Below are 42,315 nucleotides of genomic sequence, written 5' to 3' on the forward strand. Positions count from 1 at the left end.
CCAACATGGTGTTCGAGCATGCAGAGCGGACGGAGTGAGCGAGATGAGCGTCGACCAGACCAGACGAAACCTCCTGAAGGCCCATGCGGCGGCGCTGGCGGCTTCGGCCGCGGGCATTCCCGCATCGGTCCTGGCCCAGCCCGTGCCGGGCGGGGTCGAAGCCTTGCAGATCAAGTGGTCAAAGGCGCCCTGCCGCTTTTGCGGCACCGGCTGCGGCGTCATGGTCGGGGTGAAGGAAGGCAAGGTCGTTGCCACCCATGGTGACATGCAGGCCGAGGTCAATCGCGGCCTGAACTGCGTGAAGGGCTATTTCCTCTCGAAGATCATGTATGGCGCCGACCGCCTGACCACGCCGCTCATGCGCAAGACGAACGGGGTTTTCGACAAGAATGGCGAGTTCGAGCCCGTCACCTGGGACGAGGCCTTCGACACCATGGCCGCCAAGGTCAAGGAGGTGCTGAAGGCCAAGGGCCCGGAAGGCATCGGGATGTTCGGCTCCGGCCAATGGACCGTGCTTGAGGGTTATGCCGCGACCAAGCTGATGCGGGTCGGTTTCCGGTCGAACAACCTCGACCCCAATGCGCGGCATTGCATGGCCTCGGCCGCCTATGCCTTCATGCGCACCTTCGGCATGGACGAGCCGATGGGCTGCTATGACGATTTCGAACATGCGGACGCCTTCGTCCTCTGGGGCTCGAACATGGCCGAGATGCACCCGATCCTGTGGACCCGGCTGGCGGATCGCCGGCTGGGGACGCCGGGGGTGAAATGCGCGGTGCTCTCGACCTTCACCCATCGCTCGATGGATCTTGCCGATATCCCGATCGTGTTCAAGCCGGGCACCGATCTGGCCATCCTCAACTACATCGCCAATTACATCATCCAGAATGGCGCGGTGAACGAGGAATTCGTCGCCAATCACACCAAGTTCGTGAAGGGGCAGACCGATATCGGCTATGGCCTGCGCCCCGACAATCCGCAGGAAATGAAGGCGACCGGCGCGGCCGATGCGGCCAGGATGGACCCCTCGGATTTCGAAGCCTACAAGGCGCTGGTTTCCGAATACACGCTGGAGCATGTCAGCAAGCTCAGCGGGGTCGAGCCGGGCTTTCTTGAGGAACTGGCCAAGCTCTATGCCGACCCGGACAAGAAGGTCATGTCGCTTTGGACCATGGGGTTCAACCAGCATGTGCGGGGGGTCTGGGCGAACCAGCTTCTTTACAACCTGCATCTGCTGACCGGAAAGATTTCCGAGCCGGGAAACTCTCCCTTCTCGCTGACCGGGCAGCCTTCGGCCTGCGGCACCGCGCGCGAGGTCGGCACATTCGCCCACCGCCTGCCCGCCGACATGGCGGTGACAAACCCGGAGCATGTGAAAAAGGCCGAGGAAATCTGGAAGGTTCCGCATGGGCTTTTGAACACCAAGCCCGGCTTCCATGCCGTCCAGCAGGACCGGATGCTGCATGACGGGGTGCTGAATTTCTACTGGATCCAGGTGAACAACAACCTGCAGGCGACCGCGAACAGCTCGGGCGAGGCCTATCCGGGCTATCGCAATCCCGACAACCTGATCGTCGTCTCGGACGCCTATCCGACCGTCACGGCGATGGCGGCCGACATCATCCTGCCCGCGGCGATGTGGGTCGAGAAGGAGGGCGTCTACGGCAATGCCGAGCGTCGGACCCATGCCTGGCACCAGCTTGTCGACGCGCCCGGTGATGCGCGCTCGGACACATGGCAGATGGTCGAGTTCTCGAAGCGTTTCACCACGGATGAGGTCTGGCCCGCCGAGTTGCTGGAGGCGAACCCGGAATACAAGGGCAAGACCATCTACGAGGTGGCCTTCGCCAACGGGCAGGTCGACAAGTTCCCCCTGACCGAGATCCGCGAGGATTACGGCAATCAGGAGGCGCAGGATTTCGGCTTCTACCTCCAGAAGGGCCTGTTCGAGGAATATGCCGCCTTCGGTCGCGGCCATGGGCATGACCTTGCCCCCTATGACACCTATCAGTCCGACGAGGTACGAGGCCTGCGCTGGCCGGTCGTCGACGGCAAGGAGACGCTCTGGCGCTATCGCGAGGGCTATGATCCCTATGTCGAGGCGGGCAGCGGCGTCCAGTTCTATGGCTACCCGGACAAGAAGGCGCTGATCATCGGCGTGCCTTACGAGCCGCCGGCGGAAAGCCCGGATGACGAATATCCGATGTGGCTGGTGACCGGGCGGGTGCTGGAGCATTGGCATTCCGGCTCGATGACCTTGCGCGTCCCCGAGCTTTACCGCGCCTTCCCCGGCGCCAAGGTGTTCATGAACGCCATGGACGCGCGCGAGCGTGGTCTCAATCAGGGAATGGAGGTGCGGGTGATCTCGCGCCGGGGCGAGATCAGGTCGCGGGTCGAGACAAGGGGCCGCAACCGGATGCCCGCGGGCGTGGTTTTCGTCCCGTGGTTCGATGCCAGCCAGCTCATCAACAAGGTGACGCTGGATGCGACCGATCCGATCTCGAAACAGACCGACTTCAAGAAATGCGCCGTCAAGATCGAGGCCGTGTGATGAAACACCTCCGCATCGCCCTTGTATTCGCGTTCTCCTGCGCGGCAACCCTTGCCTTGGGCCAGAGTCCGACGGATTCCCCGCCCGAGCTGACCGGTCCTCCGGGCAATCCGATGGAGCCGATCCCGGCGGCCCCGCTTGAGCGCTATGTGACAGATGACGTCCGACAGATGCGCGCCTATCCCGAACAACCGCCGATCATCCCGCACTCGATCGAGGGCTATCAGCTTTCGGTCAATGCCAACCGCTGCCTCAGTTGCCACAAGCGCGAGAACTCGCTGGGAACCGGCGCGCCGATGATCTCGATCACGCATTACATGACCCGCGATGCGCAAATGCTGGCCGATGTCTCGCCCCGGCGCTATTTCTGCACCGAATGTCACGTGCCGCAGGCGGATACCCAGCCACTGATCGCGAACACCTTTACCGACATGACCAGCATGGGTGCCCAGACCGCAGGGGGGCAATGACATGCGGCGGATCGTCAATGCCATCCTGAGGCCGGTCAAATGGTTCTGGCGGGTGCTGTGGACGCCGGCCGGAACCCTCGGGCTGGGGTTCCTGACGCTCGGCGGCTTTATCGGCGGCGTGCTGTTCTGGGGGGCGTTCAACACCGCGCTCGAACTGACCAACCGCGAGGAATTCTGCATCGGTTGTCACGAGATGCGGGCGAATGTCTATGAAGAACTGTCACATACGGTCCATTTCTCGAATCGTTCCGGTGTCCGTGCCGGCTGCCCGGACTGCCATGTCCCGCATGAATGGACCCGCAAGATCGCCCGCAAGATGCAGGCCTCGAAAGAGGTCTGGGGCAAGATCTTCGGCACCATCAATACGCGCGAGAAGTTTCTGGACCACCGCATCGTCATGGCCAAGCGCGAATGGGCGCGGCTGAAGGCGAATGACAGCCTCGAGTGCCGGAACTGCCACTCGGCGGTGGCGATGGATCTGTCGAAGCAGGCGCCGCGCGCCGCGACGATCCATACGCAATATCTGCTGTCCGGCCAGCGCACCTGCATCGAATGCCACCAGGGCATCGCGCACCAGCTTCCCGACATGACCGGGATCGAGCCGGGCTGGACCGTCCCCGACGAGCTGCGCGATGCGCCGGCACCGTCCCCTGACGGGCGGGTCGAGCTGGAGGGCTATCTGAAAAGGGCCATGCTGGACGGCTGACGGCCAAGCGGCGATCCGCGCCTTGGGCCGCACCGTGCTGGCGTGGCCCGTTTCGACGTGACGCCCCCCTGCATGGGGTGTATGAGGGCCGCGCCCCTATCCTCCGTCCCGACAGGAGAGCCCTTTGAAATTCCGCTTCCCCATTGTCATCATCGACGAGGATTTCCGCTCGGAAAACTCCTCGGGTCTGGGCATCCGGGCCCTTGCCGACGCCATCGAATCCGAGGGCTTCGAGGTTTTGGGCGTGACGAGCTTCGGCGACCTGTCGCAATTCGCCCAGCAGCAGTCGCGCGCGAGCGCATTCGTCCTGTCGATCGACGACGAGGAATTCAGCCCCGGTCCCGATCTTGACCCGGTGGTGACGAACCTGCGCAACTTCATCGAGGAGGTGCGCTGGAAGAATGCAGATGTCCCGATCTATCTGCATGGCGAGACCAAGACCTCGCGCCATTTGCCGAACGACATCCTGCGCGAGTTGCACGGCTTCATCCACATGTTCGAGGACACGCCGGAATTCGTCGCGCGCCACATCATCCGCGAGGCCAAGACCTATCTGGAGGGGATCCAGCCGCCCTTTTTCCGCGCGCTGCTGGATTACGCCGAGGACGGCTCCTATTCTTGGCATTGCCCCGGCCATTCCGGCGGCGTCGCCTTTCTGAAAAGCCCCATCGGGCAGATGTATCACCAGTTCTACGGCGAGAACATGTTGCGGGCCGATGTCTGCAATGCCGTCGAGGAACTGGGCCAGCTTCTGGACCATAACGGCGCCATCGGCGCGTCCGAGCAGAACGCGGCGCGGATCTTCAATGCCGATCACTGCTATTTCGTGACGAATGGCACCTCGACCTCGAACAAGATGGTCTGGCACCACACGGTTGCCCCCGGCGACGTGGTGGTCGTGGACCGCAACTGCCACAAGTCGATCCTGCACAGCATCATCATGACCGGCGCGGTGCCGGTTTTCCTGAAGCCGACCCGCAACCATTACGGCATCATCGGCCCGATCCCGCATAGCGAGTTCGAGATCGAGAGCATCAAGGCCAAGATCCGCGCCAACCCGCTGCTGGCCGGTGTCGATGCCGAGGCCGTCAAGCCGCGCATCCTGACCCTGACCCAGTCGACCTATGACGGCGTGCTCTACAATACCGAAGTGATCAAGAGCATGCTGGACGGCTATGTCGAGAACCTGCATTTCGACGAGGCATGGCTGCCACATGCCGCCTTCCACCCCTTCTACGGCACTTATCACGCCATGGGGCGCAAGCGGCCGCGGACCGAGAAATCGGTGGTCTATGCCACCCAGTCGATCCACAAACTTCTGGCCGGGATCAGTCAGGCGAGCCATGTGCTTGTCCAGGATTCGCAGGAGACGAAGCTGGACCGGCACCTCTTCAACGAAGCCTATCTGATGCACACCTCGACCAGCCCGCAATATTCGATCATCGCCAGCTGCGATGTCGCGGCGGCGATGATGGAGCCTCCGGGCGGCACGGCGCTGGTCGAGGAAAGCATCGCCGAGGCCCTCGATTTCCGCCGCGCCATGCGCAAGGTCGATGAAGAGTTCGGCGAGGACGACTGGTGGTTCCAGGTCTGGGGCCCGGACGAGCTGGAAGAGGAGGGGATCGGCCGCACCAAGGACTGGGTGCTGCGCCGGACCGATGCCGATGGCGTCCAGCGCGACGGCGAGGATGCCTGGCACGGCTTTGGCGACATGGCGCCGGGCTTCAACATGCTCGACCCGATCAAGGCGACGTTGATCACGCCGGGCCTGAACATGGACGGTCGTTTCGAGGAATGGGGCATTCCGGCCTCGATCGTCACGAAATACCTTGCGGAACACGGTGTTGTTGTCGAAAAAACAGGTCTTTACAGCTTCTTTGTCATGTTCACCATCGGCATTACCAAGGGCCGCTGGAATACGCTTCTGACCGCGCTCCAGCAGTTCAAGGACGATTACGCCCGCAACCAACCCATGTGGCGGATCATGCCGGAATTCTGCCAGAAGCAGCCGCGCTACAAGCAGATGGGGCTGCGCGACCTGTGCCAGCACGTCCATGCGCTTTATGCCAAATACGATGTCGCCGTCCTCTCGACCGAGATGTATCTGAGCGACCTGACCCCGGCGATGAAGCCCAGCGACGCCTTCGCCCATATCGCGCGGCGCACGACGGCAAGGGTGCCGATTGACGAGCTGGAGGGTCGGATCACCACAAGCCTCGTCACGCCCTATCCGCCGGGCATCCCGCTTTTGATCCCGGGCGAGGTCTTCAACACCCGGATCGTCGAATATCTGCGCTTCAACCGCGAATTCGCGCGCGAATGCCCGGGATTCGAGACAGACATCCACGGCCTGGTGCAGGAGGAGGATGCCGACGGCACGGTCCATTACTATGCGGATTGCGTGGCTGAATAGGCGACACTCTCGCACTTTCTCCAGCGTTCCTATATAGGCTTCACGCCCGCTCCAACCGATGCCTTCGGGCGGCTGGGGCGGGATGACCTGAATATGGAAGTGGCGGACGGTGTTGATGCGGGCCGAAATTGAAAATTCGAGCGATCTGGAGAGCAGCGCCCGGCTCTCGGTCGCGCCGATGATGGACTGGACTGACCGGAACTGCCGGTTGGTCCATCGCATCCTGTCGCGCCGCGCGCTGCTTTACACGGAGATGGTGACGGCGCAGGCGGTCATTCACGGTGACCGCGCCCGCCTTCTCGATTTCGATGCGGCCGAGCATCCGCTGGCGTTGCAGCTTGGCGGGTCCGAGCCAGCATTGCTGGCCGAGGCGACGCGGATCGCGGCGGATTGGGGCTATGACGAGATCAACCTGAATGTCGGTTGCCCCAGCGACCGCGTGCAATCGGGCTGCTTTGGGGCCGTTTTGATGACCATGCCGCATCTCGTCGCCGATTGCGTCGCGGCGATGATGCGCGCAAGCCCGGTCGAGGTGACGGTGAAATGCCGGATCGGCGTCGATGACCAGATCCCCGAGGAGGTGCTGCCCGCCTTCATCGCGCTGATGCGCGACACCGGCATCCGGCGCATCGCCATCCATGCCCGCAAGGCGTGGCTCCAAGGCCTTTCGCCGCGCGAGAACCGCGAGATCCCGCCCCTCGACTATCCGCTTGTCCATCGCATGAAGGCGGAGTTTCCCGACCTCCACCTTTCGATCAACGGCGGTATCGCCTCGCTTGATGAGGTGCGCGGCCATCTTCGGGTCATGGACGGCGCGATGGTCGGACGCGCGGCCTATCACCAGCCCTGGGACATTCTGGGCCGGGCCGACGAGCTTTGGGGCGAGGCGCCGAATTTCGCCGATCCGCTGGACGCGGCGCGGGCGCTGCGCGAGGTCGTGGACCGGCATCTTTCGCAAGGCGGGCGGCTGCATCAGTTCAGCCGGCACATGCTGGGCCTGTTCCATGGCCGCCCCGGCGCGCGGGGCTGGCGGCGGCTGCTGTCGGAAGGGGCGTCGAAGGCCACGAACCGGGCAGAGGCGCTGGCCGTCTATGACGCGGCGTTGGCCGAAGTCGCGGGCTGAGGCTCAGGCCCGCTCGGCGGCCTTCGCCTCGTTCCAGAGCGCGTCCATTTCGGCAAGGTCGCTCTCCTCCGGGCGGCGGTTTTGGGCGGCGAGCGCCGCCTCCACCGCGCCGAAGCGGCGGGTGAATTTCGCATTGGCCAGCCGCAGCGCCTCCTCGGGGTCGATGTCGAGATGGCGGGCAAGGTTCGCCATGACAAACAGCAGATCGCCGAATTCCTCGGTCAGATGGGCATGGTCACCGCTTTCGCGCGCCTCGACCAGCTCGGCCGATTCCTCCTGCAGCTTGGCCAGCACATCGGCGGGACCGGCCCAGTCAAAGCCGACGCGGGCGGCGCGGTTCTGCAGCTTCAGCGCCCGGGTCAGCGCCGGCAGTCCCAGCGCCACGCCGTCGAGGACGCCCTTTTCCGACTTGGCGGCGCGCTCCTTGGCCTTGATCGCCTCCCAGTCCTTCACCTGCTGCTCGGCCGACTTGTCGCGGGATTCGTCGCCAAAGACATGCGGGTGGCGCGAGATCAGCTTTTCCGAGACCGCGGCCACGACATCCGAGAAATCGAACATCCCGTCCTCCTCGGCCATCCGGGCGTGAAAGACCACCTGCAAAAGCAGGTCGCCCAGCTCGCCCGGCAATTCGTCCCATGCCTCGCGCGCGATGGCGTCGGCGACCTCATGGGCTTCCTCGATGGTGTAGGGGGCGATGGTGGCGAAGGTCTGCTCGACATCCCAGGGGCAGCCTGTCTTGGGGTCGCGCAGCGCCGCCATGATGGCCAGAAGCTCGGCAATCCCGGTCTCGGGAACCTCGGCGATCCGCTCCGCCAATGCGCCCTGTGCAGCATCCTGTGCCATGGAACACCCCTTTTTCGACCCGTTCCGCCATGACCTGCCACAGTCGGGCCGGGCTGTCCACGCAAAGACGGGTTACAATGGGGCGCATCTGGCGCACACGTTATCCGGCAGTTTCTTGCCATCCCGCCGGCACATGGCTACGGTGCGCGCCAATTCCGCCGGGGGACCGCCCGGATAATGTTGAGAGAAGGGACTACCCCATGTTCGCGACCCCCGCCTACGCTCAAGCGGCAGCCGCACCCTCGGGCGCTGCCGGCCTCGCCTCCTTCCTGCCGCTGATCCTGATCTTCGTGATCATGTATTTCCTGATGATCCGCCCGCAGCAGAAGCGCGTGAAAGAGCATCGCGCGATGGTCGAGGCGGTCAAGAAGGGTGACGAGGTCATCACCCAGGGCGGCATTATCGGCAAGGTCACCGCCGTGCGCGAGAACGAACTCGAGGTCGAGATCGCGCCGGGCGTGAAAACCCGCGTCGTGCGTTCCTCGATCACCGGCGTGGTGAACCGCACCGCCCCGGTCGCCGCGAACAGCTGAGGCCACCTGCCCGATGCTTCACATCCCCACTTGGAAACGCGTGCTGATTCTGGGGCTGATCGCCCTGGGTCTGCTCTATGCGATGCCGAACCTGTTCTATGCCAAGGTCGAGCAGCACAATGATGCCATCGCCAACATGGAACGCAGCGGCGTCGAAACGCCCGAGGATCTTGCCGCCCGCGCCGGCTGGCCGAACTGGCTGCCCTCGGGTCTGGTCAATCTCGGCCTCGACCTGCGCGGGGGTGCGCATCTTCTGGGCGAAGTCCATGTCGCCGACGTCTACAAGGCGCGGCTGGACGGCATCTGGCCCGACCTGCGCGACGCCCTGGTCGCGCAGCGCGAAACCGTGGGTGCGGTGCGCCGCATCGCGGGGCCGGGCGACCAGCTGATCGTCGAGATCGGCAATGCCGACCAGATCGCCCGCGCGGTCGAGATCGCGCGCGGCCTCGCCACGCCCGTCAGCTCGATCGCGGGGGCCGGGCAGACCGACCTCGACATCAAGGCCGTGGGCAACCGCCTGACGATCCAGTTCTCTGCCGCCGAGAAATCCGCGACCGATGACCGGACCGTCCAGCAAAGCCTCGAGATCATCCGCCGCCGCATCGACGAAGTCGGCACGCGCGAGCCGACGATCATGCGTCAGGGCTCGGACCGCATCCTGATCCAGGTGCCGGGCATCGGCTCGGCCGAGGAACTGAAGCAGCTGATCGGGACCACGGCGAAACTGACCTTCAACCCGGTCGTCGGCCGCACCACCGACGCGAATGCGCGTGCGGGCGTGGGCCAGGTCGTCCTGCCTTCGATGGACGAGCCGGGCATCTATTATGTCCTTGAGGCCAATCCCGTCGTCACCGGCGAGGATCTGACCGACGCGCGGCCCAGCTTCGACCAGAACGGCCAGCCCTCGGTCGATTTCCGCTTCGGCCCCTCGGGCGCCAAGCGTTTCGGGGCCTATACCTCGTCGAATATCGGGCAACCCTTCGCCATCGTCCTCGACAATCAGGTGATTTCCGCCCCGGTCATCCGGCAGGCGATCACCACCGGCTCGGGCCAGATCTCGGGCTCGATGGATGTCGAAGGCTCGACCCGGCTTGCGGTTCTGCTGCGCGCGGGTGCCCTGCCGGCCGAGATGACCTTCCTCGAGGAACGGACCATCGGCCCGGAACTGGGGCAGGATTCGATCGACGCGGGACGGCTTTCCTCGATCATCGCGACGGCAGCCGTCGTCGCCTACATGGTCGCGAGCTATGGCCTTTTCGGCGTCTTCGCCTCGGTCGCGGTCATCATCAACGTCATCCTGATCCTCTCGGTCATGTCGATGATCGGCGCGACGCTGACGCTGCCCGGCATCGCGGGGATCGTGCTGACGGTCGGAACGGCGGTCGATGCGAACGTCATCATCTATGAGCGCATCCGCGAGGAACTGCGCCGCGGCAAGCGCGTGGTCAAGGCCATCGACGACGGCTTCAGCGAGGCGATGAGCGCGATCATCGACGCCAACGTCACCTCGTTCATCGCGGCCATGGTGATGTTCTTCCTGGGTTCCGGCCCGGTCAAGGGCTTCGCGGTCACGCTGACCATCGGTCTTGTCACCTCGGTCTTCACGGCGATCTACCTGACGCGCCTGATGATCGTGCTGTGGCTTGAATGGCGCAAACCCAAAGAACTGATTCTGTGAGGGGGGCTGGCATATGGCATTCCGTCTGAAACTGGTCCCGGACGAGACCCACTTCAACTTCTTCCGCTGGCAATGGCTGACCTTCGGGATCTCGGCCGTGGCCATGGTCGCTTCGGTCATCGTCGTTCTGGTGATGGGGCTGAACTTCGGCATCGACTTCAAGGGCGGCACCACCATCCGCACCGAGAGCCCGACCGCCTTCGAGGTCGGCGATTACCGGCAATCTCTGAACGACCTGAACCTCGGCGACGTGGCGATCACCGAGGTCTTCGACCCGAGCTTCGGCGCGTCGAAACATGTCGCGATGATCCGCATCGGCACCACGGACGAGACCGGATCGGTCACGCCCGAGCAGTTGAACGAGGTCGAGGCGGCGCTGAAGACCGTCGATCCCGAGATCCGTTTCGCCGCCGTCGAATCGGTCGGACCGAAAGTCTCCGGCGAACTCATCCAAACCGCATTCTATGCGGTTGGTGCGGCTACGCTCGCGATCATGTTCTATATCTGGCTGCGTTTCGAATGGCAGTTCGCGCTGGGGGCGGTGGTCTCGATCCTGCATGACGTGCTGCTGACGGTCGGGATCTTCTCGCTGTTGCAGCTGAAGTTCGACCTGACCACCATCGCGGCGCTGCTGACGACGCTCGGCTATTCGGTCAACGACACGGTGGTCGTCTTTGACCGGCTGCGCGAGAACCTGATCAAGTTCAAGACCATGCCGCTGATCGACGTGATGAACCTGACGGTGAACGAGACGCTGTCGCGCACGGTGATGACCGCCGTGACGACCGCGCTGGCGCTGGGGGCGATGATGATCTTCGGCGGCGACGTGATCCGCGGCTTCGTCTTCGCAATGCTCTGGGGTGTCTTCGTCGGGGCCTATTCGACCGTCTATGTCGCGAAGAACATCGTCCTCTGGCTGGGTGTGAAGCGCGACTGGTCGAAGCCCGACCCGAAAGAGACCAAGGACGAGGTTCCGGCCGCATTCCGGGACGCGCCCTGATGTCCGCGACGATGACGCCCACCGATTTTGAGGGTGCCGTGCCGATCGACGGCTACGGCCCCGGATTCTTCCGCGTGGGCGGCGTCGTTCACCGCGGCGCGGTCATCGTGGCCGGGCAGGGCGCCAGGCCCTGGGGCGGCCTCGATGACATCGCGCCGCTTCTGGAGCTGGCCGCGAGCGTCGATGTGCTGTTCCTCGGGATGGGCAAGGACATTGCCCTTCCCCCACGGGCGCTCAGCGATGCGCTCGAGGCGGCGGGGATCATGGCCGAGCCGATGAGCTCGCCCTCGGCGGCGCGCAGCTATAATGTCACGCTGTCCGAAGGCCGGCGCGTGGCCTGCGCGCTCCTTCCCGTATGAGCCTGCTCTCGGTCCGTGGCCTCGCCATTGCGCGGGGCGGGTTGCGCGTGATCGAGGGGCTGGATTTTTCACTGGAGCCCGGCCGGGTGCTGGTCCTGCGCGGCCCGAATGGCGCGGGCAAGACCACGCTTTTGCGCACGCTTGCCGGACTTCAGCCCGCCATCGCGGGCGAGGTCCGCTGCGAGGCGGAAAGCGTTGCCTATGTCGGGCATTCGGACGGGCTGAAGCCGGCGCTGACCGTGGCCGAGAATCTCGGCTTCTGGTCTGCGGTGTTTGATGGGCCGGAAATCGGCCCGGCGCTTGCCGCGATGAACCTTGCCGAACTGGCCGGGCGGCCCGCGCATCGGCTCTCGGCAGGGCAGAAGCGGCGGCTTGGCCTTGCGCGGCTGATGGTGACGGGCCGCCCGATCTGGCTTTTGGACGAGCCTACGGTGTCGCTCGACACGGCCTCGGTCGCGCTTTTCGCGGCTGTCCTGCGAAACCACCTGAAGGAGGGCGGCGCGGCGCTGGTCGCGACCCATATCGACCTTGGGCTGCCCGAGGCCGCGACCCTCGACCTCGCGGATTTCCGCGCCGGTCCCGGCCACAGTGCCGACCGGCCCGCAGGCTTCAACGAGGCCTTTGCATGAAGGCGCTGCTGTTGCGCGACATCCGGCTGGCGACGCGGGCAGGGGGCGGCTTCGGCCTTGGCCTCGCCTTCTTTCTCATCCTCTGTACGCTGGTTCCCTTCGGCGTCGGGCCGGAGGGCGGCACGCTGGCGCGGATTGCGCCCGGCATCCTCTGGATCGGGGCGCTGCTCTCGTGCCTTCTGTCGCTCGACCGGATCTATGCGCTTGATTTCGAGGATGGCAGCCTTGACCTGCTGGCGACCGCGCCCCTGCCGCTAGAGGGGGTGGTCGCGGTCAAGGCCCTCGCGCATTGGCTGACGACCGGTTTGCCGCTGGTGATCCTCGCGCCGGTCCTGGGCATCCTGCTGCACCTGCCGGGTGGGGCGCAGTTCTGGCTGGTCGTCTCGCTGCTTTTCGGGACACCGGCGCTCTCGATGCTGGGCGCTTTTGGCGCGGCGGTCACGGTCGGGCTGAGGCGCGGGGGGCTGCTCCTCTCGCTGCTGGTCCTGCCGCTTTATGTGCCGACGCTGATCTTTGGCGCCGAGGCCGTCCGGCGCGGTGCGACCGGTGGCGACCCGACGACCCCGCTGGTGTTTCTGGCCGGGATCACCCTTGCCACGCTCGCCCTGATGCCTTTTGCTGCTGCGGCGGCGCTGCGGATCAATCTGCGCTAGGCGCGGCGGGAGGCGGGCGAGGCCCGGAAGGAGAATGAGGGCCATGTCGATCTGGGAATATGCAAATCCCGTCAAGTTCATGCGAAGTTCGGGCGCGATCCTGCCCTGGGTCGTGACGGGGGCGGCGATCTGCACCGTGGCCGGGCTGGTCTGGGGCTTCCTGACGCCCGCCGATTACCGGCAGGGCGCCACGGTCAAGATCGTGTTTCTGCATGTGCCCGCGGCGCTGATGGCGATCAATGCTTGGCTGATGATGCTTGTCGCCTCGCTCATCTGGCTGATCCGCCGCCACCATGTCAGCGCGCTTGCCGCCAAGGCGGCCGCACCCGTCGGCGCGGTGATGACGCTGATCGCGCTGGTGACCGGGGCGATCTGGGGCCAGCCGATGTGGGGGACATGGTGGGAATGGGATCCGCGCCTGACCTCGTTCCTGATCCTTTTCCTGTTCTATCTGGGCTATATCGCGCTCTGGGCGGCGGTCGAGGATCCTGATAGCGCCGCCGATCTGACCGGGGTGCTGTGCCTTGTCGGGTCGGTCTTTGCCCTGCTGTCGCGCTATGCGGTGAATTTCTGGAACCAGGGTTTGCATCAGGGCGCCTCGCTCTCGGTCGCGCCGGGAGAGCGGATGTCGGCGGTCTATCGCTATCCGCTCTATCTCTCGATGCTGGGCTTCTTCCTGCTTTTCCTCGCCCTGCTGCTGATCCGCACCCGGACCGAGATCCGCCGCCGCCGTCTGGCCGCCCTGCTGGCAAGGGAGAACCGCGCATGATCGAACTGGGCAAATATGCGGGCACGGTCCTTGCGGCCTATGGAATAAGCATCGGGCTGCTGCTGGCAGTCGTGGTGCAGACGCTGGTCGCCAATGGAAGGGCGCGGCGCGAACTCGAGGAGCATGAGCGGAATGGCTAGGATTTCACCGCTGGTCATGGTGCCGCCACTGGTCTTTGCCGGGCTTGCGGGCATGTTCCTGTGGGGCATGACGCGCGACAATCCCGATGAGCTGCCCTCGGCCCTGATCGGGCGCGAGGCGCCTTCGGTCGGGGCCACCACCTTGCCGGGCGAGACGCAATTGACCGACGAGATGCTGCGGCAGCCGGGGATAAAACTGGTGAACTTCTGGGCAAGCTGGTGCCCGCCCTGCCGGGCCGAGCATCCGACCCTGACCGCGCTGTCCGAGGAATTGCCGGTCTATGGCATCGACCTGAAGGACCCGGAGGGAAGCGCCACGGGCTTCCTGGCCGAGCATGGCAATCCCTTTGCCGCGCTTGCGACCGATCCGCGCGGACGCGTGGCCATCGACTGGGGCGTGACCGCCCCGCCCGAGACCTTCATCATCGACGCAGAGGGGCGGATCCTCTATCGCCATGCCGGGCCGCTGGTGCGCGAGGATTACACGAACCGCTTCCTGCCCCAGTTGGAGAAGGCGCGCGCGGCCGAGTAGCCCGGCGGGAGCCGCGGGTTACGCCGTTGGCGGGGTATTTGCAAAACGGTGAAAGCGGGCGGGGCGGCATGGGATCTTTCCAAGCCTCGCCCGCGCGGTTAAGACGGCCGGGCTTGCAAGAGGCCAGACATGTCGCAGAACCCCACGACCATCGCTCCGCAACCCGGGATCATGGAGATCGCCCTTTATCAAGGCGGTGTCGCCCATGTGGCGGGGATCGAGAACGTCATCAAGCTCTCCTCGAACGAGAACCCGTTCGGTCCTTCGGACAAGGCGCGGGAGGCGGTCGTTCGCGCGGCTCATTCGTTGCATCGCTATCCGAATACCGATCACGCCAGCCTGCGCGCCGCGATCGGCGAGGTGCATGGCCTCGATCCCGACCGCATCATCTGTGGTGTTGGATCGGACGAGATCATCCATTTCCTCTGCCAGGCCTATGCCGGGCCGGGAACCGAGGTGCTGTTCACCGAACATGGCTTCCTGATGTATCGCATCAGCGCCCATGCCGCCGGGGCGACCCCGGTGCAGGTCGCCGAGCGTGACCGGGTCACGGATATCGACGCGCTGATCGAGGGCGCGAGCGCGCGCACGCGCCTCATCTTCATCGCCAATCCGAACAACCCGACCGGGACCATGATCGGCCTGCCCGAGATCGAGCGGCTGGCCCGCGCCGTCCCGCAGGCGATCGTGGTGGTGGATGCCGCCTATGCGGAATATGTCGAGAATTACGACGGTGGCGCCGAGCTTGCGACGCGGCTGCCGAATGTGGTGATGACGCGGACTTTCTCGAAGATCTATGGGCTCGGTGGCTTGCGGATCGGCTGGGGCTATGGCCCGCGCGAGATCATCGACGTGCTGAACCGGATCCGCGGGCCCTTCAACCTGTCCTCGGCCGCGCTGGATGCCGCCGAGGCGGCCGTGCGCGACCGCGACCACGTCGCCCGCTGCCAGACCGAGAACGCGCGGATGCGGAGCTGGCTGGCCGAGGCGCTGGCCGAGAAAGGCGTGCCCTCGGACACGTCCTGCGCGAACTTCATCCTCGCCCGCTTTGCCGATGAGGCGACCGCGCGTGCCTGCGACGAGGCGCTGAAGGCCGAGGGGCTGATTGTCCGGCTAGTCGCCGGATATGGCCTGCCGAACTGCCTGCGCATCACCGTGGGCGACGAGGCCTCCTGCCGGCGGGTGGCCCATGTCATCGGCAAGTTCATGGCCGAGCGGGCCGGGGTGGTCGCATGACCCCGATCTATGAACGGGTCGCGTTGATCGGGCTTGGCCTGATCGCCGGGTCGATGGCGCTTGCCATGCGCGAGAAGGGCCTGGCCCGCGAGATCGTCGGCCATGCCCGCAGCGCCGATACCCGCTCCGTCGCGCTGGAGATCGGGCTTGTCGATCGCGTCTGCGAAACGGCGGCCGAGGCGGTCGAGGGCGCCGATCTGGTGGTGCTGGCCGTGCCGGTCGGCGCCATGGGCGGCGTCGCGGCCGAGATCGCGCCACATCTGAAGCCCGGCGCGACCGTCACCGATGTCGGCTCGGTCAAGCAGGCGGTGGTCGATGCCGTCGCCCCGCATATCCCCGAGGGCGTGCATTTCATCCCCGGCCACCCGCTGGCCGGGACCGAGCATTCCGGTCCCCGTTCAGGCTTTGCCTCGCTTTTCCGCAACCGTTGGTGGCTCTTCGCGCCTGCCGAGGGCAGCGATGAGGCGGCCGTTGCCCGGCTCGAGCAACTGGTTCAGGCGATGGGCGCCAAGACCGAGCGCATGGACGCGGCGCATCACGACCTTGTCCTTGCCGTCACCAGCCATACGCCGCACCTGATCGCCTATACGATGGTCGGGGTCGCGGATCACCTGAAGCGCGTGACCGAGAGCGAGGTGGTCCAGTATTCCGCGGCGGGGTTCCGGGATTTCACCCGGATCGCGGCCTCGGACCCGACCATGTGGCGCGATGTGTTCCTGCAGAACAAGGAGGCGGTGCTGGACATCCTCGGCCGCTTCACCGAGGAGCTGTTCATGCTGCAGCGCGCGATCCGCATGGCCGATGGCGAGCAGCTTTTCGACTATTTCACCCGGACGCGCGCCATTCGCCGCGGGATCATCGAGGCGGGGCAGGATACCGCCGCGCCGGATTTTGGCCGGGCGCTGCCCGCCTCGGATCCGGTGGCCAAGGGCTAGGGGCTGAGGCGCGGCGCAGGACCGAGCGGAACCGGTCCCAACGCGGCGCGTCCTTCGGCAAAGGTCAGGGGCAGGCGAAGCTCCCCCTCGGTCGCGTCGGGGAAGGCGAAGGCGGTGTTTGCGGGGACCGGCATTGATGAAATGCTGCGCAGGATCGCCTGCAGAAGCCCGCGTGCGGATTTCGGGATCATGCCGGCCTCGGTCGCGGCGGCGAGCATCGCCCCGGCATCGGCGGTATAGACCGCAAGCCCGCCCTGCGCCCGACCCTCGCCATCCGCATCGAGCCTGCCGATGATGCGGGACTGGATCCGGCCAAGGTCAAGCGTGCTGCGGGTCAGTTCCAGCCCGGTCAGCGCAGGCGTCGGGATGGCGGCCATTGCCTGAGGTGTCGGCACCTTGTCGAGCCAGAACCGTCCCTCTGCCGTGAGGGACACCAGATCCTCGGGGCCGAGGGCCTGCCCGAGCCGGGCAAGGGCCGGCAGCGCCTTCGGGTCGAGCCCGTCGAGGGTCAGGGCAAGGTCGAAGCCGGCGCGACTGGTGACCGGAGCCTCCGGTCCCATCGGGATCGCCTTGCCGTTAAGGGCGACCGCGCGGGCAAGCGGCGTTCCGTCCAGCACGAGGTCGGAGGTGTCGAAGCTGAATTCGCGCGGCGCAAAACCCGAAAGGGCGTCGAAGCGTGCGGTCAGGTCGGGCTGGGCATAGAGAAGCTCATGCCGTCCATCCGGCAGATCCAGCAGGGCCTTTTCCGGCAGGCGGATGCGCGCGGTCAGGGGTGAGAGCGGCTGGACCCAGATATCGGCGCTCTCGAAACTCACGCGCCCTTCGGGAAGGACGGCGACGGGCTGGGTCAGGCGTGCGCCGATCTTCAGCGCGCCGGGCAGCGGCTCGACCCGGGCGGCACTGAAAGCCGCACCCTGATCCGAGAGGCGGCGCAATTCGCGCACCATCAGCTGCTCGGCCGCGAAGCCCGCGGCGGCAAGGGCGGCCGCGACAACGAGAAGCCCGATCAAGAGTTTGCGCATGTTCCGGCCTCACCATTTCCGTCGCTTGGATCGACCGGCATCCTGCCCTAAGTTCAGGGGGAGCGGAAGGGAAGCGGAAAGGCTTGGCGCGAAGGTGAAGGACCGGCAGGAACATTGGGTATTCGCCTATGGCTCGCTGATGTGGGATCCGGGCTTCCCGGTGGCCGAGGCGGTGGCTGCCCGGCTGGACGGCTTCGCGCGCCGCTTCTGCCTGCGCTCGGTGGTCTATCGCGGCACCGAGCAATCGCCGGGGCTGGTGCTGGGGCTGGATGCCGAGCCGGCGGGCAATTGCCGGGGTCTCGCGCTGCGCGTCAGCACCCCCGATTGGCCCGAGACGCTGGAGGGGCTGCGCCGGCGCGAGCTGACGACCAATGCCTATGAGGAACGCTTCCTCTCGGTCCTGCTGGAGGACGGCCGGCAGGTCGAGGCGATCGCCTATGTGACCCGGCCGGACCATGCGCAATATGCGGGCGGCCTTGCGCTTGAGGAGCAGGCGCGGATCATCGCCGTCGCGCGCGGCGGGCGCGGAGCCAATGCTGATTACCTGTTCAATACCGCCCTGCATCTTGCCCAGATGGGCGTCGAGGATATCGACCTCGATGCGCTCTCGCAGCAGGTGCGCTGGCTGATCGGGCCGCAGGAAGATGCCGGGGACGGGTCCGAAAACGGCGGCGATCCACCCGGTTAAGTCTTTATCGCCAAGCGCTTCCGAACCGCTTGCATCGTGCCGCGCCGCCTTTAGACTTGGCGGCGATTGAGCGAGAAGGGGGCGGGGTTGTCCCAGGCAGAGTCCGACGGCAAGAACAAAGCGATCCCGCCGCAGGGCGGTGGGCGCAAGGAACGCGCGGCCCGCCTCTCGGCGACGCGACTGGCGCAAGGCGGCGGCACTGCGGCCGAGCCGCATTTTTCGCAGCCGGTGCGTCAGGTCGTCCTGATGCTGATCGCGCTTGGGCTGGTCGGGGCGGGCACCTGGTTCGCTTATAGCCGGATCCTGCCGGTCTTTGCCGCGAATCCATGGCTGAACGGCGCGATCCTCATCGTCTTTGCGCTTGGCGTGCTGACCTGCTTCTGGCAGGTGGCGCAGCTCATCAATTCGGTCAGCTGGATCGAACGCTTTGCCGCCGGCAAGCTGGGTTATGCGCAGCAGGACCAACCGGCGGGCTATTCGGCCCCCCGGCTGCTGGCGCCTCTGGCCGCGCTCCTGGGCTCGCGCGGGCCGATCGGGACCACGATCTCGACCGAATCGGCGCGGTCGATCCAGGATTCGGTCGCGACCCGGATCGACGAGGCGCGCGACATCACGCGCTATCTCGGCAACCTGCTGATCTTCCTCGGGCTTCTGGGCACCTTCTACGGCCTCGCGACCACCGTGCCCGCGATTGTCGAGACGATCCGCACCCTCGCGCCCGAGCAGGGGGAATCGGGGGTCGATGTCTTTGACAAGCTGATGCACGGACTCGAGACGCAGCTTGGCGGCATGGCCACGGCCTTCTCCAGCTCGCTCCTCGGCCTTGCCGGATCGCTGGTCGTCGGGCTGCTGGATCTTTTCGCGAGCCATGGCCAGAACCGCTTCTACCGCGAGCTTGAGGAATGGCTTTCGACCTTCACGCGGATCGGTTTCGCGGGGGGCGAGCAAGGGCTGGACCAGGCGGCACTGGGCGAGTTTCTGGGCGCGATGGGCGTGCGCATCACCGACCTGCAGGAATATTACGCCGAACGCGATGCCCTGAGGGACGAGGAAGCCTCACAGGCGGATGCGCGCTCGCTCGCCCTTGCCGCGGGGGTCGAGCGGCTGACGGCGCTGATCCAGTCCGACCGCGACGCGCTTGCGACCGAGCTTGCCGCGGAACGCCAGGCACAGGTCGAGAGCCAGCACCGCCTCAACGAGATTCTCGGGCGGTTGGCGGACGGTCAGGCACGCCTGACCGATGCCACCACCGCCGCGGTTTCGGAAGGCTCCCGGCTGGAGGGGCTGGCCGCGGGGCTCGACGAGGCGTTCGGGCGCCTGACGGAGGGGCAGGACCGGCTGATTGCGTTGGCGCAGACCGGGACGACGATCCGGCTGCCGGATGAGCTTTATGACAGTATGGCGCGGATCGCCGACAGCCAGCAGCGCCTTGCTGCGGTCCCGCCCGCGCCCGAGCGTGAGGGGGAAGGCCCGCAGATCGCCGCGCTGACCCGGGCGCTTGGCCGGCTGACCGACGGGCAGTCGCGGCTGGTCGAACTGGCCGAGGCGAAGCCCGCCGGGCAGGACGATCCCGAGGCGCGGATGCGCCTGCGCTCGATCGACGTGCAGCTTGGCCGGCTGCTGGAGGAAGCGGCCAGCGGTCGCGACGGGCTGATTGCCGAACTGCGCGACGACATGGCGGCCCTGACCCGCGCCATCCGGTCGCTGGAGGGACGGAATGGGGCTTAGCCGCCAGGGGCGCGAGCGGTTCTCGGCGACGATCTGGCCGGGATTCGTCGATGCGATGTCCACGCTGCTGCTGGTGCTGATCTTTGCCCTGACGATCTTCATGGTGCTGCAATCGGTGCTGCGCCAGCGGATCACCTCGCAGGACAGCGAGCTGGAACAGTTGGGGAATCGCGTGGCGCTGCTCAGCGATGCGCTTTCCACCTCGCAACAGCAAGGCGCCGCGCTTGGCCGCGACCTTGCGGCCGAGCGCGCGCGGCTGCGTTCGTCCGAACAGGAGGTCGCCGCGGCCCGGCAGGAGATCGACGCCCAGAGCGAGGCGGCCCGCCTTGCCGCGGCGCGGCGCGAGGCGCTTGAGGCGCTGCTGGCCGATATCCGCCAGCGCAGCGAGCAGACCGGCGCAGAACTGACCGAGACCCGGCAGAAATTGACCGAGGCCGAGACCGCGCGCCTTGCCGATGCTGCTGCCGCCAAGGCTCTGGAGGAGAGGCTTGGCAAGGCGGATGCGGAACTGATAGCGAATACGCTGGCCCTCGACGCCGCGCGCAAGAAGGCCGAGGAGACCTTGACCCTGCTGGCCGCAGCCGAGGCGACGAAGAAGGAACTGGGCGAGAAGGCCGAGGCGACCGCGACCGAGGCCGAGCGCCAGAGCGGCCTGCTGGCGCTGGCCCAGCAAAAGCTTTCCGAACAAGAGGCGCTGTCGACCGAGGACCAGCGCCGTCTCGCCCTGCTGAACGAGCAGGTCGCGCAGTTGAACGGCCAGCTTGGAAATCTTCAGGCGGTGCTGCAAAGCGCCGGCGACAGCCAGCGCGAGGCCGATCTGAAGGTCGAGGATCTTGGCAAGCAGTTGAATGTCGCGCTGCTTCGCGCCGCGGATGAGGAGCGCAAGCGCCGCGCGCTGGAGGAGGAGGCCCGCAGCAAGGCCGAGGAAGAGGCGCGCGACCTCGCCCGCTATCGCTCGGAATTCTTCGGCCGCCTGTCCCAGATCCTCGAGGGACGGGAGGGCGTCCGCGTCGTCGGCGACCGCTTCGTCTTTTCCTCGGAGGTGCTGTTCCCCGCGGGCGAGGCCACGCTCTCGACCGAGGGTAAGGCGCAGATCGCCCGCGTGACCGAACAGCTCAGCCAGATCTCGGGCCAGATCCCGCCGGAAATCGACTGGATCATCCGGGTTGACGGCCATACCGACAACCAGCCGCTCTCCGGTTTCGGGCGCTACCGCGACAATTGGGAGTTGAGCCAGGCCCGCGCTTTGTCGGTCGTGCGCTACATGATCGACGATCTGGGCTTTCCGCAAAGCCGGCTGCTGCCCGCAGGTTTTGCCGATACGCGCCCGGTGGCCGAGGGCGACAGCCTCGAGGCGAGGGCCGCGAACCGCCGGATCGAGCTGAAGCTGACCGAACGCTAGGCGCGCGGTTCGATCAGCGTGTATTGGTCGGGAAAGCGGTTCAGGTAGCGGATCATCGGTCCCGCCGCGCGCCATTGCCGGAAGAGCGAGGCCCGGAGCGCCGAAGTCTCCGGCCAGTGCCGCCGTGTCCCGCCGCTGACCTGCGGCGCTTGCGGGAAATGCCGGGCCAGCACCCGGCCGAAGGCATCGCGCATCCGCATCGGCACCACCTGCCGCGACGAATCCAGCCATGGCTTGCGGGTGCCGATGAAATGGACGAGGCAGGGATCGACCATGCTGGTCAGATGCGCCGAGGCCGAGGTGAATTGCCAGTTCCAGAGCGGGCTGATCTCGGCCCAATCTCCTTTGAGGATGCCGTTCATCAACGCCTGATCGCGGCCCAGCCCGGCAAGGTGGTCGCGGGCGAATGTCGCGGCCCGCCCGGCCAGATCCTGCGCGGCGAAGGCCTCGGTGTCGATCATCACGACGCCCGCGTTGAAATAGGGATGCGCAGGCTCGCCCAGTTTGCGGAACTCCTCCACCTTGCGGCCGGGGGTGCGCCATTGCCGATTGTCGCGCACCGCCGCAACCGCGCGCCCCAGCATGTCGGCCGAGAGAAGCTGCGCCGGATTGCCGCGTTCATAGAGAATATCGGCGTCGATCACCAGAATGCGGCGGTAGTGACCACGCAGCGCATTGCCGAGGAAAAGCTCCATATAAGTCGCAAGCGACCGCCGCGCATCCAGCGGCAGCGCGTCGAGAAGCGCATCATCCCGCGCCGCGACGTGATATATCCCGGCCTCGGTCAGCGCCGGCGGCAATTCGACCGGTTCCGGCCCGCCGATCAGCACATCATGCGGATAGCCCGCCGCCGCCATGGCAAGGGCAGGGGTCGCGGCATAGGGCAGGTAGTTCGCATCGCAGGCAACGATCACCGCCAGGTCGGATTTCGGCTGGAAGCCGGTTGTGAAAACCGGGGTCAGGGCCATGGTTGGACCGGCGATGTCATGTTGGATCCTTTGCTCCAGACGCTTGATCCCATTCTTAGAACCGGCATCCGGGCTTGTGCAATCCCGTCAGGTCTCTGCGGGGGGCGTCACCTCGCGCGGCGGACGGCCGATGATCTCGCGCAGGGCGTCAAGCTCGATGAAATTATCGGCCTGGCGGCGCAATTCGTCCGCGATCATCGGCGGCTGGCTGCGCATGGTCGACACGACCGAGACGCGGACGCCCTGACGTTGCAGCGCCTCGACCAGCGGGCGGAAATCGCCATCGCCGGAGAAAAGGACCGCATGATCGAGGCGGGGCGCGAGTTCCATCGCGTTCACCACCAGTTCCACGTCCATATTGCCCTTGACCTTGCGGCGTCCCAGCGCGTCGGTATATTCGCGGGCCGGTTTCGTCACCATCGAGAAGCCGTTGTAATGCAGCCAGTCGACCAGGGGGCGGATGGGTGAATAATCTTCGTTCTCAAGCAGGGCCGTATAGTAATAGGCGCGGATCAGTTTGCCGCGGCGCTCGAACTCTTGCCTCAGCAGCTTGTAATCGATGTCGAAACCCAGCGATTTTGCCGCCGCGTAAAGATTCGATCCGTCAATGAACAAAGCTAGCCGATCGTCTTTGTAAAACACGATAACCTCGATATGACACAGAATATATTGCCTGCGCCAAACCTAGCCCTCGTCGCAATCGGCGGAAACCTACCTAGTTCGGCAGGTCCGCCCGTGGCCACGATTCGCGCCGCAATTGGGCAATTGGTCTCTTTGTCCGGGGTATCTCTTTATAGTCTCAGCAGGTTCTGGCAAACTCCGGCTTTTCCGGCCGGCTCCGGCCCCAATTATGTGAACGCAGCCCTCGCCTTGCAAACGGAAATTTCCGCTGCGTCACTCCTTTCGGCACTTCATGCCGTTGAGGCGGATTTTGGCCGGCGGCGCGAGGGCGCGCGCTGGCAGGCGCGGGGGATCGATCTGGACCTCATCGCCTATGGCGACCTCGTGCTGCCCGATGAGCGGACGCATGACCATTGGCGGGGATTGCCGCCCGAGCGCCAGTCTGAACACGCGCCGCCCGAGTTGATCCTGCCGCATCCGCGCCTTCAGGATCGCGGCTTCGTGCTGGCCCCGCTGGCCGAAATCGCGCCGGGATGGGTTCATCCGCGGCTGGGAAGAAGTGCCTCGCAGCTGCTCGCGGCCTTGCCAGCCGGGGCGATGGCGGGTATACGGCCGCTAACTGCTTGACATTCCCCCGGCGAGACGGCAATTATCCGGCCTCGCCCAAGCATTCCGTATTCAAGCCAAAGGTGACCGATGGCCCGCGTGACAGTCGAAGATTGCGTCGACAAGGTTCCGAACCGTTTTGATCTCGTGATGCTCGCCTCGCATCGCGCGCGCGAGATTGCGGCCGGCAGCCAGTTGACCATCGACCGCGACAACGACAAGAACCCGGTCGTCGCCCTGCGCGAGATCGCCGACGAAACTCAACCCGTCGACGAATTGCGCGAGCGCATGATCGAGGCGACGCAAACCCAGATCGAGGTTGACGAGCCCGAAGAGGACGCGATGGCGCTGCTGCTTGGCGCCGAAGTCGATCGTCCCAAGCCCGCCGACGAAGAGTCGGAAGAGCGCATGCTTCGCATGATGCTCGAAGCTCAGGGCCGCAACTGAGGCAGGGCTGACAACGAGGTCTTCGACAAAACATGATCGACGTCGAAGACCTTATCGCGCTTGTCCGCAACTATAACCCCCGGACCAATTCGGATCTGGTGCGCGACGCCTATGAATATGGGCGTCGTATGCATGAGGGGCAGTTCCGCCATTCGGGCGAGCCCTATTTCACCCATCCCGTCGCCGTCGCCGCCATCCTGACCGAGATGCGGCTGGATGATGCGACGATCATCACCGCACTTCTGCACGACACGATCGAGGACACGCGCTCCACCTGGGCCGAGGTGGCGCAGATGTTCGGGCGCGAGATTGCCGATCTTGTCGATGGCGTCACCAAGCTGACGAACCTTCAGCTTTCCGGCGCGCATTCCAAGCAGGCCGAGAATTTCCGCAAGCTTTTCATGGCAATGTCTCGGGATCTTCGAGTCATTCTGGTCAAGCTTGCCGACCGTCTGCACAATATGCGGACCATCAAGTCGATGCGCCCCGAGAAGCAGCTTCAAAAGGCGCGCGAGACCATGGACATCTATGCGCCGCTGGCCGGGCGCATGGGGATGCAATGGATGCGCGAGGAGCTTGAGGATCTGGCCTTCAAGGTCATCAACCCCGAGGCCAGGAACTCGATCATCCGCCGCTTCGTCAGCCTGCAGCGCGAATCCGGCGACGTGATCCCGAAGATCACCGCCGATATCCGCTCGGAGCTGGAGCGCGAGGGGATCGAGGCCGATGTCTATGGCCGCGCCAAGAAGCCCTTCAGCATCTGGCGCAAGATGCAGGAAAAGCAGCTTTCCTTCTCGCGCCTTTCGGACATCTACGGATTCCGCATCATCACCCGGACCGAACCGGACTGCTACCGCACGCTGGGCGTCATCCATCACCGCTGGCGCGCGGTGCCGGGGCGGTTCAAGGATTATATCAGCCAGCCCAAGGCCAACGGCTACCGTTCGATCCACACCACGGTCTCGGGCCGCGACGGCAAGCGGGTCGAGGTGCAGATCCGCACCCGCCAGATGCACGAGGTCGCGGAATCCGGCGTCGCCGCGCATTGGGCCTATCGCGATGGCGCGCGGACCCAGAACCCTTTCGCGGTCGATCCGGGCGAGTGGATCGCGAGCCTGACCGAGCGTTTCGGCGAGGAAGATCACGATGAGTTCCTCGAGCACGTGAAGCTCGAGATGTATTCGGATCAGGTCTTCTGCTTCTCGCCCAAGGGCGACGTGATCCCGCTGCCGAAAGGCGCGACCCCGATCGACTTCGCCTATGCGATCCATACGCGGCTGGGGAATTCCTGCGTCGGCGCCAAGGTCGACGGCATCCGCGTGCCGCTGTGGACGCGGCTGAAGAACGGCCAGTCGGTCGAGATCATCGCCGCCTCGGGCCAGCGCCCGCAGCCGACTTGGCTCGACATCGTCGTCACTGGCCGCGCCAAGGCCGCGATCCGTCGCAGCCTGCGGCAGGAGGATCGCTCGCGCTTCATCCGGCTCGGCTCCGAGCTGATCCGCGTCGCCTTCGAACATGTCGGCCGCCGCGTTACCGACAAGGCGCTGCGCACCGCCGCCCGGACCATGGCCTTGCCGGATACCGACGAGTTGCTGGCCCGGATCGGCAGCGCCGAGATTTCGGCGCATGAGGTTCTATCCGTGCTTTACCCCGAACTCGCCGCCAAGCGCAGCGAGATCGACGCCAAGCGCGCCGTCGCCGGGCTCGAGGCCGATCAGGAGTTCACCCGCGCACCCTGTTGCAACCCGCTGCCGGGCGAGCGGATCGTCGGCATCACCTATCGCGGCAAGGGCGTCGTCATCCATGCGATCGACTGCCCCGTCCTCGCCGAGTTCGAGGATAGCCCCGAACGCTGGGTCGACCTGCATTGGCGCGAAGGCCAGCACCCGCCCGCCTATTCCACCAATCTCTCGCTGACGATCCGCCATGACGCTGGCGTCCTTGGCCGGATCTGCACGCTGATCGGCGGGCAGGGGGCGAATATCTCGGATCTGGTCTTTATCGACCGCAAGCCCGATTTCTACCGCCTGCGGGTCGAGGTCGAGCTGCGCGACAGCGAGCATCTGCACGCGCTTCTGACCGCGCTCGAGGCCGAAAGCGACGTGGCGCAGGTGGCGCGCATCCGCGATCCGCTCGCCCATATCGAGTGAGATCGGCCTCCCGGGCCTAGATCCCCAGCCTGTCCCGCAGCGAATACCAGGACATGCCCGCGACCAGCAGCGGCCAGCGCAGCATGGTGCCGCCGGGAAACTCGGGGCTGGGCAGCGCCGCCATGGCGTCGAAACCGTCGGACTGCCCCTCGACCGCCTGTGCCATCAGCTTGCCGGCCAATGTCGCCAATGCCAGCCCGTGACCGGAATAGCCGCTGGCCGACAGGCAGTTCGGTGCCGGGCGCATGAAGCAGGGCAAGCGATTCATGGTGATCGCCAATGTCCCGCCCCAGGCATAGTCCAGCCGGACATCGGCAAGGGATGGATAGATTTGCAGCAAGGGTTTCATGACCTTGGCGGCAATATCTGAGGGGAAGCGATAGCTTACGTTCTCGCCCCCGCCAAAGATCAGCCGCCCCTCCGGGTCGAGCCGCCAGTAGTTCACGACGAATTTGGTATCATGAACGCCAATATCGCGGGTCAGAACTTCCGCCCGGCGCGCGCCCAAGGGTTCGGTCGCGACGATGAAATTGTTGATCGGCATGACCCGCGCCGCGACACTTGGTTCGATCCCGCCCAGATAGCCATTGGCCGCAAGGATCAGGTGGTCGCAACTGACCTTGCCGGCGGAGGTCGTCACCACGGTCCTCTCGCCCGCCTGCCGGGCATGGGCAATGCCCGTTACCTCCGACCGCTCATGGATCATCGCCCCGGCAGCGGCGGCCAGCCGCGCCATCCCCAGCGCGAGGTTCAGCGGATGCAGATGCCCCGCGCCGTGATCCAGCTCCCCGGCAATATAGGCCTGCGAGGGCAGGATCTCGCGGAAGGCATCGCGGTCAAGCGGCTCGATCCTGTCATAGCCATAGTCCCGAGCAAGGCGGTCGATCATCGATCTCGCATGGTCGAACTCGGCGGGTTTGCGGAAGGCATGGGCGATCCCGTCCACAACCGGCACACCCGCGCGGGCGGCAAGGTCGCGGGTCAGGCGCTTGGCTTCCTCGGCCAGATCCCAAAGCCGGCGTGCGGCCTCCTTGCCCGCGATGGCCTCCAGCTCGTCGACCTCCAGCCGTTGCCCCGAACCAAGCTGGCCGCCATTCCGTCCCGAGGCGCCGAAGCCGACGCGATGGGCTTCCAGCAGCAGCACGCGCCTCCCGCCCTCGGCCAGATGCAACGCGGCGGAAAGGCCGGTATAGCCGCCGCCGATGACCACCACATCCGCCCTTTCCTCGCCCGCGAGGGGCGGAAACTCGGGCAGGGGATCGCGGGTCGCGGCATAAAGGCTGGGCGGATAGGCCCCCGGCCGGTCGTTGGAATGCAGCAGATTCATGCTTCGGCTTTCACCGTTTTTCAAATACCCATCCGAACCGCCCGCAAGCCTCCCGACGATGCCGGTTTCACACGTTCAGCAGCAAATGCTCACGCTCCCACGGACTGATGACCTGAAGGAACTCCTTGTATTCATTGCGCTTCACCGCCTGATAGACCGCAAAGAACTCCGCCCCCAGCACCTCGCGCATCGGCTCGCTCTCATCCATCAGGTCCAGCGCGTCGCCGAGGTTATAGGGCAGCTCGTCCTGCGACATATAGGCGTCGCCAAGGCATTCCGCGCGCGGGTTCTCCTGCTCCAGCAGCCCGAGATAGCCGCAGGCGAGGCTCGCGGCGAGGCCCAGATAGGGGTTGCAGTCCATGCCGGCCAGCCGGTTCTCGATCCGCCGCGCCTCGGGGCCGGAAATCGGCACCCGCAGCCCGGTGGTGCGGTTGTCGCGTCCCCATTCGAGGTTGATCGGTGCCGCGAAATCAGGGACATAGCGGCGATAGCTGTTGACGTAGGGAGCCAGCAGCGCGACCGCCGCCGGCAGGTGCTTCTGCATCCCGGCGATGAAATGCATGAAGGCCGGCGTCTCGCGGCCCTGCTCGTCCGAGAAGATGTTCTGCTCGGTCCGGGTGCTGACCACCGAATGGTGGATATGCATGGCGCTGCCCGGCTCGCCCTCGATCGGCTTGGCCATGAAGGTCGCGAAACAGTCATGGCGCAGCGCGGCCTCGCGGATCAGGCGCTTGAAATAGAAGATCTGGTCGGCCAGATGCACGGGATCGCCGTGGTTCAGGTTGATCTCGACCTGTCCGGCGCCGCCCTCCTGCAGGATGCCGTCGATCTCGAAGCCCTGCGCCTCGGCGAAATCATAGATGTCGTCGATGACCTTGCCATATTCGTCCACCGCACTCATCGAATAGGCTTGCTTCGCCGCGGCGCGGCGGCCCGAGCGGCCCATCGGCGGCATGATCGGCTGGTTCGGGTCGATATTGCGCGCGACAAGGAAGAATTCCATCTCGGGCGCGACGATCGGCCTCCAGCCCTTCGCGCGATAGAGTTCGACCACCCGCTTCAGCACGTTGCGGGGCGCCGTCGGCACCGGCTCACCCGATTGGGTCGAGACGTCGTGGATCACCTGCAAGGTCACGTCATTCGTCCAGGGCGCGGCGGTCGCGGTCGAGAAATCCGGCGTCAGGATCATGTCGGGCTCGGTGAAGGCGCCCGTGGGGTTGTCGGCCCAATCCCCGGTGATCGTTTGCAGGAAGATCGAGTTCGGCAGGTAGAACCGCTCCTGATGCGCGAATTTCGAGGCGGGCATCGCCTTGCCCCGCGCAACGCCCGCGATGTCGGCGACGATGCATTCGACCTCGTCCAGCCGTTTTCCTGCCACGAAATCCTGCGCGGCCTGCGGCGTTTCTTCGATCCAGCGGGGTTTCATGCGGCACCCTGGCTGCGCAGCGCGGCGCGGGGATGCTTGAAAAAGCTTTCGATCCGGTCGGCGATGCTGCCGGACTGGCGCTCTCCGCCCATGCGCGCGCGCGCCTGATCCAGCAGGTGATCGGGAACCACGCCCTTGGCGCGTGCGTCGATCAGGCCCTGGATGAAACGATCGGAAAACTCGGGATGGGCCTGAACGGTAAAGGCACGATCGTCATAGACGAGGGCCGCATTTTCGCAGAAATCGTTCGAGGCCGCGACAGCCGCGCCCGCTGGCCGCTCGACCACCTGATCCTGGTGCCAGGCGTTAAGGGTCACCGGCTCGCCGTCGAAGTCATAGTCCTGCGCGCCGACGGACCAGCCGGCGGGATGCTTGACGACCTTGCCGCCAAGGGCCTGCGCGATGATCTGGTGGCCAAAGCAGATCCCGACCATCGGCACATGGGCCGCGTAGGCGTCGCGGATGAACCGCTCCAGCGGCGGGATGAAGGCGTGATCCTCATAGACGCCGTGGCGCGAGCCGGTCAGCAGCCAGCCATCCGCGTCGTGGACCGAGGCGGGGAAGTCCATGTTCTCGACATGATAGCTGGTGAAGTCGAACCCGCGACCGTCCAGCAGCCGTTCGAACATGGTGTCGTAGTCGCCCAGCTCGCCGCGAATGACTCCGGGCGATTGACCGCATTTCAGGATGCCGATGCGCATGATTGGCCTGTTGATTGTTCGCCACAAAGGTAGTCGCCAGAACCGGAAGCGGCAAGGCCCCTCCCTCCTTGGTGGGGCTGGTCCTGCACCGTGGCAGCGGATAGGCTTCGGCCAAACCGCTCGCAGGAAAGGAAATCCCATGCCCGGACTTCGCCCCGATGTTGATCCCGACGGTCTGCAGGAATTTTCGGTCGTCTTTACCGATCGTTCCCTGAACCACATGTCGCAGAAATATCAGCGGGTCATGCGCGAGGTCTCCTCGACGCTGCGCGAGGTCTACAAGGCCGAGGCCGTGGCGATCGTCCCGGGCGGCGGCACCTGCGCGATGGAGGCGGTCGCCCGCCAGTTCGGCCGCGACGCCCATGCCTTGATCATCCGCAACGGCTTTTTCAGCTTCCGCTGGAGCCAGATCTTCGAGATGGGCGGCTTCACTCGCGAGACGACGGTGATGATGGCGCGCCCGGCCGGGAACGAGCCGCGCCCGGCCTTCGCGCCCGCCCCGGTCGAGGAGGTGGTGGCCAAGATCCGCGACACCCGCCCCGATGCCGTCTTTGCCCCGCATGTTGAGACGGCGGCCGGGATGATCTTGCCCGACGACTATATCAAGGCCGTCGCGGACGCGGCGCATGAGGTCGGGGCATTGATGGTCCTCGACTGCATCGCCTCGGGCGCGATCTGGGTCGATATGGAAGCCACCGGTGTCGATGTGCTGATCTCGGCCCCGCAAAAGGGCTGGTCTGCCTCGCCCTCGGCCGGGATGGTGATGCTGTCGGCCCGCGCGGCGGAACGGCTGGAGGCCACGACCTCGAACAGCTTCGCCCTCGACCTGAAGAAATGGCGGGCGATCATGAAGGCCTATGAGGATGGCGGGCATGCCTATCACGCCACCATGCCGACCGACGCCATCCTTGGCCTGCGCGATGCCATGGACGAGACGCGCGAACTGGGCTTCGAGGCGGCGCGCGAGGCGCAATGGCGGCTTGGCAATGCCGTCCGGGACGAGCTTGTGCGGCGCGGCCTGCGCTCGGTCGCGGCCGAGGGCTTTGCCGCGCCGGGCGTGGTGGTCTGCTATACCGACGATCCCGATATCCAGAACGGTCGGAAGTTCCTGGCCGAAGGCTTCCAGATCGCCGCGGGCGTCCCTTTGCGGGTGGGCGAGGGCGAGGGGTTCCGCAGCTTCCGCATCGGGCTTTTCGGCCTCGACAAGCTGAAAGACGTGGACGGCACCTTGGCCCGTCTTTTCCCGGCCTTCGACGCGGTCCTCTGATCGCGCAGAAATTCCCGGCGCGGCTGCCCTTACTGAAACAGCCGCGCCCCGTCAGCGGGCAGCCGGTCCGCCGGAATATCCCGAGAGTTGGTTCAGCTCGCCACGCAGGCGTTCGGGGTCGGGCAGGGCGCCCTCGATCTCGGCGTGAAGCCCGCGCCAGATCGGCAGCGCCCCGGCCAGCGTGGCATGGCCCGATGCGGTCAGGCGTGGCAGCCGCGTGCGGCGGTCCTCGGGGTCGGGTGCCGTCTCGACCAGTCCCCGGCGCTCCAGCGGCTTCAGGTTCGCGGTCAGGGTCGTGCGGTCCATCGCCAGCACCGCCGCGAGTTGACCCAGATTGGGCGGCTCGGGCCGGTTCAGCGCCATCAGCAGCGAGAACTGCCCGCTGGTGACGCCCGCAGGCTTCAGCGCGATGTCGAACCGGCGGGCAAGCGCCCGCGCCGCCCTTTGCGCATGGAGGCAAAGGCAACTGTCCCGCACCAGCAGGGTGGTCTGGAAATTGGGTTCGATCAGCGCGTCCATCTGCATGCTTGACAGCGAGGGGTCGATTACGTTGATATCAACCTTGCTGGAGGAGCGTCAATCCGTGTCGATGACCCGATACCCCGCATCGCGCGTCACCGACAGCCGACCTCCGCCCGGAATGCATCGAAACCGACCAGAAGGAGACGAGCATGAAGATCGTGACCAGCCTCAGCTTTCAGGGCCAATGCCGCGAGGCCTTCGAGTTCTACGCGAGGATCCTCGGCGGCAGGATCACCGCCGCGATTCCCTATTCCGATGCACCCCCCGGCATGCCGGTCAGTGGCGAGGAGTATCGCGACTGGCTGCTGCATTGCTGGCTTGAGGTCGGCGATCAGGCCCTGATGGGCGCCGACATGGACAAGGCATGGGCGGCGAATATCGACAAGCCCAAGAACGGCTTCGACGTCACCCTGCATACCGATGACATCGCGCAGGGACGGAAATGGTTCGAGGGCCTCTCCGACGGCGGCCGTCAGGTCATGCCCTTTTCCGAGACCTTCTGGTCGCCCGGATTCGGCTCGCTGATCGACCGTTTTGGGGTGCCCTGGATGGTCAACACGATTCCCTCGGCCGATTGGACCCCGGCGCAGGGCTGAACCGCGCCGCGCCCTGTTCGGGAGAGTGTTATGGAGCAATCCTATCGCTGGGTGATCGTCGCCGCCGGCGGGCTTCTCGGATGCGTGGCCATGGGGGCGATGTTCTCGCTGCCGGTCCTTCTGCGGCCGATGGCCGAGGCGACCGGCTGGTCGGTGACCGGCATCTCGATGGCGATGACCTTCGGCTTTCTGGCGATGGGCGGGGCCAGCATGGTTTGGGGCGGGCTTTCCGATAGGTTCGGGCCGCGCCCCGTCGTCCTTGCCGGGTCGGTCTTGCTGTCGGCAAGCCTTGCCGTCGCCAGCCGGGCGCAGAGCCTCGTCGGGTTCCAGCTTGCCTTCGGCCTTTTCGTCGGCGTTGCCGCCGCCGCGATCATGGCGCCGATGATGGCCTGCGTGACCGGCTGGTTCGAGACGCGGCGCGGTCTGGCGGTCTCGCTGGTCTCGGCCGGGATGGGAATGGCGCCGATGACGATGGCGCCGCTTGCCGCATGGCTGGTGACGCTTCATGACTGGCGGACGACCATGCTGATCATCGCCGGGGTCGCCGCCTTGCTGATGATCCCGACCGCCTGCCTCGTCCGCCGCCCGCCGGCGCTGGCGCGTGGCGGGGAAGGGATGGCGGATGCGGGTCCGCAGGCCGGAATGACCGTCGGTCAGGCGGTCCGCAGCCCGCAATTCGCCACGCTGATGCTCGCGAATTTCTTCTGCTGCGCGACGCATTCGGGGCCGATCTTCCACACCGTCAGCTATGCCGTCACCTGCGGCATCCCGATGATCGCCGCCGTCTCGATCTACAGCGTCGAGGGGCTGGCGGGGATGTTCGGCCGGCTCGGCTTCGGCGTCGCGGGCGACCGTTTCGGCGCGCAGCGGGTGCTGGTGATCGGATTGCTGGCGCAGGCGCTTGGCGTCTCGGCCTATGTGCTGGCCGGTGGTCTCGGCAGCTTCTACGCCGTCGCGGCGGTGGTGGGGTTCATCTATGCCGGCACCATGCCGCTTTACGCGGTGATTATCCGCGAGAATTTTCCGCTGCGGATGATGGGCGCGATCATCGGCGGGACGGCGATGGCGGGCAGCCTCGGCATGTCCACGGGACCGCTTCTGGGCGGCATGATCTATGACCGTTTCGGCACCTACCTGCCGATGTATATCTGCGCGGGCGCGCTGGGGATCGCGTCCATGCTGATCCTGATGACCTTCCGCCCCTTCCCCGAGCGGGAGGAGGGCGCCATGACGCCTGCCTGACGCGCGTATTCCCCCCCGCGCGGTTCCTGTCCGAACCCGCGCGCGGTGGTCAGCGCGCCTTTGCGGCCTCCTCGACCCGGGCGATGTCGATTTTCTGCATCGTCATCATCGCCTCCATCGCCCGTCTCGCGACCTCGTGATCGGGGCTCGTGGTCAGCTCCATCAGCCGCCTCGGCGTGATCTGCCAGGAATGACCCCAGCGATCCTTGCACCAGCCGCAATCGCTCTCCTTGCCGCCGTTTCCGACGATGGCATTCCAGTAGCGGTCGGTTTCCTCCTGGTTCTCGGTCATCACCATGAAGCTGACGGCCTCGTTCGGGGTGAAGAATGGCCCGCCATTCAGGCCAAGGAAGGATTGGCCGAGCAGCGTGAACTCGACAGTCAGCTCATTGCCTTCCTTTCCGCCGGGATAGTCGACCGGGGCAAGGGTCACCCGGTCGACATGCGTGTCGGGAAAGGTCTCGGCATAGAAGGCGGCCGCCTTTCCGGCCTCGCCATGGTCGAACCACATGCAGGTGACGAGCGGGGTCATGTCGTTTCTCCTCCAGTCGGTTTCGGATCTGCGCCAACGGGGGGCGGAGGGAGAGAAGGCCGGCCGTGGATCATGGCCTTCCGGCCGTCCGCCATGTGACGCCTGCGGGCCGCCCAACGCGGCCGTCACCCCGGAGAGTAGAGCCTGCGCCGCGCCGCGTCGATGTTTTCTTGACTCGGCGACCCGGCGGCCTAAGCGGCAGGACGATCCGGCGGCGTCAGAACCTGCCCGAGCCTTGCGGCCGCATCCATGACGGCGCGGCTCGACGCTTCGCGGTCGAGCTTGTGCAAGGCGACGACTCCGACCGCGAATTCAAGCCCGGCATGCAGGTCCGGCCCCACCCGGACCGGGGCGGCGATCCCCTCGGCATTCGACTGCAATTCGCCCTGCGACCAGGCAAAGCCGTCCATCCGCGCACGCTTCACCGCCTCCGGGTCGTCGTCGCGCGGCGGTCGCAGGGACATCAGGGCCAATCCGGGCGCGGCGCGTCCGATCGGATAGCGCAGGCCCATCCGATACTGGACGTTCAGCGGCATGTCGGGCGGGTCCGCCGTGCCGATCGCGACATAATCGTCGCCCTGCCGTATCGAGATGAAGGCCGAGGCGCGGGTCGCCAGCGCCAGCTCCTCGAGGATGGGTTGCGCGGCGGCGCGGATATTGCCCTCGCTCCGCGAGGCCAGCACGATCGCTGCGCCGCCCATCACCACCCGTCCGCTGGGCAGCCGCTGGACCATGCCATGTTCGGCCAGCGTCGCGACGATTCTGTAGGCAATGGCGCGGTTGACCCCCAGACGCGCCGCGATGTCGCCTGTCGTGATCCCGCCCTCGGTCTGGGCCACGAGGAACAGCGCCTCCAGCCCCCGGTCAAGCGTCTGAAGTTTCGCGGCGACCATCGTAATCCCTTATCCTGTTGGCGTTTTTTCTGCGCGATCACTGCCCGGAAGGCAAGCTGGCCAGATCTCGCCTCAGATTTATTGACATTGCAACGATCAAGATGTCTATATGCGACACAAGATGTTCGATATTGTAGACTGGAGGAGCGCAATGGGAACAATGGAGGGGAAATCCGCTTTCGGGCAAGCGACGTCCGGCTGTCCATTTCATGCACCCGCGATGTCCACCAACGGCGGCTGCCCCGTCGCTGATTTCGACCCGTTCGGCCCGGCCTATCAGCTTGACCCGGCCGAGGCGCTGCGCTGGTCGCGCGACCAGCTTCCGGTCTTTTACAGCCCCGCGATTGGCTACTGGATCGTCTCGCGTTACGAGGACATCAAGACGGTCTTCCGCGACGGCATCCTGTTCTCGCCCCGCAATGTGCTGGAAAAGATCGTCCCGGCGACGCCCGAGGCGATCGACGTACTGAAAAGCTACGACTACGCCATGAACCGCACCATGGTGAACGAGGACGAGCCCGCCCATATGGAGCGCCGCCGCCTTTTGCTCGATCATTTCCAGCCGGTTCGGCTGGAGGACCAGCAGGAGATGGTCCGCCGTCTGACCCGCGAAAAGATCGACGCCTTCATCGACAGCGGCCGCGTCGATCTGGTCGATGCGATGCTTTACGAAGTGCCGCTGAACGTCGCCCTGCATTTCCTTGGCGTCCCCGAGGACGAGATCGCGGTCCTTCGCACCTTCTCGGTCGCGCATTCGGTCAATACCTGGGGCAAGCCCACGGACGAGGAGCAGGTCCATATCGCCCATGATGTCGGGCGCTTCTGGCAATATGCCGGCCAGATCATCGAGAAGATGAAGCAGGAGCCCGAGGGCAAGGGCTGGATGCATCACACCATTCGCATGAACCAGCTTCACCCGGACGTGGTCCCCGACAGCTATGTCCATTCGATGATGATGGCGATCATCGTCGCCGCGCATGAGACGACCTCGCTCGCCTCGGCCAACATGTTCAAGACGCTGCTTGGTAATCGCGACGCCTGGGAGGATATCTGCGCCGATCCGGGCCTGATCCCGAACGCGGTCGAGGAATGCCTGCGCTATGCCGGCTCGATCGTCGCATGGCGGCGGCAGGTGACCGCGCCCACCACCGTTGGCGGGGTGGAGATCCCCGAGGGCGCCAAACTGCTGATCGTGCAGGCTTCGGGCAACCGCGACGAGGCGCATTTCGAGGATGGCGACCGGTTCGACATCTACCGCGCCGATGCGGTCGATCACCTGACCTTCGGCTATGGCAGCCATCAATGCATGGGCAAGAATATCGGCCGGATGGAGATGCGCATCTTCCTTGAGGAGATGACGCGCCGCCTGCCGCATCTGCGGCTGGCCGAGCAGGAGTTCAGCTATCTGCCCAGCACGTCCTTCCGCGGCCCGGACCACCTGTGGGTGGAATGGGATCCGGCCCTGAACCCCGAACGCCGGGATCCGGGCCTGCGCGAGAGCTTCCGGCATTTCCCGGTCGGCGCGCCCTCGCGCCGGTCGATCGCCCGCAGCGTCCGCGTGGTCGGGCTGCGTCAGGAGGCCGAGGGCGTCCTTGGCCTGACGCTGGCCGATGCCAATGGCCGTCCACTGCCGAAATGGAATGCCGGCGCGCATGTCGAGCTTTGCGTCGGCCCTTATGAGCGGAAATATTCGCTCTGCGGTCCCGCCGATGACGGCACCTATCAGGTCGCGATCCTGCGCGACGATCAGGGCAGGGGCGGCTCGCGCCATATTCACGAGGTGCTGGCCGAGGGGGCGGAGCTGCGCCTGCGCGGTCCGGCGAACCTCTTCCGGCTGGACGAGGACGGGGCGCATCATGTCCTGATCGCGGGCGGCATCGGCATCACCCCGATCGTTGCGATGGCCGACCGGCTGAAGGCGCTGGGGCGCAGCTATGAAGTCCATTATTGTGGCCGCTCGCGCGCCGGGATGGCGTTCCTTGACCGCTTGCAGCGGGATCATGGGGCGGAGCTTGTCCTCCATGTCTCGGGCGAGGGGGGGCGCGTGGCCCTGTCCGGGCTGGTCGGGGCGCTGCCCGAGGGTGGCCAGATCTATTGCTGCGGCCCTGACCGGATGATCTCGGAACTCGAGACGCTGACCGGCCATCTGCCGGAGGGCAGCTTCCGTTTCGAGCATTTCACCGGCGGCTCGGCCGGCCTTGATCCGGCGGTGGAAACCGCGTTCGAGGTCGAGCTGGTCGATTCCGGCCTGACCCTGACCGTCGCCAAAGATCAGACCATGCTGGACGCGATCCTTGCGGCGGGCGTCGATGTGGCCAGCGATTGCTGCGAGGGCCTTTGCGGAAGCTGTGAGGTCGGCGTCATTTCGGGCGAAATCGACCACCGCGACAAGGTGATGACCCGCGCCGAGCGCGCCGAGAACACCCGCGTCATGACCTGCTGCTCACGCGCAAGGAACGGCGGCAAGGTCCGGCTCGCGCTTTAGGCGCGGGCCCCAATTCCAAGCAATTGCGACCCGGGCAGGAGGCGTGCCGGTCGCGACGTGTCGGGCATCTGGGCTGCCCGTCAGCCATCCATGGGAGGAAAGCTGTTGAAACGTCTTAACCTGATGATCGCGAGCACGGTCGGAACCACGCTGGAGTGGTACGATTTCTTCGTCTTCGCGACCTGCGCCGTGCTGGTCTTCGACAAGAAGTTCTTCCCGGTCGATGATCCCTTTGTCGCGACGCTGCTTTCCCTTGGCACATTCTCGGTCGGGTTTCTGGCGCGTCCGCTGGGCGGGGTGATCTTCGGCATCGCGGGCGACCGTTTCGGGCGCAAGAACATGCTGGTGATCAGTCTGCTGATGATGGGGGTCGGCACGTTCCTGATCGGCCTGCTGCCGACCTATGAAACGATTGGGATCATGGCGCCGATCCTGCTGATCGTGCTGCGCATCCTGCAAGGCATCGCCGTCGGCGGCGAGGCGAGCGGCGCGATCCTGATCATCGCGGAATCCATGCCCGCGAACCGGCGCGGCTTCTGGACCAGCTTCACCATGTTTGCGGGACCGCTCGCGAATGTGCTGACCGCGCTGGTCATCGCGGCCATTCAGGGCATCTATGGAAACGAGGCCTTCGTGGAATGGGCCTGGCGGATTCCCTTCTTCATCTCGGTCCTGCTGATCGCCATCGGCTTCTGGACCCGCCGCCGGGTCGAGGAATCGCCCGCCTTCATCGAGATCTCGCGCCGTCAGGAAAAGGTCGAGCACGCCCCGCTGGCCGAGGCGTTCCGCAACAACCTGCCCGAGATGTTCCGCGCCTTCTTCGTCAAGGCCTCCGAGAACACCTATCTCTACCTCTTCAGCACCTTCGTGCTGCTGCTCGCGACGACCCATCTGGGCTTCCCGCGTCAGGTGGTGCTGAAATCGCTGCTCTGGGCCTCGGCGCTGGAAATCGTCGTGGTGCTGGTCGCGGCCTATGTGTCGGACCTCATCGGCCGCAGGCCGGTGCTGTTCGTGGGCTTCGCGGCTTCGGTGCTGACCAGCTACGGGCTTTTCACCCTGTCGCCCGGCGCGTCGGCGGCGCATCTGCAACTCACGATCACGCTTTGCCTCGCCAGCCACGGCATCATCCTCGGCGCCATGGCGGCCTTCATGGCCGAGCTTTTCCCGACCCGCGTGCGCTATACCGCGCTGTCCTCCAGCTATCAGCTTGCATCCGTCGCGGGCGGCTCGATCGCGCCCCTTGTCGGGACGATCCTGCTGCATGAGACGGGAACCCCGGTCTCGGTCGCGATCTATGCGATGCTTGTCAGCATTCCCGCGCTGATCAGCGTCGGATTGGCCAAGGAAACCGTCGGGGCGGGGATCATCGGGGAAAGCTCCACCCCGGAGGCCGAGGGCGAGGCCGTGCCGCTGCCGGGACGGGCCGGCTGAACCGATTGCCGGGCCAGACCGGCCCGGCAATGCCACCTGCTCGACAGGCTGTTCCTTACCGAGGGCCGATCGGCCCTCGGCCCGAACCCTGCAGCAGCCAGTGGCTCGCGACCATCGGTCCGGCCTAGACGCTGGATACAACCTTCCGCTGCGGGCGGCGGCGCCATTGCAGCGCCGCGATCCCGGCGGTCAGCAAAAGCGCGCTGAGCGTCGGCCACAGCACCGAGGGCTGCGGCGCGCGGACCAGAACACCCGCCACATCAAAGCCCGGCTCGAGCCCCATTCGCGCGGCGTAGGAGCCGAAGCGCACCTGTCCCGTCATCAGCCCTTCGCCCAGCGACACCATCTCGAGCCCGTTATCGGCCAGCCGCTCGGCGGCACCCGCCACATTCGTGCGCAGGTTGATGGTCTTGCGCACCTCGTCGCCCATCAGATTGAAGCCTTCGACGACAAAGCGGAACTGCGTGCCCGAAGGGGTTGCCTCCAGCAACTGGGTAAACTCTGACGCCGGGCGCAGCTCATAGGGTTCCGAAATCTGGTTCACCCACCAGTCGGGGCGGAACAGCGTGAAGCAGATGACGAGCAGCGCGGCGGATTCCCAGATCCGGCTTTTCGTCACGAACCAGTTCATCGTCGCGGCCGAGAACAGAAGGATCGCCACCAGCGCGGTAAAGCACAGCCAGGCCGTCTCGACCCAGTCATGCACGTCGATCAGCAGCATTGCCGGGTTGAAGATGAAGACAAAGGGCAGGATCGCCGTGCGCAGCGCATAGATCGCCCCCTGAAACGAGGTCTTGATCGGATCCTCGCGCGAGATGGCGGCGGCGGCAAAGCCCGCCAGCCCGACTGGTGGCGTGATATCGGCCATGATCCCGAAATAGAACACGAACATATGCACCGCGATCAGCGGGACCGACATCCCCGCCTGCGAGGCGAGGCTGACCACCACCGGCGCCATCAGCGACGAGACCAGGATGTAATTTGCCGTGGTCGGAATGCCGAGGCCCAGCACGAGGCTGATCGCCGCCACCATGATCAGCATCACGAAGACATTGCCGCCCGAGATGAACTCCACGAACTCGGTCATCATCAGGCCAAGGCCGGTCAGGGTGATGGTGCCGACGACGATGCCCGCCGTGGCGGTGGCGACGCCGATCCCGATCATGTTGCGTGCGCCAAGCGCCAGCCCGTCCCAGAGGTCGATCAGCCCGGTTTTCAGCCCGGCACCGGCACCCGCACCGCGGAACAGCCCCATCAGCGCCTTGCGCGTGGCGGTGATGACGATCACCGAAATCGTCGCGTAGAAGGCCGACAGGCCCGGCGACATCATCTCGACCATCAGGCACCAGAGCAGCACGACGATGGGGATCAGGAAATCGAGGCCGGTCCGCGTCACGTCCCAGGCCAGCGGCAGGTTCAGGATCGGGGCGTTCGGATCGTCGATCTCCAGATCGGGATGGCGCGAGGACAATGCCACCGCGAGAAGGTAAAGCCCCAGCCCGGCCAGCATCAGCCACGGTCCGGCCTGCGCCCCGGCAAACGTCTTGATCGCCAGAATGCCCCAATACAGCAGGCAGACGACGGTGACGGTGCCCGAGAGGCCCAGCCCCCAGCGGATCAGGCGGCGCCGGCGTTCCATCGCCTGACCGGGGATGGGCCGCGAGCCGATCTTCAGCGCCTCGAGATGCACGATGTAGAGCAGCGCGATATACGAGAAGATTGCCGGCAGCAGCGCGTGTTTGACGATCTGGCTATAGGGAATGCCGACATATTCCACCATCAGGAAGGCGGCAGCCCCCATGACGGGTGGCATGATCTGGCCATTGATCGAGGAGGCGGCCTCGATCGCGCCGGCCTTCACGCCTGAAAGCCCGGTGCGCTTCATCAGCGGAATGGTGAAGATCCCGCCCGAGACGACATTCGACACCGAAGATCCCGAGACCACCCCGTTCAGCGCCGAGGAGACCACCGCCACCTTGGCCGGCCCACCCCGCAGATGCCCGAGCAACGCGACCGAGATCTGCATCATCCAGTTGCCGGCGCCGACCTTGTCGAGCAGCGTGCCGAACAGCACGAAGAGGAAAACGAAGCTCGACGAGACGCCAAGCGCGATGCCGAAGACACCCTCGGTCGTCAGCCATTGGTGGTTGACGAACTTCGCCAGCGACGCACCGCGATGCTGGATCACCTCGGGCATGTATTGGCCGCCGAAGCTGTAGGCGGTGAAAACCAGCGCCACGATGACCATCGGCAGACCCAGCGCGCGGCGCGTCGCCTCGAGCAGCAGGACAAAGCCCACGATGCCCGACAGGATGTCGAACTGGGTCGGCTGGCCCGGCCGGGTGGCAAGCTGATCATAGAACAGAAACAGATAGGCGCCGCAAAAGGCCCCGACCAAGGCCATGATCCAGTCCTGCACCGGAATCCGGTCGCGGGGAGAGGATTTCAGCGCCGGATAGGCGGTAAAGGCCAGAAACATCGCGAAGCCCAGATGGATCGCCCGGGTCTCGGTATCGTTCAGCACGCCGATTCCCAGCGTGAAGGGCAGCGGCGAGGCGATCCAGAGCTGGAACAGCGACCAGACGACGGCCACGACCGTCAGGATCTTCGCCGCAAGGCCGGCCGGGTTGCGCCCTCCGGTATCGGCCTCGGCCACCAGCTGCTCCAGAGCGGCTGTATCGGGGGCGGCGGTATCGGGTCCGGTCGCGCTGCTCATGTCATGTTCCCTGTCGCTTGGCCCCTCTGACGGGGGCAGATTGTCTTGCGTCCGAAATTTCCCTGCGCGGCGGACATGGGTTGTCCCCCGCGCAAAGGTCGTCTTCAGGCCTGACCGGCCAGATTACTGGATCCAGCCCTTTTCCTTGTAGTATTTCGCCGCGCCCGGATGCAGCGGTGCCGAAAGCCCGTCGGCCACCATCTTTTCGGGCGTCAGGCCGGTCAGAGCCGGGTGCAGGGCCTTGAACTCGTCGAAATTGTCGAAGACCGCCTTCACGACATGGTAGACGGTATCGTCGGGCGTGTCGGCCGAAACGATAAAGGTCGCGAGCACGCCGAAGGTTTCCACATCATCGGGGTTGGCGTTGTAGAGCCCGCCCGGAATGGTGGCCTTGGCATAATAGGGGAACTTCGCGACCAGCCCATCGACCGCCTCTCCCGTCAGCGGGATCAGCTTGGCGCCGCAGGTCGTGGTCGGATCCTGGATGTTGGCCGAAGGGTGGCCGACGCCATAGAAGAAGCCGTCAATCTTGCCGTCACAAAGCGCCGGGCCGTGCTCATCCGCCTTCAGCTCGGAAGCCAGCGAGAAATCGGCCATGGTCCAGCCAAGCGCGCCCAGCAGCACCTCGGCCGAAGCGCGGGTGCCCGAACCCGGATTGCCCACGTTGAAGCGCTTGCCCTTGAAATCCTCGAAGGCGGCCACGCCGGAATCGGGATGGGCCAGCACGGTGAAGGGTTCGGGATGCAGCGAGAAGACCGCGCGCAGCTTGTCATTCGCGCCGCCTTCGGCAAAGGCGCCTTCGCCCTTCAGGGCGTTGTATTGCACGTCGGACTGGGCCATGCCGAAGTCCAGCTCGCCCGCCTTGATCGCATTGGCGTTATAGGCCGATCCGCCGGTGGATTCGACCGAGCAGCGCAGCCCGTGGGTCGCGCGGTCCTTGTTGACCAGACGGCAGATCGCGCCGCCCGCCGCATA

At 65.6% G+C, this 42,315-nt stretch carries 39 protein-coding genes; 27 read left to right on the forward strand and 12 right to left on the reverse strand.

Annotated elements, in window-relative coordinates:
* Positions 1-43 precede the first annotated feature (43 nt).
* From napA to dusA, 5 genes are all read left to right on the forward strand, one after another.
* Entirely contained in the window at positions 44-2,551 is a 2,508-nt protein-coding gene (napA, locus tag VNQ78_RS16265; RefSeq protein WP_325691667.1) for a periplasmic nitrate reductase subunit alpha, read from the forward strand.
* Positions 2,551-3,021, forward strand: coding sequence for a nitrate reductase cytochrome c-type subunit (locus VNQ78_RS16270; protein WP_325691669.1), 471 nt, complete (start codon positions 2,551-2,553; stop codon positions 3,019-3,021). Before napA ends, VNQ78_RS16270 begins: the two co-directional genes overlap by 1 nt.
* 1 nt (position 3,022) lies before the next feature.
* The gene (locus tag VNQ78_RS16275; RefSeq protein WP_325691671.1) at positions 3,023-3,727 is read left to right on the forward strand and encodes a NapC/NirT family cytochrome c; all 705 of its coding nucleotides are present in this window, start codon (positions 3,023-3,025) and stop codon (positions 3,725-3,727) included.
* 124 nt (positions 3,728-3,851) lie between these two features.
* Positions 3,852-6,140 (forward strand): arginine/lysine/ornithine decarboxylase, encoded by a 2,289-nt coding sequence (locus VNQ78_RS16280; RefSeq protein ID WP_325691673.1) that lies wholly within the window; start codon positions 3,852-3,854, stop codon positions 6,138-6,140.
* 115 nt (positions 6,141-6,255) lie between these two features.
* Positions 6,256-7,263 (forward strand): tRNA dihydrouridine(20/20a) synthase DusA, encoded by a 1,008-nt coding sequence (dusA, locus tag VNQ78_RS16285; RefSeq protein ID WP_325691675.1) that lies wholly within the window; start codon positions 6,256-6,258, stop codon positions 7,261-7,263.
* A 3-nt stretch (positions 7,264-7,266) separates the two neighbouring features.
* On the opposite strand, the gene mazG is transcribed toward dusA, so the two are convergent.
* Positions 7,267-8,106 carry a nucleoside triphosphate pyrophosphohydrolase gene (gene mazG / locus VNQ78_RS16290; RefSeq protein WP_325691677.1) on the reverse strand — a complete coding sequence of 280 codons (840 nt, stop codon included), beginning with the start codon at positions 8,104-8,106 and terminating at the stop codon, positions 7,267-7,269.
* Between the two features lie 200 nt (positions 8,107-8,306).
* Between mazG and yajC the strand changes: the two genes are divergently transcribed.
* From yajC to VNQ78_RS16345, 11 genes are all read left to right on the forward strand, one after another.
* On the forward strand, positions 8,307-8,639 hold the full coding sequence (yajC, locus tag VNQ78_RS16295) for a preprotein translocase subunit YajC (RefSeq protein ID WP_325691679.1): 333 nt from the start codon (positions 8,307-8,309) through the stop codon (positions 8,637-8,639).
* A gap of 13 nt (positions 8,640-8,652) precedes the next feature.
* Positions 8,653-10,317 (forward strand): protein translocase subunit SecD, encoded by a 1,665-nt coding sequence (gene secD / locus VNQ78_RS16300; RefSeq protein ID WP_325691681.1) that lies wholly within the window; start codon positions 8,653-8,655, stop codon positions 10,315-10,317.
* 13 nt (positions 10,318-10,330) lie between these two features.
* On the forward strand, positions 10,331-11,317 hold the full coding sequence (gene secF, locus VNQ78_RS16305) for a protein translocase subunit SecF (RefSeq protein WP_325691683.1): 987 nt from the start codon (positions 10,331-10,333) through the stop codon (positions 11,315-11,317).
* Positions 11,317-11,676: an Mth938-like domain-containing protein gene (locus VNQ78_RS16310; RefSeq protein WP_325691685.1), complete on the forward strand. Its 360-nt coding sequence runs from the start codon at positions 11,317-11,319 to the stop codon at positions 11,674-11,676. Before secF ends, VNQ78_RS16310 begins: the two co-directional genes overlap by 1 nt.
* Entirely contained in the window at positions 11,673-12,305 is a 633-nt protein-coding gene (gene ccmA / locus VNQ78_RS16315) for a heme ABC exporter ATP-binding protein CcmA (protein WP_325691687.1), read from the forward strand. Before VNQ78_RS16310 ends, ccmA begins: the two co-directional genes overlap by 4 nt.
* Complete coding sequence (gene ccmB, locus VNQ78_RS16320; RefSeq protein ID WP_325691689.1) at positions 12,302-12,958, forward strand: heme exporter protein CcmB; 657 nt, start codon at positions 12,302-12,304, stop codon at positions 12,956-12,958. The genes ccmA and ccmB overlap by 4 nt, the downstream gene beginning before the upstream one ends.
* Positions 12,959-13,001: 43 nt before the next feature.
* Positions 13,002-13,727: a heme ABC transporter permease gene (locus tag VNQ78_RS16325; protein ID WP_325691691.1), complete on the forward strand. Its 726-nt coding sequence runs from the start codon at positions 13,002-13,004 to the stop codon at positions 13,725-13,727.
* Positions 13,724-13,867 (forward strand): heme exporter protein CcmD, encoded by a 144-nt coding sequence (gene ccmD, locus VNQ78_RS16330; RefSeq protein WP_325691693.1) that lies wholly within the window; start codon positions 13,724-13,726, stop codon positions 13,865-13,867. The genes VNQ78_RS16325 and ccmD overlap by 4 nt, the downstream gene beginning before the upstream one ends.
* Positions 13,860-14,399, forward strand: coding sequence for a DsbE family thiol:disulfide interchange protein (locus VNQ78_RS16335; RefSeq protein ID WP_325691695.1), 540 nt, complete (start codon positions 13,860-13,862; stop codon positions 14,397-14,399). Before ccmD ends, VNQ78_RS16335 begins: the two co-directional genes overlap by 8 nt.
* Before the next feature lie 129 nt (positions 14,400-14,528).
* Entirely contained in the window at positions 14,529-15,635 is a 1,107-nt protein-coding gene (gene hisC / locus VNQ78_RS16340; RefSeq protein ID WP_325691697.1) for a histidinol-phosphate transaminase, read from the forward strand.
* Positions 15,632-16,570 carry a prephenate/arogenate dehydrogenase family protein gene (locus tag VNQ78_RS16345; protein WP_325691699.1) on the forward strand — a complete coding sequence of 313 codons (939 nt, stop codon included), beginning with the start codon at positions 15,632-15,634 and terminating at the stop codon, positions 16,568-16,570. Before hisC ends, VNQ78_RS16345 begins: the two co-directional genes overlap by 4 nt.
* Here the strand turns inward: VNQ78_RS16345 and VNQ78_RS16350 are convergent.
* Positions 16,567-17,592, reverse strand: coding sequence for a DUF2125 domain-containing protein (locus VNQ78_RS16350; RefSeq protein WP_325691701.1), 1,026 nt, complete (start codon positions 17,590-17,592; stop codon positions 16,567-16,569). The two genes, VNQ78_RS16345 and VNQ78_RS16350, sit on opposite strands and share 4 nt — an antisense overlap.
* A gap of 94 nt (positions 17,593-17,686) precedes the next feature.
* Between VNQ78_RS16350 and VNQ78_RS16355 the strand changes: the two genes are divergently transcribed.
* The 3 genes from VNQ78_RS16355 to VNQ78_RS16365 all read left to right on the forward strand — a co-directional run bounded on the left by VNQ78_RS16355 (position 17,687) and on the right by VNQ78_RS16365 (position 21,410).
* Complete coding sequence (locus VNQ78_RS16355; RefSeq protein ID WP_325691704.1) at positions 17,687-18,280, forward strand: gamma-glutamylcyclotransferase; 594 nt, start codon at positions 17,687-17,689, stop codon at positions 18,278-18,280.
* Between the two features lie 87 nt (positions 18,281-18,367).
* Positions 18,368-20,008 (forward strand): hypothetical protein, encoded by a 1,641-nt coding sequence (locus tag VNQ78_RS21615; RefSeq protein ID WP_414694097.1) that lies wholly within the window; start codon positions 18,368-18,370, stop codon positions 20,006-20,008.
* Positions 19,998-21,410 (forward strand): peptidoglycan -binding protein, encoded by a 1,413-nt coding sequence (locus tag VNQ78_RS16365; protein WP_325691706.1) that lies wholly within the window; start codon positions 19,998-20,000, stop codon positions 21,408-21,410. The genes VNQ78_RS21615 and VNQ78_RS16365 overlap by 11 nt, the downstream gene beginning before the upstream one ends.
* Here VNQ78_RS16365 and VNQ78_RS16370 read toward each other — a convergent pair.
* On the reverse strand, positions 21,407-22,378 hold the full coding sequence (locus VNQ78_RS16370; RefSeq protein WP_325691708.1) for a glycosyltransferase family 8 protein: 972 nt from the start codon (positions 22,376-22,378) through the stop codon (positions 21,407-21,409). The genes VNQ78_RS16365 and VNQ78_RS16370 overlap by 4 nt on opposite strands.
* Positions 22,379-22,465: 87 nt before the next feature.
* A complete protein-coding gene (locus VNQ78_RS16375) occupies positions 22,466-23,020 on the reverse strand; it encodes an NYN domain-containing protein (protein WP_325691710.1) in 555 nt (184 codons plus the stop codon).
* Positions 23,021-23,032: 12 nt separating this feature from the next.
* Here VNQ78_RS16375 and folK point away from each other — a divergent pair, with 12 nt between their 5' ends.
* The 3 genes from folK (at position 23,033) to VNQ78_RS16390 (ending at position 26,202) form a co-directional block, all read left to right on the forward strand.
* Positions 23,033-23,626, forward strand: a complete 594-nt coding sequence (folK, locus tag VNQ78_RS16380) for a 2-amino-4-hydroxy-6-hydroxymethyldihydropteridine diphosphokinase (RefSeq protein ID WP_325691712.1) — start codon at positions 23,033-23,035, stop codon at positions 23,624-23,626.
* A 69-nt stretch (positions 23,627-23,695) separates the two neighbouring features.
* Complete coding sequence (rpoZ, locus tag VNQ78_RS16385; RefSeq protein ID WP_325691714.1) at positions 23,696-24,052, forward strand: DNA-directed RNA polymerase subunit omega; 357 nt, start codon at positions 23,696-23,698, stop codon at positions 24,050-24,052.
* Between the two features lie 32 nt (positions 24,053-24,084).
* Positions 24,085-26,202, forward strand: coding sequence for a bifunctional (p)ppGpp synthetase/guanosine-3',5'-bis(diphosphate) 3'-pyrophosphohydrolase (locus VNQ78_RS16390; RefSeq protein ID WP_325691716.1), 2,118 nt, complete (start codon positions 24,085-24,087; stop codon positions 26,200-26,202).
* A gap of 16 nt (positions 26,203-26,218) precedes the next feature.
* Here the strand turns inward: VNQ78_RS16390 and VNQ78_RS16395 are convergent, their stop codons facing one another.
* The 3 genes from VNQ78_RS16395 to VNQ78_RS16405 form a co-directional block, all read right to left on the reverse strand.
* Positions 26,219-27,529: an FAD-binding oxidoreductase gene (locus tag VNQ78_RS16395; protein ID WP_325691718.1), complete on the reverse strand. Its 1,311-nt coding sequence runs from the start codon at positions 27,527-27,529 to the stop codon at positions 26,219-26,221.
* A gap of 67 nt (positions 27,530-27,596) precedes the next feature.
* The gene (locus VNQ78_RS16400) at positions 27,597-28,955 is read right to left on the reverse strand and encodes a glutamine synthetase family protein (RefSeq protein WP_325691720.1); all 1,359 of its coding nucleotides are present in this window, start codon (positions 28,953-28,955) and stop codon (positions 27,597-27,599) included.
* On the reverse strand, positions 28,952-29,656 hold the full coding sequence (locus VNQ78_RS16405) for a type 1 glutamine amidotransferase (protein WP_325691722.1): 705 nt from the start codon (positions 29,654-29,656) through the stop codon (positions 28,952-28,954). Before VNQ78_RS16405 ends, VNQ78_RS16400 begins: the two co-directional genes overlap by 4 nt.
* A gap of 139 nt (positions 29,657-29,795) precedes the next feature.
* Here VNQ78_RS16405 and VNQ78_RS16410 point away from each other — a divergent pair, with 139 nt between their 5' ends.
* Complete coding sequence (locus tag VNQ78_RS16410; RefSeq protein ID WP_325691725.1) at positions 29,796-30,923, forward strand: aminotransferase class V-fold PLP-dependent enzyme; 1,128 nt, start codon at positions 29,796-29,798, stop codon at positions 30,921-30,923.
* A 51-nt stretch (positions 30,924-30,974) separates the two neighbouring features.
* Here the strand turns inward: VNQ78_RS16410 and VNQ78_RS16415 are convergent, their stop codons facing one another.
* Entirely contained in the window at positions 30,975-31,442 is a 468-nt protein-coding gene (locus VNQ78_RS16415; protein ID WP_325691727.1) for a MarR family winged helix-turn-helix transcriptional regulator, read from the reverse strand.
* Between the two features lie 152 nt (positions 31,443-31,594).
* Here VNQ78_RS16415 and VNQ78_RS16420 point away from each other — a divergent pair, with 152 nt between their 5' ends.
* Positions 31,595-32,041 carry a VOC family protein gene (locus VNQ78_RS16420; RefSeq protein WP_325691729.1) on the forward strand — a complete coding sequence of 149 codons (447 nt, stop codon included), beginning with the start codon at positions 31,595-31,597 and terminating at the stop codon, positions 32,039-32,041.
* A gap of 30 nt (positions 32,042-32,071) precedes the next feature.
* Positions 32,072-33,283 carry an MFS transporter gene (locus VNQ78_RS16425; RefSeq protein ID WP_325691731.1) on the forward strand — a complete coding sequence of 404 codons (1,212 nt, stop codon included), beginning with the start codon at positions 32,072-32,074 and terminating at the stop codon, positions 33,281-33,283.
* Positions 33,284-33,332: 49 nt separating this feature from the next.
* Here VNQ78_RS16425 and VNQ78_RS16430 read toward each other — a convergent pair whose 3' ends face one another.
* The gene (locus tag VNQ78_RS16430; protein ID WP_325691733.1) at positions 33,333-33,815 is read right to left on the reverse strand and encodes a VOC family protein; all 483 of its coding nucleotides are present in this window, start codon (positions 33,813-33,815) and stop codon (positions 33,333-33,335) included.
* Positions 33,816-34,006: 191 nt separating this feature from the next.
* Positions 34,007-34,708 (reverse strand): IclR family transcriptional regulator, encoded by a 702-nt coding sequence (locus tag VNQ78_RS16435; protein ID WP_325691735.1) that lies wholly within the window; start codon positions 34,706-34,708, stop codon positions 34,007-34,009.
* Positions 34,709-34,928: 220 nt separating this feature from the next.
* On the opposite strand from VNQ78_RS16435, the gene VNQ78_RS16440 reads away from it, so the two are divergent.
* Positions 34,929-37,193, forward strand: coding sequence for a cytochrome P450/oxidoreductase (locus VNQ78_RS16440; RefSeq protein ID WP_325691737.1), 2,265 nt, complete (start codon positions 34,929-34,931; stop codon positions 37,191-37,193).
* 105 nt (positions 37,194-37,298) lie between these two features.
* Positions 37,299-38,624: an MFS transporter gene (locus tag VNQ78_RS16445; RefSeq protein WP_325691739.1), complete on the forward strand. Its 1,326-nt coding sequence runs from the start codon at positions 37,299-37,301 to the stop codon at positions 38,622-38,624.
* 124 nt (positions 38,625-38,748) lie between these two features.
* Here the strand turns inward: VNQ78_RS16445 and VNQ78_RS16450 are convergent, their stop codons facing one another.
* Together VNQ78_RS16450 and VNQ78_RS16455 are read right to left on the reverse strand one after the other, a co-directional pair.
* On the reverse strand, positions 38,749-41,340 hold the full coding sequence (locus tag VNQ78_RS16450; RefSeq protein WP_325691741.1) for a TRAP transporter permease: 2,592 nt from the start codon (positions 41,338-41,340) through the stop codon (positions 38,749-38,751).
* 123 nt (positions 41,341-41,463) lie between these two features.
* Positions 41,464-42,315 (reverse strand): TAXI family TRAP transporter solute-binding subunit (locus tag VNQ78_RS16455; RefSeq protein WP_325691743.1); only part of this gene is annotated, 852 nt, incomplete at its 5' end.

The sequence above is a fragment of the Paracoccus sp. (in: a-proteobacteria) genome (assembly GCF_035556475.1).
Taxonomy (GTDB): Bacteria; Pseudomonadota; Alphaproteobacteria; order Rhodobacterales; family Rhodobacteraceae; genus Paracoccus.

Bases quoted from the DNA above. Each gene is read 5' to 3' on its own strand.
- mazG (WP_325691677.1), bottom strand. From the start codon at position 8,106: ATGGCACAGGATGCTGCACAGGGCGCATTGGCGGAGCGGATCGCCGAG.
- VNQ78_RS16415 (WP_325691727.1), bottom strand. From the start codon at position 31,442: ATGGACGCGCTGATCGAACCCAATTTCCAGACCACCCTGCTGGTGCGG.
- secF (WP_325691683.1), top strand. From the start codon at position 10,331: ATGGCATTCCGTCTGAAACTGGTCCCGGACGAGACCCACTTCAACTTC.
- VNQ78_RS16370 (WP_325691708.1), bottom strand. From the start codon at position 22,378: ATGGCCCTGACCCCGGTTTTCACAACCGGCTTCCAGCCGAAATCCGAC.
- VNQ78_RS16405 (WP_325691722.1), bottom strand. From the start codon at position 29,656: ATGCGCATCGGCATCCTGAAATGCGGTCAATCGCCCGGAGTCATTCGC.
- folK (WP_325691712.1), top strand. From the start codon at position 23,033: ATGACACAGAATATATTGCCTGCGCCAAACCTAGCCCTCGTCGCAATC.
- rpoZ (WP_325691714.1), top strand. From the start codon at position 23,696: ATGGCCCGCGTGACAGTCGAAGATTGCGTCGACAAGGTTCCGAACCGT.
- VNQ78_RS16270 (WP_325691669.1), top strand. From the start codon at position 2,551: ATGAAACACCTCCGCATCGCCCTTGTATTCGCGTTCTCCTGCGCGGCA.
- VNQ78_RS16400 (WP_325691720.1), bottom strand. From the start codon at position 28,955: ATGAAACCCCGCTGGATCGAAGAAACGCCGCAGGCCGCGCAGGATTTC.
- VNQ78_RS16420 (WP_325691729.1), top strand. From the start codon at position 31,595: ATGAAGATCGTGACCAGCCTCAGCTTTCAGGGCCAATGCCGCGAGGCC.
- ccmB (WP_325691689.1), top strand. From the start codon at position 12,302: ATGAAGGCGCTGCTGTTGCGCGACATCCGGCTGGCGACGCGGGCAGGG.
- dusA (WP_325691675.1), top strand. From the start codon at position 6,256: ATGCGGGCCGAAATTGAAAATTCGAGCGATCTGGAGAGCAGCGCCCGG.
- secD (WP_325691681.1), top strand. From the start codon at position 8,653: ATGCTTCACATCCCCACTTGGAAACGCGTGCTGATTCTGGGGCTGATC.
- VNQ78_RS16440 (WP_325691737.1), top strand. From the start codon at position 34,929: ATGTCCACCAACGGCGGCTGCCCCGTCGCTGATTTCGACCCGTTCGGC.
- VNQ78_RS16395 (WP_325691718.1), bottom strand. From the start codon at position 27,529: ATGAATCTGCTGCATTCCAACGACCGGCCGGGGGCCTATCCGCCCAGC.
- ccmA (WP_325691687.1), top strand. From the start codon at position 11,673: ATGAGCCTGCTCTCGGTCCGTGGCCTCGCCATTGCGCGGGGCGGGTTG.
- VNQ78_RS16425 (WP_325691731.1), top strand. From the start codon at position 32,072: ATGGAGCAATCCTATCGCTGGGTGATCGTCGCCGCCGGCGGGCTTCTC.
- VNQ78_RS16390 (WP_325691716.1), top strand. From the start codon at position 24,085: ATGATCGACGTCGAAGACCTTATCGCGCTTGTCCGCAACTATAACCCC.
- VNQ78_RS16410 (WP_325691725.1), top strand. From the start codon at position 29,796: ATGCCCGGACTTCGCCCCGATGTTGATCCCGACGGTCTGCAGGAATTT.
- VNQ78_RS16345 (WP_325691699.1), top strand. From the start codon at position 15,632: ATGACCCCGATCTATGAACGGGTCGCGTTGATCGGGCTTGGCCTGATC.
- VNQ78_RS16310 (WP_325691685.1), top strand. From the start codon at position 11,317: ATGTCCGCGACGATGACGCCCACCGATTTTGAGGGTGCCGTGCCGATC.
- VNQ78_RS16430 (WP_325691733.1), bottom strand. From the start codon at position 33,815: ATGACCCCGCTCGTCACCTGCATGTGGTTCGACCATGGCGAGGCCGGA.
- napA (WP_325691667.1), top strand. From the start codon at position 44: ATGAGCGTCGACCAGACCAGACGAAACCTCCTGAAGGCCCATGCGGCG.
- ccmD (WP_325691693.1), top strand. From the start codon at position 13,724: ATGATCGAACTGGGCAAATATGCGGGCACGGTCCTTGCGGCCTATGGA.
- VNQ78_RS16275 (WP_325691671.1), top strand. From the start codon at position 3,023: ATGCGGCGGATCGTCAATGCCATCCTGAGGCCGGTCAAATGGTTCTGG.
- VNQ78_RS16365 (WP_325691706.1), top strand. From the start codon at position 19,998: ATGGGGCTTAGCCGCCAGGGGCGCGAGCGGTTCTCGGCGACGATCTGG.
- VNQ78_RS16325 (WP_325691691.1), top strand. From the start codon at position 13,002: ATGTCGATCTGGGAATATGCAAATCCCGTCAAGTTCATGCGAAGTTCG.
- VNQ78_RS16450 (WP_325691741.1), bottom strand. From the start codon at position 41,340: ATGAGCAGCGCGACCGGACCCGATACCGCCGCCCCCGATACAGCCGCT.
- VNQ78_RS16335 (WP_325691695.1), top strand. From the start codon at position 13,860: ATGGCTAGGATTTCACCGCTGGTCATGGTGCCGCCACTGGTCTTTGCC.
- yajC (WP_325691679.1), top strand. From the start codon at position 8,307: ATGTTCGCGACCCCCGCCTACGCTCAAGCGGCAGCCGCACCCTCGGGC.
- VNQ78_RS16350 (WP_325691701.1), bottom strand. From the start codon at position 17,592: ATGCGCAAACTCTTGATCGGGCTTCTCGTTGTCGCGGCCGCCCTTGCC.
- VNQ78_RS16435 (WP_325691735.1), bottom strand. From the start codon at position 34,708: ATGGTCGCCGCGAAACTTCAGACGCTTGACCGGGGGCTGGAGGCGCTG.
- hisC (WP_325691697.1), top strand. From the start codon at position 14,529: ATGTCGCAGAACCCCACGACCATCGCTCCGCAACCCGGGATCATGGAG.